Source organism: Litorerythrobacter xanthomarinus (genome assembly GCF_046254955.1).
GTDB lineage: Bacteria > Pseudomonadota > Alphaproteobacteria > Sphingomonadales > Sphingomonadaceae > Qipengyuania_C.
Genome location: NZ_JBJXRG010000001.1, coordinates 1,336,525 through 1,390,000, shown reverse-complemented (window position 1 = coordinate 1,390,000; position 53,476 = coordinate 1,336,525). Strand labels below are relative to the sequence as shown.

Sequence of the window (53,476 nt, the reverse complement as noted above, 5' to 3'; positions counted from 1 at the left end):
ATAGTTGTCCGGGCTGAAACCAAGCTAGGTCGCATGATCGTAACTAACGCTGAAATCGACGGAGTCGATACAGTAGTGGTGATCGATACCGGCGCAGAGGCAAGTATCGGGAACTCGGCACTACAGCGCCGTCTTCGCAGTCGCGAAGGCGAACGGGTCACCGGAAAGGACGTAGTCGGGACTCAGTTCGACGCAACTTTTGGCCGGAGCAGAAAGCTGCGAGTCGGCGAAATTATTCTGCCGAGCATTGCGATCGGCTTTTCCGACGCGCTCGTGTTCAAGGAACTGGGCCTGACCGACAGGCCTGCAATCCTCTTGGGTGTGCAGGACCTGAGATCCTTTGACCGGGTCGCGATTGATTTTGCGGAACGCAAGGTCCTTTTCGATCTGCCCGCCGGTAATGACCGCGAGCGACCATCGATGGGTCCCCAGAACGCTTCAAGACTGTGACTGGGATCAAACTATTCCTCCTCGTTGGGCTTTTCAGTGTTGGGGATCCTGTCCCATCGGATCAGGCACCGACGCCCAAGGTCCCATCGGACCCCGCGTCGGCAGACGAAGTCATTCAGACTGATACCGAGCGCTACGAGCGCCTCACAGTACCAGTGACGATCAGCGGCGAAGGTCCATTCAGGTTCATGATCGATACCGGTGCTCAAGCGACTGCGGTAACCCGCGGAGTAGAGCAGCAGCTCCAATTACCGCCAGCCGGCGTTGCAACTCTTGTTGGCATGGCCAGTCGGCAGGTTGTCGATCTCGTCGAGCTTGACGACCTCGAGCTAGGATCGCGCACGATCCATAATATCCAAGCGCCGGTACTTGAACGCCGCAATGTCGGCGCCGACGGGATCTTGGGGATCGACAGCCTCCAGGGCCTGCGTGTGCTCCTCGATTTCAGGCAGGATAGCATCTCGGTAGCCGATGCGACGGAGCTGGGCGGGAACAAGGGCTATGACATCGTGGTTCGGGCCACTCGCCGGGACGGACAGCTGCTGATCACCGATGCAATGATCGATGGGGTACGGACCGCCGTGATCATCGATACCGGAGCACAGATGAGTGTCGGCAACCTTGCCCTTCGCCGGAAACTGCGGGCTCGCCTCAATGGGACAAGCATTTCAACCGACGTGCTTGGTAACTCACTCGAAGGTGAAATCGGCGTTGCCCGCTCGCTCGAGATCGATGGCCTAAAGATCGAAAATCTGGCCATCTCATACGCCGATACGCCGGCATTCGATGCGCTGGGACTCGGCAGGCGCCCCGCGCTTTCGCTCGGCATGTATCACCTGCGCATGTTCGACCGGGTTGCAATCGATTTCGACACTCGCAGAATCCTGTTCGATCTACCCCGCGGTGCGCGTCGGCCACCATTGCACGAGATCTTCTCAGCGGGGGGCTAAGGCCACTGCCCCATTGCCAGAGCGGCTATCACCGCCCACATGAGCACGATGCCGCCGGACAAGCCGACCGACATTCCTGACAATCACGATGGCTGGGCGACGCTCAAGCGGTTCCTGCCCTATCTCTGGCCCAAAGATGCCCCGAACCTGCGTCGGCGGATAGTGATCGCGCTGTTTTTCGTGTTGCTCGCCAAAGCCACGATACTCTCCCTACCATTCGCCTATAAGTATGCGGTCGATGCGATGGCTACGCCTTCGGACGAGGCTACCTCCGTAGCGTTGGCACTGGTACTCGCCTACGGGCTCGGCCGGTTCGCCGGCACAGCATTCGATAATATCCGCAACATGATCTTCGAGCGTGTGGGCCAGGAAGCAACGCTGCATCTTGCCAAGGACGTCTTCCACCGTCTGCATCGGCTTAGCCTGCGCTTCCACCTTTCACGCCGTACGGGCGAGCTCACCAAGACGATCGATCGCGGCACCAAGAGCATCGATATCATGCTCTATTTCCTGCTGTTCAATATCGCTCCGACCGTGATCGAGCTGACCGCCGTGGGCGTGATCTTCTATCTCAACTTCGGCTGGGGCCTGGTCACGGCTACGGCGATCGCGGTTGTTTGCTATATCGTGATCACACGGCAAATCACCGAATGGCGGACCAAGCTTCGCCGCGAAATGAACGATATGGACGGCCGCGCGATCGACCGCGCGGTGGATTCCCTGCTTAATTTCGAGACGGTAAAATACTTTGGCGCCGAACGGCGCGAGGAAGCGCGCTATTCGCAGGCGGCGACCGACTGGGCCGAGGCCGCGATCAAGTCCGAAAACTCGCTTGGCACGCTCAATATCGCGCAGGCGCTGATCACCAATGGGCTGATGGCGGGTGCGATGGCCTATACCGTGTGGGGCTGGAGCCAGGGAGAGCTGACGGTTGGCGACCTGGTTTTCGTAAATACCTATTTGCTACAGCTGTTCCGGCCGCTCGACATGCTGGGCTTTGTCTATCGCTCGGTCCGCCAAGGGCTGGTCGATATGGGCCAGATGTTCAAGTTGATGGACGCCTCGGTGGAAGTAGAAGACGCACCCGGTGCGCCCGCGCTGAAGGTCTCGCGCGGCACCGTAATCTTTGACCGCGTGACTTTCGGGTACGAAGAAGATCGGACCATTCTCGACGGATTGAGCTTCGAAGTGCCTGCAGGCTCGAATGTCGCCGTGGTAGGGCCATCGGGAGCAGGCAAGAGCACGATCGCGCGACTACTGTTCCGTTTCTACGACCCGCAAGCCGGACGCATTCTGATCGACGGACAGGATATCGCCAAGGTTACACAGGAGTCTTTGCGCGCGCATATCGGGATCGTTCCTCAAGACAGCGTGCTGTTCAATGACACCATTGGCTATAACCTTGCCTATGGCCGTGATGGCGCGACGCAGGAAGACATCGAACAAGCCGCCCGCGATGCTGCGATCCTGCCGTTCATCGAGCAATTGCCGGAGGGCCTTGCCACCGAAGTCGGCGAACGCGGATTGAAACTCTCCGGCGGGGAAAAACAACGCGTTGCCATTGCGCGCACGCTGCTGAAGGATCCTCCGATCCTGGCGCTCGATGAAGCCACCAGCGCTCTCGACAGCCGGACCGAGCAAGAAATTCTCGATACGCTTCACCGGGTGAGCAGACACCGCACATCGATCTCGATCGCTCACCGGCTTTCGACCATTGCCGATGCCGACGAAATCCTCGTGCTCGATAAGGGAAAGCTGGCCGAGCGCGGCACGCATTCCGAATTGCTCGCTGCGCGCGGACTCTATGCCGACATGTGGCAGCGCCAGCAGGCCGAGGCCGAGCAATCTGCCGAGGCTGCAGAATGAAGCTGGCGCTGGTCTATAATCCGAAGCTCGCGCCCAAGCGCCTCAACCGAGTCAACAAGCTCGCTGCCGTCCTCGAAAGTCGCGGGCATTTGGTGAGCCATTACAATGGCATCGAGTTTGATGCTGCGCGCGACGCCGGTGATGCCGACTGCGTGATTATGGCGGGAGGCGACGGCACAGCGCGTCTGGTAATTCAGAAGCAATCGGACCCCGGAGCGCTTCCCGATCTCGCCATATACCCTACCGGCACGATCAACCTGCTCGCGCGCGAGCTCGATTATCCGCGCAACCCGCACAAGTTCGCGGCCCGGTTGGAAAGCGGATCGCAGCAGCTGACCACGCGGCTGGCGACTATCGACGGTGCGCCATTCCTCGCCTGTGCATCGATCGGCTTCGATGCGCACGCGGTGGCGAGCGTGTCCGAAGCGCTTAAGCTGCGGATCGGACGCTTCGCCTATGTCGCTGCACTGCTCTCACTCGCGAAGAACTGGCCCCGCCACCCGGTAACGATCGACACGGGTGAGGAACGGATCGAGGCGGAGACCTTGTTCATTCTGCGCGGCAAATTCTACGCCGGGCCATGGACACTTGACAGGGGAGCCAATCTCAAGACGGAAAAGCTTCGCATTCTCGCCCTGCCCCATGCGCGGCGACGCGACATGCTGCTTCTCGCGCTCTACGCAATGCTGGGTTCCCGCAGGCCGCACGGTCACTGGCGGTTTCTCGAAGCCGACCGCGTAACGCTGAGCGGCGGCGAAGGTATCCCGGTTCAGGCGGATGGGGATATTGTCGCGAGCGCTCCGGTGACCTTCGAATTGACGCCCACCAAAGTAACTTTTCTGTAGCTCAGCTTTCGGGAGATCTTTCCTGCAACGCTCGCAGAAGAGCCAGCGCCTCGTCAGCGCGCCGGGCAGGAACAAACAAGTGATCATGGCGAAGCGCCGCGACGACATTGCATGCAATTCCGGCCTCAGCGAGGACGCCCGACACCGCAGCGGTCAGCCCGAACCCTTCCAGATCCGAATGCACAAGCAGGATGATCCGCGCGAAGTGCTGCGTATCGATCCCGGCATTCGCCGCCTCTCGGGCAGGGACAATCAGCGATAGGCCCTCGTCTTCGCGGAATGTCGCCAGCGCATGGCGCATCAACTCAAGCGCGGCCCCGGGCTGCTCAGGGGAAACGAAGCAATAGAGCTGCTTGTCCAGCACCGGATCCATCGCGGCAATCATTGCCTGCGTATCGCGGACCGGGGTGGTCATCCCCTACCCATCACAGGATATACTTGCTGAGGTCGGTATCCTCGGCGAGCTTGGTCAGCCGCTCGCGGACATAGGCCGCATCAATGGTGATCGTTTCACCTTCGTGCTCTTCCGCATCGAAGCTGATCTCCTCGAGCAGTTTTTCCATCACCGTCTGTAGGCGCCGCGCGCCGATGTTCTCTACGCTCTCGTTCACTTGCGCGGCGATCGTCGCAAGTTCCTCGATCGCTTCATCGGCGAAATCGAGTTCTACCTTTTCAGTTCCGAGCAACGCCTTGTACTGAGCAACCAGATTTGCGCGGGTTTCCTTGAGGATTCGCACAAAATCTTCCTGCGTCAGTGCTCGCAGCTCGACCCGGATCGGCAGGCGCCCCTGCAATTCGGGCAGCATGTCCGATGGCTTGGCCAGATGAAACGCACCCGATCCAATGAAGAGGATATGGTCGGTCTTCATCGGGCCGTACTTGGTTGAAACAGTCGTACCTTCGATCAGCGGCAAGAGATCGCGCTGTACGCCCTCTCGGCTGACCGATCCGCCGCGGACATCGCTGACGGCGATCTTGTCGATTTCGTCGAGAAAGACGATCCCGTTGGCTTCGGCATTCTGCAGCGCGACGCGCGCGACATCGTCCTGGTCCATGCGCTTTTCAGCTTCTTCATCGACCAACTTGTCCCATGCCTCGGGGACCTTGAGCTTGCGGCGCTTCTTGGGCTTGCCGCCGAAGGCCTTGCCCATCATATCCGACAGGTCGATCATGCCGACGTTGCCGCCCATACCGCCCATATCAAAGGGCATGTTGGGCGCTTCTTCGACTTCGATCTCGACTTCGGTATCGTTCATCGCATTCTGGACGACGCGCTCCCGAAAGGCTTCGCGCGTTGCTTCGGAGGCATTTTCGCCAACCAGCGCATTGAGCAAGCGGTCCATGGCCGCTTTGGATGCGGCTTCGCGCACCGCCTCGCGGCGTCTATCCTTCTCCAGCCGGATCGCTTCTTCTGCAAGATCGCGCGCGATCTGTTCCACGTCGCGGCCGACATAGCCGACCTCGGTGAACTTGGTCGCTTCGACTTTGACGAATGGCGCATCGGCGAGCTTGGCCAGCCGCCGGCTGATCTCGGTCTTGCCGCAGCCGGTGGGGCCAATCATCAGAATGTTTTTCGGCGTCACTTCATCGCGCAGTTCTGGTCCCAGCCGCTGGCGACGCCAGCGATTGCGCAGCGCCACAGCGACCGCGCGCTTGGCATCCTTCTGGCCAATGATGTGTTCGTCGAGAGCGGCAACGATCGCCTTGGGAGTGAGTGAATCGGTCATGTCTATGGTAGTTCTCAGATGGTTGAGCCTAAATGGTCTCAACAGTCACATTGCCGTTGGTGAAGACGCAGATATCGGCGGCAACTGCCATCGCCTTGGTCGCGATTACTTGTGCGTCGTCTTCATACTCGGCGATCGCACGGCCGGCGGCGAGCGCATAATTTCCGCCGGAGCCAATTGCAGCAATGCCGCCTTCGGGCTCCAGCACATCACCGTTCCCGGTCAGTACAAGCAGGCTTTCCTCGTCGGCAACGATCATCAGCGCCTCGAGATTGCGCAGGTACTTGTCGGTCCGCCAATCCTTGGCCAGCTCGACCGCCGCGCGAAGCAGCTGCCCGGAGTATTGCTCGAGCTTTTTCTCGAGCCGTTCGAACAGGGTGAAGGCATCGGCAGTCGCGCCGGCAAATCCGGCAATGACTTTCCCGCCTTCGCCGATCCGGCGAACCTTGCGCGCATTGGGCTTCATCACAGTGTTGCCCATCGAAACCTGGCCATCGCCAGCGATCACGGTCTTGCCGCTTTTCTTGACGCCGATGATGGTGGTGCCATGCCACTGAATCAGACCGTGGCTAGAGTGCTTGTCGTCCATAGCGAGCGATATGGGGAGCCGATGGCCCCCTTCAAGCGTCAGCGGATTTTCGAATGGAGCAGGTTATGGTCCGCCGGGGCCGCCGCCGGCACCCGGAGCACCGACCGAGCCGATATTGCCGAACAGGTCTTCGAGGAAGCTCCGCTCGCGGCCCAGCGTGGGCGTCTCGTCGCCGTCGGGCGAGATGTAGGCAACGGTTTCCACGCCCGAACGGTCGGCCGACATGACATTACCTGCGGCGTCGAACTTGATTGCGAGGACCGAGTGATCCTCGATGCGGGGACGCACGAAGGGCTTACGTCCTGTGACACTCGAAACATAGTACCAGGTCGGTTCGCCAAACTGACTGGTGAACGTGGGACGGCCCAGGGTGCCTTCGACCGAGCGCTGATTGTCGATTCCCGGCTGGATGGCGCTAAGCAGGACATTGTCGACGATATAACCGCGGTTCTCGCGGATTGAGGTGCAGGCCCCCAGGGCAAGAACCACAGCGCCAAGCATGGCAATCTTGCCGACGCTGCGAGACAATCCAGACTTCATCAAATCCATCACTCCGAAAATCCGGCACCGCTTCTGCGTATCGGGGTTCACCCCGCTGCCGGTCATTCCTATATAGACGCGAGCCTTACGGCGATGCGCAACGCCTTGCAACTCGCCAGACACCGCTTTCGCACCGGCACTGGAAAAGCCGGATTGAATTGTCGCTGAACAACCTTCCGGGACCGCGCCCAAATCCATGAGTTTACTTGCCAGACTGTTTCAGAAGAAGCCCGACCCGCGCGAGGAGTATCACGCCTTGTGGCTGGCAACCATTGCCAAAGCACGCGATCCGTTCTGGTACCGCGATGGCGGCGTGGCCGATACACGCGAAGGCCGCTTCGATATGGTCACGGCGATCCTGGCGCTGGTTATAGCCCGCTTGGGCAAGTCGAAAGATCTAGAAAGGGGAGCAGCTTACCTCACCGAATTCTTCGTCGAAGATATGGAAGGGCAACTGCGCGAAGAGGGGATTGGCGACCCGACCGTCGTTAAGCGCATCGGCAAAATGATGAGCGCGCTGGGCGGCCGCATCGGCGCCTATTCGCTCGGCGCTGAGAACCCATCCGCGATGGAAGTGGCGGTGGAGCGGAATGTGACCATGGACGAAGACGGTTCGGTGTCGGCGGTGGTCGGCGGTTTGATCAAGTTTCATGGCGAACTGGCCGAACTCACCGACGCAGATCTGCTCGCGGGGTCTTTCGCGCATGGGGCCTTGTCATGAATGCCCCCGAGTTTTCGCGCATCATCAAGCTCAAGGCGATCCCGGCAGGCGAGCTGGAACTGACCGCAACAGCAGAAGAGTGCCGCGCACTCGCCGAACGGTTCGGGATTGAACGCGTCGACTCCCTCAAAGCCGAGGTGCAATTCGAAGGGTCTGCCAAGCGGCTCCATGTGTCGGGTACGCTCAGGGCCGATATCGTGCAGGCATGCGCGATCTCGGACGAGGAATTCGCTCACGTGATCAGCGAGAAGCTTGATTTGGTCTTCGTTCCTTCCGGGGAAAGCAGCCTGGGCGATACGATCCCCAGCAGCGCGGAGATCGAGATTGAGCTCGACACCGGGGAACTCGACGAGATCGAATATGATGGCGAAAGTTTCGACTTGGGCGAAGCGGTCTCGCAATCACTGGGCCTCGCGATCGATCCCTATGCCGAAGGTCCGAATGCTGACAGCGTCCGCGAAGCTGCGGGAATCATTGGCGACGATGAACCGTCGGGCCCTCTCGCGGAGGCATTGAGGAGTTTGAAGAGGGACTGACCAAATGGCCGATCATCCCTTGCGTACGCCCTCGAAAAGCAAGTCATCAGGCGACTCGCCCCCGTGAAGCACGCTAACATCGCCGGTCGATTCGAGAACCACGGCATGGACTTGCGACAAGTCGAGCGCATTGGCTTCGCGCAGCTTAGCTATGACATCGCTTTTGGCCACGCGCGTTTGCTTAAGCGCGTCCTCGTCAAATTCGCCGTCGCTGAAAAGGAGCACCGGTTCGTTCTGCATCGCTTTCTCTGCCGTATCGGAGGCCTTGCGAATGCGCGCAGCAATATACTGCACGGTAAAGAGTGAAGCGATGGCGAGAAGCGCCTGTCCGAAGGCACCCCACTCGCTCGCCTGAGCGGCGCCGGCCAGCAGCGAGCCAGTCGCCACCGTCATGACGAAGTCGAACGGCGTCATCTTCGATAGCGATCGCAGACCGACCAGCCTTATCAGCAAGATCACCCACAAAAGGGCGAACGCGGCCAGCAACAGGCCGCGCAGGATAAGATCGAATGTGGGATCGGATGAGAACATGGGTATTCAGCGAAGCAGACACGCCGAAGTTCCGAGGCGCTTCTGACAGCGATCAAGCTGGACAGTATATGGGATAATCCGGCTTTCGGAAAACCACCCCTTGTGCGCGCATCCGTACAGCAAAGTTGGGGAAGTCGCCGATATCGAAGTACGGCTTGTAAGTAAGGCTGCCGATGGGAAATGGCGGTTTTGACCGGTCATACTGGATGATGGCTTCTCGCGCCTTCTTCTTTTCACCCAGCATCGACAACATCATGTAGCGTTCGTCGTCCAGTTCGGTTCGAGCCAATATCTCCAGCGCCTTGGTTCTGTCACCGTCGAAGCATGCCTGCCTGAATATCTGAAGGTCAGTCAACTTGCCGTCCGGTCCGATGATCTGTTTCAAGCGGTCCAAGGCTCGCGTCGCCAATTCGGCATCGCCAGCATGCAAGGCGTGGTGATGGGCTCGGAAGGCATGGCTGTAGCTGGAGGGAGCCGCCGCCATGGCGTCTGCCGCAGCGCGCGCCGCGTCCTCATATCGACGCATGCCAAACAGGAGGCCGGGTTTCCTTAAACCGCTCGGCTGGTCCAGGTTTTCTATACGATCGACCAAGGCCAATGTCTTCTGGTCTTGCCCGGTCAGTGCATAGGAGTTCGCCAGTGCACCAACTATGGTAAGATTATTGGGCGCGAGCTCGAACGCCTTCTCCTCGGCAGCAATCATGCTGTCCCATTGTCCGCGCACCTCGCCTTCGAATGCACGCCGCATCGCACGGTCCACATCTGTTTTCGACACGGCTTCGGCGCGACGCATCACTTGCTGCATAAGTTCCCAATCGGCATCGAGGTCGGTGCGATCGAGCCATCCGGCCGAACCCAATTGAGTGCGCTGAAAGTACATATAACCCAGATCGATGTAAGCGCGTGCAAATTCCGGATCGAGCGAGATAACTTCTTCGAGGGCAGCTATGGCGTCGTTGCCGCTCGTAATGTGCTCGCTCGCCCGAAATTTCTGGTACGCCTCGACCGATGTGGTGCCCAGAGAAGTCATCTGCTGCAATTCGACCGGATCAAGCGCGGTATTAAGCGCCTTGGCCACGCTCGCCGCGATTTCTTCCTGCAACACAATCATGTCGTCGGTCGGGCGGTCATAACGCTGGGACCAGACTTGCTTTCCTTCGAGATCGACGAGCGACACAGTCACTCGCAAGCGGTCGCCCGCTTGCCGCACGGTGCCCTCCAGAACATTAGCAACGCCAAGCTCCTTGGCCACTTGCGGGGACGGGGTGTTACCGTCGGCATATCCCGCCACTGAACCGCTTGATGCGACAATCAGGTCTGGCGTGCGGCTAAGCGCATAATTGATCTCGTCTCCAATGCCGTCCACGAACCAGTTATTGCCATCGCCGGCCGACAGATCTCGAAAAGGGAGCACCGCAACCGATTTGGAGCGATCGATCTCTGCCGTGGCCAGCGTTAGCGCCATATCCGCGCCCTCGACATCGCTCGCCGAATTCACGCCCATCGCCAGCCAGGCACCCCCTGCCAAAACGAGCGCGGCGATCGGAAGCACAAGTTCGGCGCGCTTGTAGAGGGGTTTTGATCCAATGTTCGACGCGGCCTCGGGCGCATGATGTTCACCGCCGACCAGCTCATCCAGCGCGGCGATCAGCGATTGCATCGCGCTATCGTTTTCGACGCCGCCTGAGAAATCCAGCGCCTGTCGCTGGCGATAGCCGAACGGTGGCGGCGTGGCATCGAGCAGTATCGGCACAAGCTTGTTATGATCCCTGCCATAGCTCGCTTCGTCCAGAACCCATTCGCTTTCGACCGAATGCGCCGACCACGCGACGATGACAGCCCTGGAATGCGTGATCGCCTCTTCAATATCCTTGGCAAAGCGTTTGCCGCCCTGGATATTCTGGTCCCACCACAGCGAATAGCCTGCATCAGTCAGCTTTTCCGCAAGCTGCTGGATCTGCGGTTGGTCGGCCCGCGAATAGGATAAGAATATGTCTGCCAGAACGCCCCCCTTACGGCGATCTTCGCCATACTGGAAGTAGATTGCAAGCAATTAACGTCATCTTATGAATATCTTAGGATCGACTGGCCGGAGCGCGATCTTCACACTTTCGGGTGGGTGGGAAGGCAGGTTTTCCTACCATTGGCGCGATCCGCTACTGCCGCGAGGCACTTTCACATCGTCGTTGCTGTCAATCGCAGGCAATGATTTTCCGCCCCATGGACAGTGCTCCATGCGGTAGGATTTGCCATGGCGAATTCAGTCGATGCGCGGGTCTAAATTCGGACTCAAAATGGGATATCGTCGTCCAGATCGTCTTCGTTCGAACCGCCGATAGAGCCACCCAGACAGGCGCCTTGGTTACCGCCGGAACCGCCGCCCTATTGGCCCAGGCGCTGTGGGGGCTACGAACAGTTCATGTGAAATGTCTGCAGATGGGTGGATTGCCGACGCAGGATTTGTGCCAACGACAAGCATGATATCACTGACCGGGTTGCTTGGGTCGAGGCGCTTAGCAATATCAAGAACCTGGTGGTCTTCATTTTATTCGCCAAGGCGGATACCGACGCATAGCACCCGCCTTGAACAAGCAAAGCTGATTGCCAGCCGGATCGAATAAGCGAGCCTCCCGCCAAAGCCATTCCTCGTTTCGGGGGACTGAGATCGGACCGATACCCAGGCGCTCCAATCGCTCCACCTCAGAGTCTACGTCATCGACCTCGAAGTAGATGACCGGTCCATTGGATGGAACTTCGTCCTGTAGATGGAGGGAGAACGTCGCCTCTCCTTCAGGCACTTCAAATCGGGCATATTGATTCCTCGCTGATACGATCAGCCGAAATCCCAGCTTGCTGTAAAATGCGACGCTGGCGTCAAAGTCGACTGCTCCGACCGTAACCTGGTTAAGTCGCATTCCCGCCTCCGTGCTGGTGTTCAAGACGCGCAGTTGATGCATTGGGCGGTTGAGATTTTCCGGTCCGCAGGATCTGGACCCCTGCAACGAGAAAGCCGGTTTTAAAGATGGGTCCGGCCATTTCGGAAGGAATGAACTCAGGGAAAAGAGCGCCTATCGCGCCAATACCCACAGCGATGATCCATATGACCGCGGTTCCTTCATAAGGTCCATGGCGCAGTATCTGCACGGCCAATATCGATACACCAAGAGCGAAGACAATTGACCCAATCCAATAGAGATCAATTCCCACCCACTGTGGTTCGGGACCAATAATGCTCGCAATTCCAGTGAGGGCAACGATGAAGCCCATTAGGCCAATCATACCCAACCGCTCGCTGCACGTGAGCCAGATGGCTATGGTGCCAAACAACAATCTGGCATCGATCACGGCATAAAGCGCTTCGTGCGGTATCGACTGGGGTTGGTGGCCGATAATTGGGGTGATTGCGCCGAGAGAACCTCCCAAAATTGCGGCAAACGCACCAAACCGGATGAGATTCGCGAGTGGTCTCTGCCTTTCGCGATCGTGGCATTCAAACTGGGAATTGGACATCAAATCAGCTCCTCTCAGGGTTCTGATTCGCTTCTTTGCAACCTCAACCCAAGTTGAGGTCAAGAATAATCTCGGCGCATACTACACTTCGAGAACCTGGGCTATCGAGGTACAGTTACGGAAGGTCCGCAATTGGGTCGCTAGCGGACACTGGTAACTTTCCTACAGTCGCCATTCCATGGCAGGCACGCCAAATGCCGCGAAATCGTCTCCAACCCGTTGTTTTTGAATGCGATTAGACGCGATCACTGGCAATGATTTTTCGCCCCATGGACAGTGCTCCATGTGCTCCATCCAGTAGGAAATGCGCAGGGCCTCGCGTCCGAATTGCAGGCCTACAATCGGGCTCAGAACGGGATATCGTCATCCAGGTCGTCGTAGTTCGAACCGCCGCCGGAGCCGCCGCCGGAACCACCTTGACCACCGCCCTGGTTTCCGCCGCCAGATTGGCCACCACCTTGCCCGCCGCCCTGGTTCCAGTTGCCGCCGCCGCGCTGGCCGCCACCCCCGCCGCCTTCGCCGCGCCCGTCGAGCATCGTCAGCGTGCCGTTGAAACCGCGCAACACGATCTCGGTCGAATAGCGGTCATTGCCCTGCTGGTCCTGCCACTTGCGGGTCTGCAGCTGGCCTTCGATAAAGACCTTGGAGCCCTTGCGCAGGTAGTTCTCGCAGACATTGATCAGGCCATCGGAGAAAATCGCGACCGAATGCCACTCGGTGCGCTCCTGCCGATCACCGGTATTCTTGTCTTTCCACTGCTCGGACGTCGCGATGCGCAGATTGCACACGCGTCCACCATTCTGGAAGCTGCGGATTTCCGGGTCTGCTCCCAGGTTCCCGATGAGCATTACCTTGTTGAGTGACCCGGCCATTCTTTCTTCCTTCGCTATAATCCGAGCGCCAGCGCGCTCCAGTAGGTGATTCCCGCGAAGATGTAGGCCAAGGCGAAGAGATAGGCCAACATGAAGCCGGGCCATTTCCACCCATTCGTTTCACGTCTGGCAACCGCAATCGTGGAAAGGCATTGCGGCGCGAAGACGAACCAGGCGAGGAAGGCGAGCGCGGTCGGCAAGCTCCAGCGCGCGGCGATCTGGTCACGCAGGGCAGCTTCGGTGGCCTCATCGTCTTCTGCGTCGACCGCATAAGTAGTGGCAAGGCTGGCAACAGCGACCTCGCGCGCTGCCATGGCAGGAACCAGCGCGAGCGTCATTTCGCGAGTAAAGCCTACCGGCTCGAAGGCGGGCTGCATTGCGGTTGCGATCTGGCCGGCAAAGCTGGCGTCGAGCTGGTTTTCGCCCTCGTCAGCCTGCGGGAATGTCAGAAGCAGCCAAAGGATCACGGTAGCGGCAAAGATGATCGTACCCGCGCGCCTCAGGAACACCCAGGCACGTTGCCACAGGCCGATCAGCAGGTCCTTGATCCGCGGCAGCTGGTAGCGCGGCAGTTCCATGATGAAGCCCGAAGCCTGCCCCTTGGTCACCGAGCGGCGTAGCACGAGAGCAACGATCAGCGCTCCAAGGATCCCGGCTACATATAGCGCAAACAGCACCAGGCCCTGGAGCCCGATCCCCGGCCCGATGGAGACCGCCGGGATCACCGCGGCGATAATGACAGCGTAGACCGGGAGCCGTGCGGAGCAGGTCATCAGCGGAGCGATGAGGATCGTGGTCAACCGGTCCTTTGGATCGGCGATGGAGCGCGTCGCCATGATGCCGGGGATCGCACAAGCGAAGCTGGAGAGGAGGGGTATGAAGCTGCGGCCCGAAAGACCCACGCCCGCCATCAGGCGGTCCATCAGGAAGGCAGCCCGCGCCATGTATCCGGTCGCCTCCATGACGAGGATGAAAGCAAAGAGAATCACGATCTGCGGCAGGAACACGACGACGGATCCGACCCCGGCGATCACGCCTTCGGTGAGGAAATCGCGGATGAACCCGGGAGCCATTGTCGCGACCAACCATGAAGCCACTGCCTCCGTCGCGCCTTCGATCAGGGCAATGAAGGGATCCGCCCAGGCAAAGACCGCCTGGAACACGACAAACAACAGTCCGAACAGGATCACAGGTCCGATCCACGGATTGAGTAGCACCTTGTCGAGCATGGAATGGACGCGGTGCCGCTTCTCTTCCGAAAGGATCGCAGCCTTGGCGATATTGCGCGCCGCGAGCCGCCGCTCTGGCAGCGTCAGGTGGGGTTGCGGCTCAGGATCGTGGTGGAATTCGAAGTCGGCCTCAGCACTGGCCAATGCGGCGACCAGTTCTGTCAGCCCCTTGCGGCGCACCGCGACCGTCGGGACGACAGGCACACCCAGCGCATTGGACAGTGCCGCAGGATCAAGCACCAGCCCGTCGCGTTCGGCAAGGTCGACCATGTTGAGTGCGACAATGACCGGGCGACCAAGCGCGATGATCTCCTGCGCAAATACCAGGTGCTGCTCGAGATTGGCAGCGTCCAGCACGAGGATGATGACTTCCGGCTGCGCTTCGCCCTCGAACTCGCCGAGGACCACCTTGCGAGTGACTTCCTCGTCAGGGCTGGACGCATCGAGTGCATAGCTGCCGGGCAAATCGATCAGCTCGACCGGCTCGCCGCTCGGCAATGTCAAACGCCCGGCCTTTCGTTCGACCGTGACCCCGGGGTAATTCGCGATCTTCTGCCGCGCCCCGGTCAGCGCATTGAATAGCGCGCTTTTCCCCGCATTGGGATTGCCGACGAGGGCAGCGGAGCGCAGCCGCGTCATAGCTGTTCCACAGCCATCGCTGCGGCGTGCACACGGCGCAGCGCAACAGTCATCCGCCCGATGGTGATTGCAAGCGGATCGGACCCGGCGAAAACACCGCGATAGGAGACGCCCACTTCTGCTCCTTCATCGAACCCCAGCGCGCGTAGGCGCTTGCCCTCGTCCGGTGCCAGCACATCCCATGCCACCGCGACAATACGGGCTGTCTGGCCAGGCTTGAGGGAGTCGAGTGTCATGCTTAGCGCGCTGCCAGAGCGTCGCGCTAATTGCAACTGATTATCAATAGTGAGAAGCGCGCGTTATTTGGCCGGATAGCGCAAGCGGCCGAGAAAACGCGCCACGCTGAAAGTCTCGCGCTCGGAACCAAGCAATTGGGCTTTTGCCTTCTCGAACTTCATTACGCCTTCGATCCGGCGGTCGAGAAAGGCGCGCGTTTCCAGCTTGCCTTCGCTCTTGTCGTCCACGAACACAGCCAGTGTAGCGCCATAGATCGAAGCAAGGATCGCGCGCTTGGTGTAGTGGTTATAGTCGGTCGCGGTGTCGCCCGCGAGCCGCCACATAACATCGGCGCTGTTCCATCCCGTCTTGAGGGCACGCGGCGCATTTTGCGGCATCGCCATGATTGCGAGCGCCCGCCGGAGTGATTCCTCAAGTCCCGTCACCGCATCGAGCCGGAATTGCACAAGGACTCGGATCCGCTCGCGGATCTTTATCTCGGCCAGCTTCTGCGGCGGCAATGCCTCGGCCATCGCCAAGTCTATCGACTCAATCCAGGCCTCGATCATGTCAAGTGCACCGCCCCTGAAAGCCAGCCGCGCGACGTCTTGATCAACGCCGATGCCCTCTGCGCCGGCATCTAGCGCTGCAACGCTCCAGCCATCGAATATGGCCGCCTCGGCTATCTTGGGAGCCAGCACAAGACGCAGCTCGTCAAGCGTCAAATCCGCCGGATCGATTGATTTACTCACGCCTAGAAGCTCGGCCCATAGGATTCGCCGCCACCATCGGCTTCGCGCTTGGCATCGGCTCGCTCGATTTCGCCCAGGACCTGGCTGCCGTTGGACATCAGCTTCGCATAATCGCGTGCGGATCGACCCGAATTGTCAGCCCGGTCAGGGTCGGCCCCCTTTTCGAGCAAGAGGCGCACCATCCCAGAATCGCGACGATGAATCGCGGAGATGAGCGGCGTTTCGCCGGCGATATTGGTCACATCGACACGCGCGCCAGCTTTGACCAGCTCTTCGATCCCTTCGACGAAGCCGAGCTGTGCGGCAATCTGGATCGGGGTGTTGCCGCGCTTATCTTCGATATTCGGATTAGCTCCGCGCTGGGCGAGGAAGCGAATCCACAGGACATCGCGGCGCGCGGTCACGATATGCATGGCAGATTCACCGCTGGTGATGTCGCGTGCATTGACGACAGTCGTGCCGGGTTCGTTGAGCATCTCGGTCGCTGCGGTTCCGTCACGCTCCTTCACAGCCTTGAGAAATTCATAGCCTTCGGAAAAGCGCTGCGCCGCCGCCGGCGCGGCAACAATGCCCGCAGCTAACGCAATTGCGATAAACACCTTGCGGAAAACGGCCTGCGCCATCCTTCCTCTTCCTTCTCGTCTAGCTGTTAATGGCCCCTGCTTGGCCTCTTGCGCAGCGCTGGTTAGCAGACCATGAACCGCAGCGCCATGCTTCGAAGTTTCTCCCTATTTGCGCCATTCGCACTGCTCCTGTCGGCATGTGGTCCGCCCCCCGTGGATATGGCGCAAGCCCCATTGGCCGGAGCGGATATTGGCGGCGAGTTCGAGTTGATCGACAAAGATGGACAGGTCGTTCGCTGGAGCGACTTTGAAGGGAGGTATCGGACGGTCTATTTTGGATACACCTATTGCCCCGATGTTTGCCCGGTCGACGTCCAGCGCCTGGCGCGAGGCATGGCCTTGTTTTCCGAGGAGCAGCCGAGCTTAGCGGCAAAGATCCAACCGATCTTCATTACCATCGATCCCAAGCGCGATACGCCCGAAGTGGTCGGCCAGTTCACCGGCGCGTTTTCCGACACCATGATCGGCCTCACCGGCAGCGAAGAGCAGATTCAGCAAGCCGCAGACACTTTCCGCATCTTCTATGCCCGGGGCGCAGGCCCGGACGCGGGTTATTTGATGGATCACTCCAACATCACTTATCTGTTCGGTCCGCAGGGCGAACCCATCGCGACTTTGCCAACCGACCTGGGAGCTCAGGCCGTGGCCGAGGAATTGGCGCGGTGGGTACGCTAAGAGAGGAATTTTGGGAGCTACCGCTCGGCGAGCTTACGCCTAACGAGTGGGAAGCTCTCTGCGATGGCTGCGGGCGCTGCTGTACCCACAAGATCGAGGATGCCGACACCGGTGAGATCGAGCAGACCAATGTCGCTTGCAAGTTGCTCAATACGAACACGGCACGCTGCACCAACTATCCGCAGCGCAAGGGCTTCGTGCCCGATTGTCTGCAATTGACGCTGAAGATCATGGGCGATGTACCCTGGTTGCCAGACACCTGCGCTTATCGTCGCCGCGCTGCGGGAAAACCTTTGCCGCGCTGGCATTACTTGATCTCGGGCGATCGCGACGGTGTGATTGCAGCAGGCATCTCTGTTGCGGGACGCGTAGTAAGCGAAGACGATGCCGGACCGCTTGAGCATCACATTGTCGATTGGAACGGCGCATGAGCGGGATCGAATGATCGATTGGCTAAGACGCGAGGCGATCGATCCCCAGATCGATCTGGGCGAACGAACCATCCCGATCGCACTGAAGCGGCATCCCCGCGCGCGCAGGCTTACGCTGAGGCTTGCTCCTGATGGCACCGAGGTGCGTATCACTCTGCCCAGTTGGTGTGCCAGCAAAGAAGCGCTAGCCTTCGTCCATGCGCGCAAGGATTGGCTCGAAGGCGAATTGGCCAAAATTCCCGAGCGGTCGCCTCCCGAACATGGCAGCACAATCCAATTTCGCGGGAACGAAGTCATTGTCGAATGGGATGAGGGTCACCCGCGTAGGCCGAAACTCAAGGACAACAAGGTGGCTGTGGGCGGCCCGAAGGATGGCTTGGAACGGCGTCTCCAGCGCTGGCTCGAAAGCGAAGCAAGACTCTTGCTCCAAGGTGATCTTGAGCATTACTGCGCCAAGGCAGGCGTCAATCTGCCGGGTCTCGCGCTCAGCCGGGCCCAGCGTAGATGGGGTAGCTGTTCGACGAGTGGAACCGTCCGTATCAATTGGCGGCTCGTCCAGGCTCCCGATGCCGTGCGCCGATCGGTTGTCGCCCATGAAGTGGCACACCTGGTGCATTTCGACCACTCACCGGCATTCAAGGCCCTGCTTGATCAGCTGTTCGAGGACGATATCCAGATTGCAGATCAATGGCTTAAGAATAACGGCCGGATTCTCTACGCCAGCTTCGGCTAGGCAGATATCCCTAACCATTCGTTTACCTTAATCGTCGATAAGCAGGTCATGATTAGAGCAGCCCTCCTTGCGTTGGCCGCAGCATTTGCCCTGTTCGCGGCTGCCTCTCCGGCCGCGGCGCAGGGCCAATGCAGTTTCTGCGCTGACAATCCACCGCCCAAGGGCGAGGGAGGCGGCCGACCCGGAAATGGCGGCGGAGGCGGCAACGGCGGTGGCGGTAACGGCGGCGGCGGAAACGGCGATGGCAACGGTAACCGCGCTGTTCTTTCAATCGAGAGCGATATCGATTTCGGACGGTTGATACTGGTCGGCGACGGTATCGGCGGAGTCATCCTCGATCTCGAAACAGGGCAGAAGCTGACATTCGGCGGGATCAATGATCTGGGCGGAATAGCGGTGCAAGGACGCGCGATAGTGAGTGGCAAACCTCTTGAAGCGATCAGGATCGAAATGCCGCTTGCGGTGACAATGAGTGATCCTGGCGGTGGTCAGGCGGAACTGCGGGACTTTATCACCGACTTACCAGCCCTGCCCACGCTCGACACGAACGGACAACTGACTTTCCAGTTCAGCGGTACACTCTACACCGATAGCGCCATCGGGCTTGGCGGAACCCTGCGCGGCAGGGTGCCCATAAGGGTTCGATATGACCGCTGAAGACTAGAGTCTGGCGCAACAGCCCTTCACTGCCTATCTTGCGCCGTATGAGTTTCTTCAAACGCCTGAATCCTGTTCCCGGAGTAAGGGATTTCTGGCAGGAATTTCGCCGGCCCAATCCGCATCGCTGGCCGGTTCTAGGGGCGTCGATGCTCATTACCGGATCGCTGTTCTATGCCTTTGCCAGCGAGCGGAATTATATCGCCCCTCGAAGCCCCGAGGTCACATACATCACCAGCTACGCGCCTGGTCGAACTGACGACGAGATCATGGCGAGCAATGCGCTCAACCAGGAGCGTCAGGACAATCTCGACGCACGAATGCGCGAACGCGAGGAATTGCGGCGCTCGATGTACCGCGAGCTTGGCCGCGCAACGGGCATCGATGTTGACGAGATTGAAGCCGAGGCAGAGGCCGAACGGGCCCGAACCGTGGCAGAGGAGCAGGAAAGACAGGCAGAACTGATGGGCCGGACGGGTGCAGAACCCTCTGAGTGATGCACAATGGCTGGGGGCAGCTGCGCGGCTTTCGGCGCGCGGTCGCCCGCTGAGCCGTCCCAATCCCAGCGTAGGATGCGTCATCGTTAGAGATGATCGGGTGATCGGTCGTGGATGGACGCAGGCTGGCGGGCGTCCCCATGCCGAAGCCGCGGCACTCGTCATAGCTGGTGCGGCAGCTCGCGGCAGTACTGTCTTCGTCACGCTTGAACCCTGCGCGCATGCGAGCGAGCGCGGCCCTTCCTGTGCCGATCTCCTTGCCGCGGCGGGTCCTGAAACCGTTGTGATCGGAGCGAGCGATCCGGATCCGCGAACGGCAGGCTCAGGGGTCAAGCGACTGCGCGATGCCGGCATCAATGTGCGTGTGGTGGATTGCCTCGAGGCGAAGCGAAGCCTGAGCGGCTACCTCACGCGGCAAAGCCAGGGCCGTCCCCATGTAACACTGAAGCTCGCGGTATCGCTCGACGGGAAGATTGCCCTCGCTGACGGACGAAGCCGCTGGATAACCGGCGAACCCGCGCGGGCGCATGTCCACGCACGCAGGGCGAAATGCGACGCAATCCTTGTCGGCGGCGGCACCTGGCGCGGGGACAAGCCGCGCCTTGATGTACGGCTGCCGGGTTTAGAGGATCGCAGCCCGAAACGAATCGTGCTCACTCGCGGGATCGCTCCTGACGGGGTAAAGATCATCAACTCGCCCGAGCAAATTTCGAAACTGACCGATATCCAGTACCTCTATGTCGAAGGCGGTGCCGAGACAGCAGCGGCCTTCCTCTCGGCAGACCTTGTCGACCATCTCGAGATTTACCAGGCACCAATCCTTATCGGAGAGGGACAGGATGCCATTGCGGACCTTGGGCTTGCCGAATTACCTCAAGCGCACGGCCGGTGGAGATCGGTCGAAAGTCGCCAACTTGGCAGCGATCTATACCGCGCCTATGACCGCCTGCGATAAGGAGGTCGCATGTTTACTGGTATCGTTACGGCAATTGGCACGATCACATCGGTCGAAGAGCGCGGCGACCTGCGTGCGCGCATTTCCTGCCCTTTTGATCCGGCGAAGATGGCGATGGGGGCATCGATCTCCTGCTCGGGCGTTTGCCTGACCGTTGTCGCCCGCGGCGGCGAGGAGGGAGATGCCTGGTTTGAAGTCGATATCTCGGGCGAAACAGTTTCCCGCACGGTCCAGGACCAGTGGGAGACTGGCCGCCGCCTAAACCTAGAGCAGGCTCTTCGGTTGGGTGACGAGCTTGGCGGCCATATCGTCACAGGTCATATCGATGCCGTGGGCGAAGTGATCGAAGCCCTTGCCGATGGCGATTCCACCCGCCTGACGATAGTCGCGCCGCAGGATCTGGCCCCCTTTATTGCCGAGAAGGGCTCGATCACCGTCGATGGTGTTTCGCTAACGGTGAACAAGGTGGAGGACCGCGCAAACGGATCGGTACACTTCGGCCTCAATATCATTCCGCATACGGGTGAGGTGACGACGCTCGGCACACTAACCCAGGGCGATCAGGTCAATCTCGAGATCGACACCATGGCGAGGTACCTGCAGCGAATGCACGCCCTGAACGGCTAGGCCGTAACTGTCCGCTTCGCTCCCCAGCAGACAATACCTGAATCCTAGCAGTTCTTCTTGGGCTTGCAGTTGCCCGAACCGTTGCCGTTACCGCCCGCATCGCCGCCGCCGTTCCCATTTCCGTTGCTGTTGCCACCGCTGCCGCTGCTATCTCCGGAACTGGCGGGGCCTGCGATCGCCGCTGTTTCGCTAGTCATTGCGGCCTCAACACTTGACTTGATCGCAATGTTGCCCAGCACCACTGCAAATCCAAGCGTGCCCAGCGTCAGCGCATACTCTGCCGCAGATGTAGCGCGCGAATCTTTGAGAAACTTTGAAATCAGCATGTAGTTGACCTTTCAACGGGCCTCCTACTTGCTGCTGATTAAGGATTAAACTCCTAGAAATCTTGAGATTCTTTATCTCTATTTCTTAGACATTTACTTGCCGAATTGATTACGGGCCTGATGCTCAGCTTGACACTTTCGCAAGCGCATCCACAAACTTTTCGATATTGCCCATATGCAATCCGGCGACGTTGATGCGGCCCGAACCGGCCATGTATATTGCGTGATCCTTGCGCAGTGCCTCGACTTGACTTTTGGCCAAGGGCAGCACCGAAAACAGTCCGTTCTGCCCGCCCAGCGGCTTGAGATCGATCGCGCCCGACTGCCCCGCTTCGGCAAGCTTTGCACGAACCTGCCGCAGGCGGGTCCGCATTGTTTCAAGCTCTTCGAGCCAAAGCGCCGTCAACTCGTCATCGCGCAGGATCTTGCGCACTGCCGCGGCACCGTGATCAGGCGGCATCGACCAGTTGGCGCGGGCCAGCGCAGCAGCGTTCGACATGATGTCTTCGAGCTGTGAGCCGTCTTTTGCCATGGCGTAAAATGCGCCGACGCGATCGCGATAAAGGCCAAAATTCTTGTCGCAGCTCTGGGCAATCAGCGCCTCGGGCACCTTGGCCAAAACAGCGCGCAGTCCGTAGGCGTCTTCCTTCATGCCCACGCCCAGGCCCTGATAGGCGGTATCGATAAGGGGGATTGCGGCGCTTTGCGACAAGGCATCCGCAATGGCGTCCCATTGTTCGTTGGAGTAATCGATCCCTGTAGGATTGTGACAGCAGCCATGCAGCAGCACCGTATCACCCGGTTCCGCCGCGGCGATGACGCCCAGCACCGAATCAAGATCGGCCTTCCCCTCGCTCGTGGCATGGTCGAAGCCGACCAGCTCGAGGTCGAGGTCCTTGAGGATCTGCGCATGGTTGGGCCAGCTTGGCAGGCCGAGATGCACCCGCCGGGTTCCAGCCTTCTGGGCCAGCGCCAAGGCGAGACGGACGGCACCGGTGCCGCCAGGTGTCTGCATGCCGGCAATGCGGCCTCCCATCGTCGCATCTTTGCCGAAAAGATACGGCATCAACGCATTGACGAAGCCGATGTCTCCTTCCGGACCGAGATAGGATTTGGAATCCTGCTCGTTGACCAATCGCTCTTCGGCGCGCTTAACTGCGGCGAATACCGGCGTATCGCCCTGGCCCGTGCGATAGACACCCACGCCAAGGTCGATCTTGTCTGGCCGATCATCCTCGTCATGGAGTTTGATCAGCGCTAGCAGCGCGTCTGGCGGCTGGGGGGTGAGAGATTCAAGCATCGCGCGGCCTATTGCCGAGCAACAGCCCCTACGGCAAGCGGGAATCGGACACCCAAGACGGGATTGGGCAAATTTCTTCTCTGGTCAGAATGGTAACCAGCGCTGCTTCTTCGAGAATTTCATGTATCCCGCGTTCACGCCTAGTCGCAGTCCGGCGCCCATCCTGATCGGGATGAGAACGATATCGCCTTTGCGCAGATAGCTCGCGTGCAGTCCGCCGATCAGGTAAGCTTGCCCCTCGCCCGAAGGATAGCGCTCGAACATCTCTTCGGTGTCGTAGAGATTGTAAACGAGCACGAAGGTGTTTCCTGCATTGGCGCCCGCATCAAAGCCAATTGACGGACCGGTCCAGTAGACCGGCATCTGGCCTTCGATCTTGTGATACAATGTGCCCGATCCGTAGCGCACTCCGGCGATGAATGCGCCGCCGGCTTCACGACCGACGATGTAACCATTGGGGCGACCCTGGTCTTTCAGCAGGCTCTCGATCATCTTCGCAAGACCCTCAGAGCCCTTGCCGAATACACCCTCGGCTGCGCCGATCAGATCATCCTCGCCGTAAGTTCCCGGATCTTCCGCGGCTGCCTCTTCCGGCACGGGATCAGACCAGCTGGGAGCAATTTCGGCATCGACCGCTGTCGCATCCGCTTGGGGTTGCACTTGCGGGGAAGGGGCAGCAGGCGCGGCCGTCGCAATCTGTTGCTCTTGCGTCTGGACCAGGTCGGCATCGATCGCGTTGTTTGGATCAATGGTCTCGACCTGTGCGATTGCTGGATTCGCCAGCATGGCCAAAGTGGCGACCAGGCCGGCTGCGAAAATGCGAATACGGCGAATTGACATGGCGAGTGCTCCCTCGGTCCGGCGGACCTGTCCTTCGTAACCAGAATCGCATGGTGGGCCGCGGGCAATTGCCCGTCGATGAACCGAATCGAAATTGCGGTGAAGCGAGTCAGAAGCGCCCTCTACCCACACCATCAATGCGGATGTTCACGGGCCTTGCGGGGCGCATTGCACCCCGTTATAGCGCGCCCCTCGCAAGCCACTGCGAAAACACGAACGTTGCGGAGACGTGGGTGAGTGGCTGAAACCAGTTCCCTGCTAAGGAACCATACTCTATTCGGGTATCGAGGGTTCGAATCCCTCCGTCTCCGCCACTTTCGACCTTGCCTTTCCTCAAGGCGAAATCGGCTATCAGCTAAGTGGGTTCTACTATCTCAATCGGAAACCCGTCGGGATCTTCGAGGATCATAGTCCTGCCCCGCGGCATCAGCGGGCTCGAGCGCTCTGCTACATCTTGAACAATCGTTATTCCGGCCGATCCCGCACGTCGCCTAACCTCGTCGATATCTCCCGTTTCAAAGCTCCACATCGCGATGCCCCGGTTCGGCGCGCCGCGGCCCGGCGCGGGGCTTGGGCGTGTCGCTTCTTCATGGTCCATCAGCACGAGGTAACCGGTGCTCGCACCGGGCGCGAAAGCCTGGATAAAGCGCTCCTTGGTGCCTTCGGGCATATGCAGCGCTGAGCGCTCGCCGACTTCAAAGTATGTATCGCGGCGGATTTCATAGCCCAGCACATTGGCGAGGAAATCGTTCACCGCATCTGCCTTGGTGATGCAGCGCGCCGAATAGGATGGACCGCCGAGCCCCGTCTCCGGATCGATCGGGCCGGTCGGCACGAAGATTTCAGGCCGCGTGACCCCCATGACGAAGATATGTTCGGGAGCCTTGTAGACGATCTCGGCCGAAGTGTAGGTCTCGCCCGCCGGGCTGGTGAAGTCCATTTCTTTCACCCCGATCGTGCTTTCGACCCCGATGGCATTCATACGTTTCTCATGCGTTCGCAGGTCGACCATCGGAAAGCTCAGCGTAGCCCCGCCCTCGTACAGACCCATCCATTCGGGACGCACTTGCGGCGTCTCCTGGGCAACATGGATCACGCGCACCTGGAGGTTCGCGCCCTCGCCCGTTTTCGTGAAACCGCAAGTCGCGATGTCGTGCTCGGCGGAAAAGCCGAGATAGCTGCGGGTCTCGTCGTCTGGCGTGACCCAGCCCGATGATGTGAGGCCGTATCCCTCGGTAAAGATCGCCTCAAAGCGCTCGCGATCATGGGTGATGATCGTGACCGTGTGGAGCTGGTGGACCAGCGCGTCTTCGGGTTTGCTTTCGGGAACGAAGATATCTTGCATTAGAGTTTCCTGAGAAAATAGGGCTGCTGCGAAGGGCGGATATGGTGTCAGGGTGTTTCGACCACCATCACCTCACAATCGGCGAGGCCTTCGCGAAGCTTCTTGGCTTCGGCATATTCGGGCGAATTCCAGAAACGGAGCACTGCCGCCTTGTCCGGCCATTTCGAAACGGCGACCGAGCCATATCCTTCCAGGCTTCCTTCGAGCAGTTCGGCGCCTGGCGCGACGATTACGTATTCACCGCCAAACTTCTCCACCAATGGTGGCACTGCCTTGCCGTATCCGGCGACGAACTTGTCGCGATCGTGCATCTTGCAGGCGATGATCATGTAGGCTGGCATTGGGCGTTTCCTTGTGTGCGGGGAGGACTGGGTTCGGGGAAGATATTCGTCAGGAGGGTTTTAGCTTTCCGCTTCTTCGAAAAATTCGAGCCATGCTCCGTCAGGTGCACGGACTGCTGCGATTTTGACCTTACCGTAGGGGGCAAGCTCGCGCTCGATGGGCTGGTACTCGAGCGGGATTTCGTGCTTGTCGAAATGCGCGACCAATGCGCCGAGGTCCGAAACCGGGAAGCGCAGCATCAGATTGCCAAGATTGGGCGGCACGGCGTGTTCGGAGAAATCGCGTCCGCTGTAATCCTGGAATTCCAGCAATTCGACCGAGCCATCATTCGGCGACCCGGGAGGATTGACTATCTTCACTGTCCGCGAGACCGATGTCATCGCCTCGCGCGATAGCCCCAGTACATGTTCGCCCGGCTCGGTGCTGGGCCCGGTGTGATCAAGATAAACCTCGAAACCCAGTATGCCCTCATAGAATGCCGCTGCGCGCTCGAGATCGGCAACGATCTGGGTCGAATTGAATGCGCGCGATGATGTCTTGAGATGGGGCCATCCGGTTAGCGGAGGCGAAACACGCTCCATCAGGGCAACGCGCACTCCGTCGGGGTGCCGGGGAATCCATTCCCACACATCGAAAGGCCCGAAAATGAAATTCACTGGAGTCGATGGCGCCTGCCAGCCGGCCTGGGTGGTCTTGGTCGACGCAGCAGCGATATCGGCCACGCGGATATTCATGTTGTAGATCCCGCCGGTTTCCCAGGCCTGGTCATGCTCGCGAATGCGGCGCTGCGGGACGCCATCGAAATCGACGATCCGGACGAAACCGCGGTCGGTCTGCGGGTTGGCGACCAGCACGAAGCTTGCGGACGCCTCTCCCGGCAGATTCCATGCGGCCAGCTGCTCGCGCGGCACTTCACCTTTTGTGCGTATTTCCCAGCCCAGCACTTCGTGGTAGAAACGCTCCATTTCGGCAAGGTCGCTTACGCTGACCAGCGTCTCGCGCCAGCCCTGTGATATGAGGCGAGCGTGAGCTTCGCTGGTGACGACGTCGCTGGCGGCGCTAGTTTCCTCGTTCGAACTTGCGTGCGCGCAGGCCGATGACGCCAGGGCAATCGCTACGATAGCGCTGAGGCGCGACACCCAACCACTCATGTTGATCGGTCCAGAAAAGAGAGAACTTCCGCCGCAGTCAGTTCGGCCGCTTCGTCGAGCACCGATCGCTTGATATCCAGCCGTTCGACCAGCCTGGCATCCGGAATAACTTCATGCGCGGCTCGAGTTCCGTCGAGCAAGCCGGATTGCGAGGCCAATACCATTGTTTCGCAGGATATCTGCGGGAACCGCTCTGCCCATGGATAGGAAAATGCCGCGTGGAACGCTTGGTTCATCCCCGCTCCGGCCCGCAGCTGTTCGACGAAAATCCCGAAGCCCTGTTCTTCGCCCTGTGTTTCGCGCCGGATTCGGTAGGTTCGCTCCCAGATCGGTCCGAGACTGGAAAGGTCTTCGCCGGGGACAAATGGTTCACGGTACTTGATCGCGAGCGGAGCTGCTTCCCCACTTTCGAGCGCGGGTATGTCGATGAGGCAAGCTTTGCGTACGCGTGACGGAATCGTGATCGACCATTCGGCGGCGACTAGGCATCCCGTGTGGAAGCCAAGCACATCCACCTCTACGTCACCGCACAGATCGCGGGCAAGTTCCTCCAACGACGCGGAGTAGTCCGAGATTCTCGGCTGCCTTTCGATGGGACTGGAGCCACCATAGCCCGGATAATCGGGCGCAATGATGCGCCGGTCTTTTGCGAGCAAAGGGGCAATGTTCTGGAAGACCAGCCCGCTCAGTGGGGCAGGATGGAGGCAGACGAGATCTGGTTGAGACGGCTCTGTAGTAGAGGTCCAAATGCGCCAATGGATCTGGCCGCCTCCGCCTGGACTATAGCCCTTAGTCAAGGTCACTCTTTCGGCTCCCTCCCGCGTCACTTCTGGGACGATTCTTGCTGCGGCATGGGCGGAAGCTCTCCTCGATTCCCGCACTTGTAAAATTTGTCCGGACATTTCACAAGTGCGGTGAAAGCAGCCCGCCCCTTCCCGTCAAGGTCCAACCCGATGAACAATCACCCGAAGCCTATCCGTACGGCCTATCAAGCTATGGGTAACAGCGGCGCGCAGCTGCATTACCGGATTGGGGGAGAAGGTCCGCCGCTAATCATGTTGCATCCTTCGCCGCAGGACTCGCAAGCGCTCATTCCCGCGATGCAGGCGTTCTCGCAGCTGTGCACCTGCGTTGCTCCCGATACTCCGGGATACGGCCTGTCAGACGACACCATTGGCAAAAATCCAACAATGGAAGACTACGCCAACGAAGTCTTTGCTTTTACTGACTCGCTGGGGATCGAGAGGTTCATCGTTTACGGCGCGGCGACTGGCGCACAAATCGCCATCGAAATGGGCAAGCACCAGCCGGAGCGATTGGCGCTGGTGATGCTCGACGCGAATGGTCACATCGATGCGCCCGAGCGCGCTCGGATCATGGAGGACTACTTTCCCGAGGTAACCCCGCGCAGGGATGGCGGGCACCTGATGACCTATTGGGACATGTGCGCGAACCTGTTTCTGTCGTTCCCGTGGAATTCGACCGATCCCGCAGATCGCCTGCCCTTACCCCGCCCTCCGGTAGAGGTGATCCAGCAAATTTTGCTGCGGTATCTCGACGCCGGCGAGCAATACGACAAGGCCTATCGCGCCGCTTTCGAGGTCGAAACCATCGAACATTTCGCTGGTAGCACAGCGCCCATCGTCATGAACCGGTGGGAGGGCAGCCCGGTACTGGGCATTGCCGACGACCTGATCGCCAAGGGCCTGCCCGAGAACGTGCACGTCTTGAGAGCGGGCCCGACGTTGCCGGAGCGGTACGCTGTGCAGATCGGGGCCTTGAACGACCTGCTGGCACGTGAAAATCTATCGGCTTTCGAGCAATCCCGTCCTGCTGCGCCTCACGGGCCGCGTCGTGACTACGCTGGAACGGCGTCATCCTCGCTACACTTGCGCCGCAACGACACCGGCAGCGGATCGCGACTAGTGTTCCTGCACAGTGCGGGCACCTCATCAAAGCGCTGGCAAGCCATCCTCGACATTCTTGATGGCACAGTGCCCTACGCGGCACTCGACCTTCCGGGTCACGGCCATAGTCCGGCGCTTCACCTGGCGAATGCCGACATCTTCGCGAGTATGGCTGAAGAAATCCGAACAGTTCTCGCCTGCTTCTCCGGAGAAAAACTGCACTTGGTGGGCGAAGGACTGGGCGCGGCAATAGCTGCGTATCTTCAGTCGCTGGACTCCTCCTTCGAAGTGAGCGCCGTGAAGCCCGGTTCGCTCGGACGTGCGGCCCCCAATCTAACTTTGGAGCGAAGCGGGGCGCATCTGGTGAACGCCTGGCAGTTCGTCCGCGATCGGCAGCTTCGCTCGCCCTGGGATGACGACTCCCCAGCAGCGCAACGGGAGGTACCAGGCGATTTATCGCCAGAGGCACTGCACGCTCAGACCGTGGAACTTTTGCGCTCGGCCGAAGTCTTCCCGCTCGCTTGGCAGGAAGAGGCAGCCATCGACTGGGATGCGCTCGCAACGAGCGAAACCATCCGGTTGCTGCAGGCTTCGGGCAATGCGGAGCTCGCCGCGCAACTGCTGGGCTAGCTCCGTCTCACAAGCCGGCGAGTAGCACCTACCAGAAGACGACGTAGAGCCCGATAAGTATCGCGATTGTCAACGTCGCTAGCGTGTTGAACAGCATCGTCGTCGCAAATCCAATATCGCCCAGTTTCACTGTGCGCTCTTCCTCGGGCGCGCCAGTCATACGTGACACAATTGCTGCTGCGATAATCGAGAGCACAAACACGCCCCAGATGCGGATGATAAACGGCACATCGGGCAAGCCGAACTTGAGCGCGACGTTCACGGCCAGCGAGCCAAGCAGCGCAGTGAACGCGCCCACTGCATTCATCTTCTTGTCGAAGAAGCCAAGCAGGAACACGACCACGATACCCGGTGCGATGAAGCCGGTGTATTCCTGAACCGTCTGGAACCCGCTTTCGAAGCCGCCAATGAAGGGACGGGCCAGGAACAGCGCGAGCACCATCGCGGTGAACGCCGCGACGCGGCCAACGGTGACGTAGTGCTGCTCGGGTTTCTCCGGCCTCCAGCTGCGGTAAAGGTCCATGGTGAAAATGGTCGAAATCGAGTTCATCATCGAAGCGAGCGAACTCACCACCGCAGCAATCAGAGCGGCGAAGACAAGACCCCGTAGGCCCGCAGGGGCAAAGCTCATCAGCTCGCCATACGTGCGGTCCGACTTCTCGGCCAACGCTGCGCCATTGAGCATGCCCTGCTGCGCAAGGATAACTGCGGCAATGCCCGGGATGACCACGATGAAAGGCACGAGAATCTTGAGCAGCGCCGCAAAGGCCAGGCCCTTCTGCGCTTCACCGAGATTCTCGGCACCCAGCGCGCGCTGGATGATATACTGGTTGAAACCCCAATAGCTGAAGTGCAGCACCCACAGACCGCCCAGAAGCGTCCAGATACCAGGAAGATCCGAATAGGCGGGATTGCTTTCATCAAGGATCATCTCGAAATGGCCCGGCATCTCCTGCATCAGCATCCCAAGGCCACCAAGTGCGCCATCAGCGGGAAGTGCATCAAGCGCGATCCAGGTAATCGCGAAGCCGCCCAAGATCAGGATCACGACCTGAATAATATCGGTCAGCGCGACGGCCTTGAGGCCGCCATAAAGCGAATAAAGCGCAGCAAAGCCGGCCAACGCCGCCATCGCTGTCATCACGCTCCAGCCGGTCAGCGACGTAACTGCAAGCCCACCGAGCCAAAGCACTGTTGTGAGATTTACGGCCGTGTATAGCGCCACCCAGAAGAAGCTCATGAGCGTCTTCACGCCGTGACCATACCGCTGATCGAGGAACTGCGGCATGGTGTAAATCTTGCGTTTGAGGAAGATCGGCAGGAAATACTTAGCAACAATGATCAGGACGATCGCGGCCTGCCATTCATAGGCGGCAATCGCCATCCCGACGGCGTAGCCTTGTCCGGACTGACCAATGATCTGCTCGGCCGAGATATTTGACGCAATCAGCGAGGCACCGATCGCCCACCATGGCAAGGCGCGCCCGGCAAGGAAGTAATCCTCGGTATTCTTGTCGTGGCCCTTTGGCTCGCGCGAAACAAACAAGGCGATCCCGAGGAGCGCCACCGCGTAGAGCGCGATAATCACGATATCGATGGTTTCGAGCGTCACTGTCTTTCTCCCCCGAGGGTGGGCACACTTGCTGGCGCCCTACCCTCTCCATCTCCGGTGAAATTCTCGCGTCCCCGGACCGCGTTCAAGCCAATTCGAATGTTCGTGGTCAGAACGAACATTCTGTTCCTTCAGGCAAATCCTCGCGCCTAACGCTGGAAACGCGGAAGGTTAGTTCTCCTTCGGATTCGAAGGCAATACGCGGACCAATGTCATTATAGCACTCAGGTGTGAGAACCATCTCGCGCCAACCTTTGCCCGAAGCCAACTCGAACTGTCGAGTGACATCGAAGGCCCTGCCATCGCCAAAGCGCAACTTGACTGAGCCTGTTGGTCGGTTCGTTACCTCATAGGAAATGCGATAGGCGCCGGCCGTGTCACTCGATTGCTCTAGACCAAAGTAGGAGCCGGGACGCATGGATATCTCTCTCGAGTCTTCCTGCGCATCGCGGTCGTAGCCGCGCGAAACTACGCCCGAGCCATTCATATCGCCACGCATTTGCGGCATGAGCTCTTCAAACCCTGCCCCGTCCAAACGACCCACGAAAGCGCTCACACCAGACCCTAGTCGGCCGGAACCGAACATCTCCGCGCCTTCAACTATCGAGAGCGCCGCACATTCCTCGCTGAGCTCTCCAAGGGGCGAGACATCGTTGAGCGAGAGGCCGTAGCCATAAGCGAACAACGCGCCATCTGGTCCATTCAGCGGCGCACCTTCGCAAGTTTCTGGCCAAGAGAATGAGAGCGTGCCCGTTGCCGGCATTTTGCCTGTCAGAACATCGGCAACGCCAGCGCCCTCACTACCAGGAAGCCAAGAGGCAACGAAAGCGTCTGCTGCGTTGATTTCACGGTTAATCCACATGGGTCGGCCTGAAAGGAAAACAGCAACGGCTGGAATGCCTTCCTCTTGGAAGCCCCTGAGCAGTTCCAATCCCTCTTCGTCGCGGAAAACCAAATCGCGTTGGTCTCCGGCAAACTCCGCGTACGGCCGCTCGCCAAAGACGACGACAGCAACATCGGGGGGACTCTCGAACAAGCCATCTTCCGAAAGCGTGGCCGTACCGCCCGCGGCAGAGACATTCTGGTGAATCCCGTCCCAGATCGACGATGCCTTGGGAAACCTGTCACGTCCCAGCTGGTCCTTGCGGCCACCTTGCCATTCCAAGGTCCAGCCGCCGGACGCCTGACCAATATCGTCAGCCGCACTGCCCGCAACCAGCACGTTGGCACCAGCCTTGAGAGGCAACACACCATTGTTCTTGAGCAGTACCTGCGACTTCGCGACGGCTTCGCGCGCCAGCGCACGGTGTTCGGCCGATGCCAGCAATTCATACTGCCCCGCAACACCGCGCTCAGACGGGCGCTTGGCATCTGGGCCGAGAAGGCCGGCGCGATACTTGACCCGCAATACACGCGTCACCGCTTCATCCACGCGCGCTATCGGAATCGTCCCGTCTTCTACCTGCGCGACAAGCGAATCCATCAGCTGCTTCCAGTCGTCGGGCACCATGTAGATATCGAGCCCGGCCATCAGGGATTGGGGGCAATCGGTTACAGTGCAACCTTCGATCTGTCCGTGTCCGTTCCAGTCACCCACCACGAGGCCATCAAACCCCATATCGCCGCGCAAGACATCGGTAAGCAGTGGCCTGTTGCCGTGCATCTTGCGGCCATTGATCGAGTTGAAGCTCGCCATGATCGCTTCGACGCCAGCATCGATTGCGGCGGGATAAGGCCGTCCATGCAACGCGATTAGTTCATCGATGTCGCCATTAACTTCGCCCTGGTCCACACCTTGGGCGGTTCCCCCGTCGCCGAAGAAATGCTTCGCAGTAGCAATCACCCGGCTATCGCCAAGGTAGCCTTCGCTTCCCGGTATGCCTTGCTGGCCTTCAATCAAAGCCGCGCCCAGTTTCGCAACCAGTTCGGGATTTTCGGAATAGCTTTCGTATGTCCTGCCCCAGCGATCATCGCGTGCCACAGCAACGGTAGGGGAAAAATTCCAGTCGATCCCGGTGACTTCGATCTCTCTAGCTGTCGCATATCCAATGCGGCGCACAAGGTCCGGGTCCCCGGCAGCGCCCAAACCAATATTGTGCGGGAAAAGTGTTGCGCCCACGATATTCGAGTGGCCATGGACCGCATCGGTTCCCCACATCACGGGAATAGCGGGCTCGCCATTGGGCAGCGGCTTCACCGAGGCATCGTACATCTCGTCGGCGAGACGTAACCATTCCGATGCGGGGGCGAATTCGTCACCGTAGGGGCCACCATTGCCACCGTTGAGATAGCTGCCGAAGCGATAGCGCTCCATGTCTTCGGCGGAAAAAGAGTTGATCTGCGGCTGGATCAATTGCCCGATCTTGCGCTCAAGAGACATTCGCGAAACAATGTCGGCGACTATTGCGTCCTCGCCAAGCGGCTGTGCGATTTCTGCGTTACCGACAGATTCGATACCGGGCACAGCTGCGCAGCCTGCCAATCCGATCAATACTGCAGCACAAACCGAATGACGCCACTGTTTGGCGCGGCCATTCCGCGTCATCTCTCTACCCTTCCCATCTCAGCCCTCAGCCCCCTCTTGGGAACGTTCTCAATGGCTGAATTGCATGGCCCGTACGAAAATGCAAGTGCGGAAGATCAACGGGAAATGGAGAACAACAATACGCTGGCTATCAGGGCCAATCCAGCCAGAAGGAAGAATAGGCCCGAGAAGCCGAATATCGGCACCAGCCCGAGCGTTAGCCACGGCATAATCAATGATGGAATCGTGTTGGTGAGATTGAATATGCCCAGGTCACGTCCGCGATTTTGCGGGCTCGGCAGGAACCGCAAGGTTTGCGCGGCGTGGAGCGCGAGGAAGGCAGTGCCGGCGATCCCGAAGATGACATACCCGGCAATGGCAGCAGTCAGGCTTGCAGCGAGCCCCATTCCCGAAAGACCAACCGCGGTGATAAAAGCGAAGAAGGCCAGCGGAAGGATAGGCCTTCCTACGCGGTCTGCCCACCTTCCGGCAATCATCGCAATCGGAATCGATGCGGCGAGCACCACAGTGAACAGGCCGGCGGTGCGATTGTCGCCAAAGTCAGGTGCGATCGAGCGTAACCAGAAATAGAGGAATGCGAACAGCGCAGCCTCGGCTATCTGTACCAGCAAACGCGCCAGCCACATTCTTTGCACCGTCGGAAGTCGCAATGTTTCAAGGCCACTCGGCCGATCCGATTTGGCGATTGGCCGGGTCAATGCAGGAAACGGACGGGGGTTTCCGAATATCACAATGGGCAGCATAGCCGCAGTGACCATTCCCACAACGAGCCAAAGCCGCTGATCGGCCGCCGCTGCACCCGGAATTGTGACCAGCGCACCGGACAAAGCGCCCAAGGCCGGAGCGATCGACATCAGGCCACCGAGCATGCCCTTCTGATGATCGGGCACGCAATCACCTGCCCATGCGGCAAGCGGGCCCAGCATCATGTTCAGCGACAATTGCCACAGCACGATAATGCCGAGCAGCGGGATCAGGGTCTTAGCGACCGGTACCGAGACCAGAAGCAGGCACGACAGGACAAGTCCCATTGTGATCCAAAGCTTTCGCGTTCGTGTGAGGTCACTCAGCCAGCCAAAAAAGATATTCCCGATGCTCGCCGCAACAGCTCCGGTGAACGCGATATAGGATAGCCAATCGAGATCTTGCGGCCCCGCAAGGTCGGTCACCCGAACCGGCAGGAGGATCGTCAGGAACGGTACATAAGAAATCGCTCCGCCGGCCCATGCCAAGGCGTAAAGGAGCATGAATCTCCGCAACTGGCTTTCAGCTTCTTGCTGCGCTGCAATTGGCTCAGTCACGCGGCGGCGCTACCGAGCCGCGCTCGACGAGGCTTGCAGCTACAACCACCGTTTCCTTGGGCAATTCTTCGCCCTTTTTCGCACTAATGATCAGATCGACAGCGACCGAAGCCGTCTCTGCAATTGGCTGGTCGATCGCGGTAAGTTTTGGCCGGGTAAAACGCACGCTGGGGTTGTTATCGAAACTGATCAGCGAAAGGTCGGCAGGTATTTCGAGACCCATCTCATTTGCTACATGCATGCACGCCAAGGCCATCTGGTCATTGCTGGCGATGATGGCTGTTGGTCGATCCGGGCGGCCGAGCAATTCGCGCGCCGCGGTTTCGCCCGAAGCGTAGCTGAAGTCGCCGCGCTCTAGAAGGCCGTGCGTTGGGAGGCCTGCAGCTTCCATCGCCGACCTCCATCCGTCGACACGCCAGCCGCTCAGGCTGTACTCCTCCGAACCTGCGATGAAGCCGATCTTCCTGTGACCAATCTCAATCAGGTGCTGGGTCGCCATGTGCGCCGAATGTTCGTCATCCATGGATACGGGGATGCCTGCGCCGTTAGCCAGCGAGCCGATCCGCACAAAGGGTATCTTCTGCTTGTCGAGCAGGTTCACGATCAACGGATTGTCTGAGTGTGGCGGGGTCAGGATCACGCCATCAGGCTGCAGCGCGGCAATGGCCGAACGCAGCTCGCGCTCCACATGGTCGTTGTGCGTATCAACCAGCTCGATGATCAGGCGATAGCCGTGCTCGGCACATTTGAGCATCCCGCCAAGCAGCATCTGGTCGACCCAGTCGGTGCCTTCCCGCGCCCGCCAGTCCGCGATCGTGCGCTCGCGATCGTTGAGGGCGAGAATTATGTAGGAGCGCGATCCGCTCATCCGCTGCGCCGCAATCGAGGGTACATACCCCAGCTTGTCGATCGACGCCTGGACCCGATCCTTCATTTCGGGGCGGACATTGGGCTCATTGTTGATGACGCGGCTGACCGTCTGCAGCGAGACGCCCGCGTCTGCCGCAACATGCTTGATCGTGACTGCCTGACGGCGCCTACCCATGGCCTAATTCGTCCCTGTTTCAGACCTTTGGTAGACGCGCACATGATCGATTTCCATGCTCGCGGGAAGACTTTCCTCATCTACTCCCTTGCGACCGCCCCATTTTCCGCCGACGGCGATGTTCAGGATCAAGTGCATCGGTTTATCGAAAGGCCAGCGTGAATTGCCGCTGCGTTGCTTGCGAAAAGCAAACTTCGGCGCATCGTCGACACCGAACAAGAGCACTTCCGGAGTCCAGAGAAGCTGGTAGCGATGGAAGGCCCTGCACGCCGTTTCTAACTCATGGCTCGCCGTGCGCTGCGTACCCTTGTCGAAATTGAAGGCCTTGGTGTGGACTGAGTGATGGATCACGCCAGGGTCGTATCCAACATGTTCCATGATATCAATTTCACCGCCTACTGGCCATTTGACATCCGGATCTTCGGGCAGCAACCAGATTGCCGGCCATGTGCCACGGGCGCAGGGCAACTTTGCGCGAATCTCGTAAAAACCGTAAGTCCAGGCCGCTCTACCTTGCGTAAACAGGCGAGCCGAACTGTATTCCTGACCGCCATGATCACTCCGATCAAGAAGCGTCTCATGGTGTGCCTGGATGATTAGCCGTCCATTCTCCAACCGAGCATTCTCGATCCGGTTTGCCGCGTAATATTGCAGCTCATCGTTGTACCAGCCGTGCGCGTTCCTATGCGTGTCATAGGCCCAGCGCTGCGGATCAGGTCGTTCGCCGTCGTTGAATTCATCCGACCAAACCAGGTCATAGCCCGGCGGCGCGCGATGCGGTTCAGGATTAGCTTGCGCGGAAGATCTCGGAACGTGTGCATTCTCTTGTGCAAGATCTTCGGAAATCGACGTGACCAGAGCTGCTAGAAGAAACGTCCCGAACATGTTCGCGAACCTAGATGGAATAGCGTGAAACTGAAAGGGCGGCAGGTGGCCCTGCCGCCCCGGTTTTGATCCGGTCTAGAATTTAACCCGCATACGTGCGCCGTATGTGCGCGGCCGGGTGAAGAAACGAGTGTTGTCGAACTGCGTGATGATAATCGCCGCTTCCTTCTGCTTGTTGGTCACGTTGTTGGCATAGACTTCGAAGCGGAGCTTGCCGTCATCGCCATGGCTGTATCCCGCACCTAGATCGAAGGTCCAGTAGCCGGTAACGACGTCATTCAGACGCTCTTCGGCATCGTCGTCAGGATTGAAGTCGATCGAATTGAAAATCGTCTGGAAAGTTGAGGAACGATAGCCCGCTGAAACCACCCAATCGAGCGATCCTGATTCGACATCGATATTCTGCGACAGGGATGTATTGAGTTGCCAGCGCGGCGTGCGCGGCATCCGATTGCCGGTGATTGGACGGAATACCGCATTCACAGCATCTACATCAGACTGATAGCGGAAATCAGGGATATCGATCGAATCCTTGATCTTGGCTTCGAGCCACAGGGCGTTGAAGTCCCAGTTTAGGCCCGCCGGAAGATCAAGACCGCCCTCGACATTGATGCCGTAGATTTCCGAGTCGGCCGCGTTAAAGTTGTAACCAACAACAAGCTGCCCCGATGTACCTTCCGGAAGAGGTACAGTGTTGCCCAATTCTGTCTCGAAATCGACAATTGTATCAACAGCGACCAGAGCGCTGAATGCCTGGTCCTTATAGTCATTGTAGAATGCAGAGCCGTTGAGAGTGGCTTTGATATCACCCAACCAGAATTGGTTCTTGGTACCAAGTTCGTACAGGATCACGTTCTCAGTATCCGTGGTTGGAACGAAGCCATTGCTACCGAGGTTGTCGTTGAACGTGCCCGACTTGTGGCCACTAGCGACAAGGGCGTAAACCAGATTGTCCGGCGTGATGTCGTATTCAGCGCGAAGTCGCCAATCGACAAAGTTGTCTGCGATTGCTCCATCCTGCTCGAAGATCTGTCCCTGAAATGGCACCGCATAAGTAAAGGCGCCTGGATTGCCTGGGAAAAATCCGCCAGCCCAGTTGGGATCTTGCGTGAATCCGTTACAGGTCCAAAAATCTCCAGTGACTGTGTCGATGCACTCTGTGGTTAGGATTTCGCCACCTTCGCCATTGGGTGTTGCGAAGAAACCCTGCGCTCCATTCAAAAGAATGTCATCGACGTTATCCCGCAAACCAAACTGCGCGACACCGTTTAGCCAGAAGTCGAAGACTTCTTGATCGGTAATGGTGCCATCGCCATCGATGTCGCCGTTGAAAAGAGTGCGGTCAAATGCGGCAAATTCAAACCCTTCAGTGCCGTAGCGGGCACCACCACAGCAATTGAAGTTTCCGTCGCCCAGAGCGAGACCATAACGAACAGCAACACCTTGGCGGCTCTTCTGGTCATCAGTGTAACGGATGCCAGCGGTCACGCGGAACTTGTCGCTTACTTCCCAAGTTGCATCGGCATAGACGGCCCAGCTCTCAGCATCGACATCGGGCATGACAAACTCGACGCCTTGGAAAAACAATCCGCGGTCACCGGTCGAGCCGAGGAAGGCCCGCTGGTTTTCCTTGAAATACATTCCACCGAGCGACCAGATGAACGGACCTTCGGAATTGAAGATCCGCAGCTCGTTGAAGTAGCTTTCTGAGTCGGTGATCGACTGGAAGCGTGACCAGTTGTCAAACACCTCGTTGAGTACAATGTCTGGATCCACCAAAGGCTGGCTGCCGTCCGGTAGCGGTGCAGCCAAAACGTCGTCGCGTGTTGCGAGGTTATCCAGCACTCCGGGATAGAACGGCGTCAGCGGTGTTGTAGCGTCGTAGTCGGCGACGAGATCGCGATAGCTGCTGGTAAACTCGATCGTGAAAGGGTCAGCTTCATACGAAACCGTTGCGCGCAATCCATAGTGCTTGTTGTCAAGGATCGGCGTGAAAGCGTTGGCAATCACATCGCGCGGATCCTCGATGTCGCGAGGATCGATGCCCTCACCAAGCGGATTGGCGTAATTGGTGCCTGTATAGCCGGTTCCTTCCTCGTGGATGTAGTCACCAGCAAGAAGGACGGAGAGACGATCAGTTGGTTCGTAGAGGAACTGGGCGCGAAACGCCTTGTTGTCTTCCGCCTCGGCAACGTCGATGTTCTGGATCGGTCCGACATTGTTGTAGTAGCTGTCGTGCTTGAGATACATCCCAGAGAACCGGAATGCGGCTTTTTCGCCGATCGGCACATTGATCATGCCACGGAATTCGGCGTGATCGTAGTTGCCATATCCCACTTCCAGCTCCGCATCCCAGATGCCAATGCCTGGCTTCCAGGCAATGGCGTTGACCGAACCTGCCATGGCATTTCGGCCACGCAAGGTACCCTGCGGGCCAATGTTTACTTCGACCCGCTCGATGTCGAAGAAGGCTGATCCAATGCCTGCTGGGCGCGGAACGTAGACGCCATCATAATGGAACGCCGCAGCAGGATCACCCAGTTCGGTATTGTTCGATGAACCGACGCCGCGAATCCAGATTTCAACATTGCCACCATTGTTGGCGACCGTGAGGCCGGGCAATTCGTCATTGAAATCGGTGATATCCTGAATGCCCCTGGAGCGTAAGTCATCGCCTTGGAATACCGCAGCAGTACCGGCATAGTCCTGGAGGTTTTGCTCGCGACGATCAGCCGTCACAACGATTGTATTGGAGACTTCAGGCTCTTCCGCCTGCTCAGTGGTATCGGCATCCTGTGCGAAAGCCGGCGGCGCTAAAGCGCAGAGAGCTAGGCCAGATGCAGTTGTGAGTGCGGCGAAGCGGCTCGGAAGCGCTTTGCGACTGAAGATTGCCTGAGACATTGTTCCTCCATGATCCCGATCACATTGACAGCATTACTCTGTCACTGAGCTCCGACTTAACCCTTATTGTGAGCGTTCACAAGACAAAAATGAACGTTCACAATTTCCTGTTGTATTGGGGCAACATAGGTTGACTGAGCCGTGCGGCTCACGACCATGTTTCAAAGCTGCGCGTCTTGATCGGACCCGAATCATCCCGCCCCGGTTTGATCAGAACCCGTAGCGCATGCCCGCCCATAGTGTTCGCGGCGCGCCCAGATCGGTCGCCCCCCTTGAATTGCGGGTCACCACTTCCTCATCGGTGATGTTTTCGGCGCGTACGACGAGCTGAAGCTTTGCGCCTAGCGGCGCAGCAAAGTAGGCTCCGAGGGTCGTCGCTGCAGGAAGGACATCGCTTTCCTGATCGCTTTCGAATTGCTTGCCGACATGCCGCAAACTGAACGCGGCGAGCCATCCCTTTGCCGGCTCCCAAGACATCCGAGCAAAAGCGGAGAAACGCGGTACCTGCGGAGGACGATTGCCATCCAAGGCCAGCGATGCGCTGCTACCATCGACTTCGGCATCGGTATAGATCAGCGACCCATTGAAGCGCCAATCACCACTTTCGATACCCGCCTCAAACTCAAGCCCGCGCGCATCGATTGCCGGCAGGTTCTGCCGCTGGCGCAAGTTCGGCTCCAGCGTCACATTGGCAATCGCATTCTCGACCCGGTTATCAAACGTTGTCAGAGCGAGGTTCAGTCCTTCGGAAGGCTGGAAGTCCAAGCCGATTTCGAAGCCTTCCAGCCGCTCATTGCGCAATTCGGCATTAGCTTCAGTCACCACCGGAAAAACCACGAAGGGACGATAAAGCTCGTTGAGCGTGGGCAAACGAATGCCGCTGTAGGCTGCACCCCGAACGCTTAGTGCCTCGCCTAGACCAAGCCGAGCGCCTGCGCGGTAGGTGACGGACCAGTCCGAGCGATCATCGGCGATTACCTCGCTTACCAGATCACCCTGCGGGTCGACGGCACGATAGAGCCCACCGGTGACGCGGGTGTGATCGGCACGCAAGCCGCCAGTCAGGACCAATCGACCCAATGTCCAGTCATGCTCGGCAAAGAAGCCGAGATCGGATGTCGCGCCACCGGCCCTGCGGCGTTCACGCAAGGCTTGAGTGAAGGCGCTATAGGCTTCTTCCTGCAACTCTCCTGAAGCACGGCGATAGTCTACGCCAAGGCGCAGCACCTTACCTTCGCCCATCGGTGGGCGCAGCTCAAACTTCCCGCCAATCCCAGTGGAAGGCGTGTTGCGCTGGTCCAGTACACGGACAAACCGCGTCGAACTGATCACTTCATTGGAGAAATTGCGCGACTGGACATAGGCCAGTGCATCGAACTGCCACAGCCCGTGTCCGACCAGTCGCAGCGAAGCATCCTGACCTTCGCTTGAGCTATCCGCCCCTTCGAATCGCAAGGTACGCCGATCATCGAAGGCTGCGATCCGTGCTTGCAGGTCAATTGTCGGGGCGATCGGAGTTACCGCTCTTATGGAGCCCGAAAAACTTTCGAAGGCGGCACGCGCGGTTGCTGGAACGCGCTGGTCTAGCGGGGTTGTAAAGAAGCCCTTGCCTCGGTCCCAACGCCCCGTCGCAGTGACAAATCCGGCTCCGAGCCGGGCCGATCCCAATGCGCTGGCCTCGGTCTCGCCGCGCTGGTTAGCGAGAAAACCGGCAGTTACCGGGCTGCCCGGTCGGTAGTCCACACTATCGAGTTCAATTGTCCCAGCCAGCGCTCCTGCCCCGAAAGGACCAGACCCGCCCCCACGCGTGACCCGGATCGCCTGCAAGCTTTCCGGCATGATTGATGACAGGGGTATATAGCCGAAGAACGGGTCTGCAATCGGCACCCCGTCCAGCAAGACGAGTGCGCGGCTCGTGGCATTTCCCCCGAGCGCGCGCAGCGTGACGCCTTGGGCAGAAGGGTTGGAAGAGCGGCTGTCCGAGCGACGGAACTGCTGGAAACCAGCGACACTGCCCAGAACGTCCTCGATCCGTCCTGAGGGGGCGGTGAGGATCGTGTCCCGCTCAATCTCTACAGTTGAATAGGCAGCTGTTCCCGGCGCTTCGGGCAGCCGTGCAGTGACGACGATTTCCGGATCCGATCCTTCGGAATTCTCAGTCAAACTATCAGAAGCGTCGTACACTTGTGCCGAAGCGGGAGAGGAAAGGGCGAGAGCACTCGCCGTTAGTAGAAGCGGTCGCAACATGCTGCGCCCTTTCGCTGGCATGATAGTCAGTTGCAAGCTGAAATCCATTACTTGTGCGCCAACCCGCCGTCGCTTACACTATTGTCAACAGGAGATGGATGAATGAGCGCGAGCGAAAGCGATTTCGACGTATTGATCGTTGGAGCAGGTATCTCGGGCATTGGCATGGCCGCGCATTTACGGATGAAGCTGCCCGGGCATTCATATTGCATAGTCGAACAGCGCGAGAATATCGGCGGGACATGGGACCTGTTCCGCTATCCAGGGATCCGTTCCGACAGCGATATGTATACGTTAGGCTATGAGTTTGAGCCCTGGCGCGAAAAAGAAACAATCGCCAAGCGAGAGCTCATCGTAAACTACCTACAACAGGTGGTCGACAAATACGAGATTGGCCAGAACATTAGCTTCGGCCACAAAGTCGTATCTGCCGAATTCGATAGTTCCGCAGGTCTTTGGACGGTCCAGCTTGAAACTACCGACGGTCAATCTACTGCTGTCACGGCAAAATGGATCTACCTCGGCTCAGGATACTATAGCTACGACGAACCGCACGATCCCGGCTTCGATTTCTCTCAGTTCGATGGCACTGTCGTACATCCACAGTTCTGGCCAGAGGAACTCGACTATTCAGGCAAGAATGTCGTGGTGATCGGATCTGGAGCGACAGCAGTAACCATCGTTCCGGTTATGGCGCAGACTGCTGCGAAAGTGCTCATGCTTCAACGGACGCCAACGTATCTTCGTTCTATGCCGCTTGCGAGCAAGATCTATAGCTTCGTCCGCACTGTTCTGCCCGAGAAAACTGCGCACCGGCTTCTGCGTTGGTTGAATATCCAGAACCAAGACAAGATGTTCAAGCGGGCACAAGAATTCCCAGACGAAGTGCGGGCTAAAATCGAAGCAGAGAACCGCAAGATTCTTGGCGATAACTATCGGGAAGAAGATCTCACGCCGCCCTATAATCCGTGGGATCAGCGCATGTGCTTCATGCCGGATGGCGATCTACTAGAGGCCATTAATGATGGCAAAGCCGAGATCGTCACAGCCAGGATTAATGGGTTCGAGAAAGGCGGTATCCGGTTGGAGGATGGGCGCTTGCTTCCGGCGGACATCATTGTCACTGCGACTGGCATTACCTTGCTGATGGCCGGCGGTGTCGACATTGCGGTTGACGGGCAAAAATTCGTCCCGGACGATCACTTCTATTACAAGAGCGCGATGATTTCGAATGTCCCCAATCTTACCCATCCCGTACCGTATACCAATGCCGGTGCGACACTGAGGTTCGACCTTCTAGCAGACTACACTTGCCGCGTTCTGGCGCACATCAAGGACGGCGGGTATGATTTCGCAGTGGCATTTCTCCCGGATGATCACGGTCTCGAACCAATCAATTCTTTTGCCCTGGAATCGGGTTATGTTCAGCGATCAAGAGAAGCATTGCCGCACAGCACAGCAAGCGATCCTTGGAGGCTCAATCATGACTACCTGCATGATCGGGAGTATATGAAAAGCAGCCCGATTGACGATGGTGTGCTCGAATTTCGCAGAAGCAGGGCTAACGCAATGCGGGCTGAAGAACAGCTTGAAGCTGCAGAGTAGCGCAAGGGCTGATTTCCTCCTAAGCCCGTGATCATGAGTTCCAAAGACAAGATATGGACCGCAGGTCTCGTCATTATTGGTGACGAAATTCTCTCCGGCCGCACGCATGACAAGAACATTGCTCAGGTCGCCAGCTGGCTACAGGTGCAAGGCATACGCCTTTCCGAGGTGCGCGTCGTCCCCGATATCATGGAGCGCATCGTCGAAGCGGTGAATGCGCTGCGCGAAGGCTATGACTACCTTTTCACTACGGGCGGGATCGGCCCGACGCATGACGACATTACCGTCGATGCGATAGCAGCCGCACTGGGAGTGGATGTCATCGTGCACCCCACGGCCCGCGCGATCCTCGAAAAGTATTACGCTGACAAGCCGGGCGGGTTGACCGAGGCGCGGCTGCGCATGGCGCGCGTGCCGGCTGGCGCGGAGCTGATCCCCAATCGCATGTCCGGCGCGCCGGGCATCAAACTCGGCAATGTCCACCTGATGGCGGGGGTGCCGCACATCACCGCCGGCATGCTCGATGCGCTGACCGGCACACTGGAGGGCGGCGCGCCGCTTCTTTCCGAGACGGTAGGTTGCTGGACACCCGAAAGCGAAGTCGCCGACATCTTGCGCGAAGTGGAGAAAGCCCACGAGGACTGCCAGATCGGCAGTTACCCTTTCTTCCGCGACGGGAAAGTCGGTGCCAACTTCGTGGTTCGCTCGACCGACGAGAACCTGCTGAAAAGCTGCGTCGATACCCTGTGCGATGGCCTTGGCACGGCCGGCTTCGATTTTACGCCCGGCGGGATCTGACAAACGTGCCGGCTAGCGGGCTTCACTAAAGGACGACAGGAGGGGCGAACATGACCTGGCTCATGATCTTCGGCCTCGCCGGAATTGTCGCGTATCTTTGGAACCGGCTCGACCGCGCCGAGCGGCGCCTCGAAGCTATCGATGATCTTCAGGAACGAACGCTTATCCAGCTTCGCGACTTGCTGACAAGCAGCCCCCCAGCCGAAAACGAAACGCGGCAAGAAGCGGCGCCGGATGAACAAGAGCCGCAGCCGACAGTGCCCAAGATTGCTGCCAAGCGTGAAGCGCCGCCCGCGGTGCTCAAGGTTGGCAGGCCCGGCAAAGGCGCCCCAGCGGACGTAGCAACCGAACAGAAGGCTGATCCGCCGCAACCGGCCAGGCCCCGCTTCGAGCTGCCCAAATTCGCATTCGATTTCGAAGACATCTTTGGTCGCAAACTGCCAATCTGGGGTGGCGGAGTAGCACTGGCGGTCGCTGGCGTTTTCCTTGTGCGCTTTGCAATCGAAGCAGGCCTACTCACCCCAACCGTGCGCGTGGCAATGGCCTTCCTGTTCGGCATTCTGTTGCTCGGAGGAGCGGAGCTGGCGCGTCAATTCAACGAAAAGGTTCCGGACGAACGCGTAGCGCAAGCGCTAGCTGGAGCCGGATTGGCGACACTCTATGCCGGGTTCTACCTCGCCGGAACGCAATACGGGCTGATCGGAAAGGTCGTTGCGTTCCTCGGTCTTGCCGGCGTGACCGCTTCCGCAATTGGCTTGTCTTTCCGCTTCGGCTTGCCAAGCGCGGTGCTGGGTCTTGTTGGTGGTTTCGCCGCCCCGGCGCTCGTCGGCAGCGATGGCGGCAACATCCCCTTGCTAGCGCTCTACCTGGGCCTCGTCACCGCAGGGCTCACTTTCACAGGAGATCGCCAGAAGCGGCAATGGATGTCAATTGCCGCCTTGGTCGGGGGGCTTGGCTGGGGCGCGTTGCTTCTCCTCACGGGAGACTTCGGAACGAATGAAGTCTTCGCCGTCGGCCTCTACCTCCTTGTGCTCGGCGCGGTGCTTCCAGCTCTCGCTTCGGCGGGGCGATTTACGCGCTACCTCCGGCTCGGTGCGGCTGCGCTGGCGAGCATGCAACTGGCTGTCCTCGTCGATGCAGGCGGATACTCAGAATTGGCTTGGGGGCTCTATCTCTTGATGGCCGCAGCACTAGCCTACCTTGGTTGGCGCAACGACAAGGTCCGCGAGGCGTCGGCATTCGCGGCCGCGATCGGTGTCTTCCTGCTGATGCAGTGGCCCGATCCTTCCGCCAGCTTCTTTGCCTTAGTAGCGGCATCGCTCGCAGTAATCCTTGCTGGAGCGCCTCTCGCTCTCGCTTACCTTCAACGAGAGCGCTTGCTCGACTTGGCGCAGATTGGTGCCGTCCCGCTTGCGCTCGCCATGGTGGCATATTCTCAATTCGGAAGCTTTGATGGCAATTCAGTCGAAGGACTGCTCGCTTTGGCCACTGCAGTCTTGGCATCGCTGCCGCTGGTTGGGGCATGGCTGATTGCTGATCGGGTTCGGCCCACTAGCTTCGCCGCGCTATGCGCGAGCGGGTTGGCCATGGTCTTCACAGCAATGCTGATGGTTACGCCCCCATGGAGTGCGCCGGTAGCGGCCCTGCCTTCGCTCGCGGCTGCAGCATGGCTCTGTCACACGCGCGGCGCAAACGCGCTTGTGAATGTCTTCTGGGGCGGCGGCGCGGTTGCTGCACTGGCGCTGATCGCGACTCCCGATTTCTTTGACGAGTTCGAGCGCGTGGTTGGCATGAGTGGTGGCTCCGAAACCGTACGGGCATTGATGCGATGGCTGGCAGTTACCGCGTCATTCGCGGCACTGGCTTGGCTCGAGCAGCGGATCGAGTTCAAGCGAGCCGCCGAAGCGCTGGCGGCCGCACTGTTTTACGGTACCCTTGCGCAAGTCCTTCCTGCGGACGTGCTGGCGGGAATGGCGGCGCTGCTGGCAATCGCGCTGGTTTATGTCATGCCGGCGCGAATTGCAGCGCAATCCACACTGGCCGCCATCGCTTTCTTGTGGGCACTTGAGCCTCTGGGAATGTGGCTCGGAGCCGGTCTTTCCTCGCTTGCGAGCGATCCGGTGTTCGTCATCGACCTTCCCGAGCCGTTCGAGGTCCTGACGCGGCTCCTGCCAGCAGCATTTGCGCTCGCACTGTTGCGGGTTCCCGATAGCGCCGGAAGGCACGCTCAATTGGCCTTGCGCGCAATTGCCATCACGTTGGCGCTTGCCGGCCTGCATACTCTGTTCAAGCAACTGTTTGCGATTGAAACTCTCAGCGCATTTGTCGACTACGGGATGATCGAGCGTACAATCTGGCAGGCACTCATTCTCGGTGCTGCGTGGATCGCCATGAAGGCACCACACAAATTCGAAACCCAGCGCACCCTTGGCGCCGCTCTTGCTGCAGCCGCGCTAGTCCATTTTGCGCTCTACACCGGCATCATCCACAATCCGCTGTGGGACCGCCAATCGGTCGGCCCTGCCCCAATCGCGAACCTCGCCCTGCTGGCCTATGCCATCGCGGCCGCCGCAGCGCTCTCTTTGCGCGCATGGCTGACCGCACGCTGGCATCCGCTCTTTGACGGGCTGGTAGTCCTGCTCACCAGCCTCGGAGCACTCACTCTTCTACGCCAGATATTCGCCGGAGCGATCCCGGTTGACGCACCTCTGGGGCCAACAGAAGACCTGCTTCGCTCGGTCATCGGAATAGCCCTAGCGATCGGATTTCTTATCCTTGGAGCGCACCGCAAGGAGCGCAGCTGGCGGGTGGGTTCGCTGGTGCTGATGCTGATTGCGGTTGCCAAGGTGTTCATTTTTGATGCTGCCGGCCTCGAAGGGTTGATCCGGATCGCCAGCTTCATGGCCTTAGGTTTCAGCCTGATCGGGATCGGCTGGATATATTCGCGCCAGTTGCGCTTGCCAGATGCCGATCCGGAACGATAACCAGAGGCGAGAAACGAAAGAGGATGATGCCGAATGCTGGATAGACGCAAACTGCTGGGCGGGATGGCCTCGGTCGCTTCGATGCCGTTATTCAGTGGCACTGGCGCTTGGGCACAAGACCTTTCCGGACCGGCGAAATTCGCCAGTCCGTCGCGCACCTTTCCCTTTACGCCTGAAGTATACCGCGAGCGGCGCGCGAAGCTGATGGAACAGATGGGCGGCGGTGTCGCGGTCCTGCATGGAGCGCGTGCGCTTGCCGAAGGGCGGCTCGACCCACTGACGAGCCAGGACAACGATTTTTCCTATCTCACGGGGCTGCAAGACGAAGCCGGGGCTGCCCTCTTGCTAGTCCCGGGCAAAGAGCGCGGACCGCGCGAGTTCCTGTTCCTGGCTGCGCGCGATATCGCAATGGAACGTTGGGAAGGCGCACGCTTGGCCGACGGCTCCGAGTTGGAACGTCGTACCGGCTTCGAGCGCGTACTTCGCAGCGGATCGCTGGGCGGCTTCACTACCAGCCATGCGGCGCGGCACCCAGAGATGCACTTCCTTGGTCCGGTCGTATCGCCAGGATCGCCCGTGCCGCAATCGCTCAAGCTTTATGGTGACATCGCTTCCCGGGTCCCGGGAACACGCGTCAGCAACTCCGCCACACTGATCCGCGACATGCGTGTTGCAAAAGAGGCGCGCGAGATTGCGCTTATCCGCAAGGCGATCGCAGCCACCGAAGCTGGCCTGAACGCGGCCATGCGCGCAGTTCGGCCGGGCATGAGCGAACGCGAACTCAAAGCCTTTATCGAGAACGCGTTCCGCGCAAATGGTGCTGACGGACTAGGCTTCTCGTCCATAACCGCGACAGGCCGCGCGACAGCTGTGCTGCACTATACAGGCAACGACGGGGTGATCCAGGATGGCGACATGGTGTTGTGCGATGTCGGCGCCAACGTGGGCGGCTATTCGGCGGACATCACCCGCACTTTCCCCGCCAATGGCCGTTTCACTGATGAGCAGCGCAACGTCTACAACACGGTCTTGGACGCGCAGACAGCTGCGGTCGCAACGCTGAGGGCAGGCTCGTACTACTCCAGCGCGCAGGATGCGGCTGAAGCGGTGATTGACGCTTCGGGCCACGGCGATGCGTTCTGGCATGGCCTTGGCCACTTCATCGGCCTCCATGTCCATGATGTCGGCGACTTGCAGGACCCATTGCCCGAAAACGCGACGCTCACTGTCGAGCCAGGCATTTACCTCCCTGATCGCAGTTTCGGGGTGCGGATCGAGGACGACTACCGCATCACTTCGGGCGGCGCCGAGCATATGAGCAATGGCGTGCCGCGCACAGTTGAGGCAATCGAAGCGGCGATGAACGAATAGTCAAAAGGAAAGGGCCGGAGGATTACTCCTCCAGCCCCTTCGCATTTCGTTTTCAGGTAGGAAAGTGACTTACGCCCCTTCGACTTCCGCGAGGTCGATCTTGAGGCCCGGACCCATGGTCGAGGTCAGCGAGATCTTCTTCACGTAACGGCCCTTCGCGCCCGTAGGCCTGGCCTTCACGATCGCATCGGTCAGCGCCTTGAAGTTCTTCGCCAGGTCTTCGTCCTTGAACGAGAGCTTGCCGATACCGGTGTGGATGATGCCCATCTTCTCGACGCGGAATTCGACCTGGCCGCCCTTGGCGTCCTTAACGGCCTGTTCCACGTTCGGTGTGACGGTGCCCAGCTTCGGGTTCGGCATCAGGCCTTTCGGACCCAGAACCTTACCAAGGCGGCCGACGACAGCCATCATGTCGGGCGTTGCAATCACACGATCATAGTCGAGATTGCCCGCCTGCATGTCTTCCATCAGGTCTTCCGCGCCAACCTTGTCGGCACCGGCAGCTTCGGCCTTCTCGGCATTCTCGCCGCGCGCGAATACGGCAACCTTCACGTCCTTGCCGGTACCGGCAGGAAGCGAAACCATCCCGCGGACCATCTGGTCGGCGTGACGCGGATCGACACCGAGGTTCAGGGCGACTTCAACCGTTTCGTCAAACTTCGCCTTGTGCTCGCGCAGCGTCTTGATCGCTTCGTCGACGCCCCAGAGCTTCTCGTTATCGAGTTCGGCGACTGCTTTCTGCTTCTTGGTTTGCTTAGCCATGATCAGCCCTCCACCACTTCGATGCCCATCGAACGGGCGCTGCCACCGATGATCTTGACCGCCTGGTCAATGTCGTTGGCGTTGAGATCCTTCATCTTGGTCTCGGCGATTTCGGCAAGCTGCGACTTCTTGATCGAGCCGATGATGTCCTTGCCCGGCTCGCTCGAGCCCGACTTGATCTTCATCGCCTTCTTGATCAGGTAGCTCGCAGGCGGACTTTTCGTTACGAAAGTGAAGCTGCGATCCGCATAGACCGTGATCTTGGTCGGGATCGGAGCGCCTTTTTCGAGGCTGTCCGTCGCGGCGTTGAACGCCTTGCAGAATTCCATGATGTTGACACCGCGCTGACCGAGCGCGGGACCAATCGGAGGTGAGGGGTTTGCAATGCCGGCTGGCACCTGCAGGTTGATATAACCGTCAATTTTCTTGGCCACGATGGGCCTCCTTTCACACTGTCGAACCACCACGCCGTTGCGCGGTTTGTTTGGCTCTCATGTTAAGTGGTCAAACAGCAGGTCGCCCTGCCTCCCACACTGAGTTCCCTTTCGGGCCAAAGCCCTCGGGACCGCGCGCAGATAGCGTTTTTGAGCGCGATTGCAAGCGATTCCTCTGGCCAAAACTCGCATCCAGCCCCGCGGCAAATCCTACGCGATGGAGCACATGGAGCACAGTCCAAGGCACAAAACCTTGCGGACGAAGCGCAGGACAATTGAACTTATATCGATACAGGATCGGAGCCTATTCATACGGCCCATGATAACGATCGGTCCAACAGTAGGAAAACGCGCCGCAGCTGGCCGCCGATCCGGGACGGGCCCGGACCGGCAGCTTCTTCAGCAGCTCAGAATTCGCCCGCGATACCTGCCCGTACGGCAGCCGAGTTGCCGCCCGCGTAACTGAGGCCTGCGGTGATCGCCATATCGCCCGGTACCCGGTGCATCAGGCCGAGCGAGAAGCCGACTTCGCCGCGGTACATGGCGACATTGGAGGCATAGCTGGTCTTGCCCGCTTCGCTCGGGAAGTGCGGATGCGCCGCCGCCGCGATCGAGGCGATGCCGCGCTGCGCATCCTTGTCCATGGTGGCGGTGAGATCGAACAGCGTGTCCACGCTTCCCTCCAATGTGCCGATCCGGCCGGTATTCGCCATAATCATCGCCGTATTGTCCGCCACCGCCGCGCTGCTCACAGCAGAGAGGGAAGCGATCGCTACGCTATTGGTCCCGATCTGGGCCGAATTGCCCGCGGTCACGGTGTAAAGCTCGCCGATATCAGTTTCGTTATCTGCAACGCGCGCGGAGTTGGCAGCGATAGACGAGGTGTTCGTCGCGACACCCGTGGCATTGGCGGCGATATTCGAGCTGTTGCTGGCGATCCCCGCCGCATTCGTACCGATGGCGGTCGAATTGGCGGCGATGCCATTGGTATTGGCACCGATGGCGGTGTCAATGTCTCCGATCGCCGATGCATTACCGGCGATAAGAGTGGAATTGGCCGCGATGCTCGCCGCATTGGCGCTGGTTGCGGTATCGATAAGCGAGATTGCACCGGAATTGACTGAGACCGCCTGGTCGGTCGCGAACAGCTGCGATCCGTTGACCGCATCGGTGCTAGTTGCCGTGACAGCGCCTGCCGCCAAATTGACCAGTTGGCGCTCTGACCCGGTCGATCCGATAGAAACTGTATTGGCGACATCGGCGATCGAACCTGCGCCCAGCGCAACGGCGTCGTCAACCGAAGCATTGCTCTGGGTTCCGAGAGCGAGGGAATTCGCACCGGTGGATTGGGTGGCGTGCCCCAGAGCGATCGATCCACCGCCATTGGCCGTTGTGGGCGTATCGCGAGTACGAGCAGAAGCTCCTAAAGAACTGCTTTCTAGGGAGAAACCAATCGCACTTCCAATCGCGATGTTTAGTGATGTGCCTGCACCCCCCGATGTAATTGCAAAGGAACCAAGGGCCATGTTCCCTCCGCCAACGGCGTCGGCTTCGAGCCCCAGAGCGACGGAGTAGGGACCGGCCGTGGAAGCAGCCCCGACGGCAACCGCGCCGTCCGACGCAAACGATGAAGCTCCAACGCTGACTGCTACAAAGTCAGCGTTCGCAATTTGCCCGACAGATACCCCGCTACTATCCGATTCGGCCTGATACCCAGCTGCAACACCTCGACTGAAGGCGAGCGATCCTGAGCCGATCGCAATCGCCTGGAAGTCAGCATCTGCGCTGAAACCGAGCGCGGTGGCGTCTGGGCGAGTCGCTTCGCTGCGCGAACCCACAGCAGTTGCTCGGTCGGCACGTTGAAATCCTGATCCTAAATTTAAACCCGCAAGCGCTCCGTCACCAAGGGCCAAAGTGCCCAGTCCCACGGCCGTAGCTCCGCTGCCGAGGCTGGTTGCCGATGGATCGCGAGACAAAACGGTCGAGTAGCTTCCGAATACACCTATGTTATTAGCGAAAGAACTCGCCAGTGCACCGGACCCAACGGCGGTATCGTCATCGGCCAAGGTGATCGCATTGGCCCCCACCGCGGTAGAATCGCTGCCGTTGTTGGCGGTCGTTGCTCCGGTGCCGCACTCGGTGCTGTCCGTTCCGCCGATGCCGTCGTTGCATTCGGGCGTTCCATCAGCCCATGCAGGGACGCTCCAACCGGCTGCGGCCAATGCCAGTATGCTGGCGGTATAGTTGATCGATGTACGCAATTTCTGTCTCCTCGCTTGTGGCGAGGACGCCGGATCGCCGCATTCAATGCGTGATTGCGACACCCCCGGTTACCGCCCCGCAGGGGGACTGCGGGACGGCCTCCTTCCCCTTGGCACCGGAAGGGATTGAAATACCTTAGGAACTTCTTATGATGGGCCTAATGGACAAGCCGATAGCCTCGGTCGCAAACCTTGAAAGTCACATCATAGCACCGCAACAAACCCTCTCGGACTTCCGGGCCGACGGCGTGCTCGTGCAACCGCGCCAGAACCGTATCTCCAGGGGGCAGAGCGCTGCTGCGCTCGAGCCCAAGGCAATGGCAGTGCTCAATGCTCTGGCCAAGGCGCGGGGGGCCGTGCTGAGCCGCAGCGAGTTGCTCGACAGCGCATGGGGCGGTGAGCTCGGCTCGGACGAAAACCTTTCGCGCGTGATCTCGCAATGCCGCAGCGGCTTTCGCAAGATCGGGGCGAAGGATCCCATTCGCACAGTGCCGCGCACAGGATATGCGTTTGTCCATACGACCATCGAGAGCCCGTTGCCGCCGCAGGCACGCTACCGCCCGCAGCCGCGCGCGCATGCGCTCTATCTCGAAGGGCGGACCCTGGCTGCGCGGATCTCCAGCCCCGCAGAGCTCGGCCAGGCGGTCGAAATGCTCGAAGAGGCGGTTTCGATCGACGAGGGTTTTGCCGAAGGGTGGGCGGCGCTTGCCCAGGCCCGGGCAACGGCAGCAGGCCACAGTCCATTTGGAAATCGCAGGGCGCTTACCTGGTCGGCAGAGGATGCAGCCAGGCACGCCTTGGAACTCGATGGCCAGGCCTACCGCGCGCATACCGTCTTGGCGCAGGTTCTGCTGGCCAAGCGGGACTTCAGCGGTGCACTTACGGCAGCCCAAACAGCCTACGAGATGTCGAGCCACGACGCGGAATCCGCCATGTGGCTAGGCTATATCTATGCGATAATCGGGCACGTCGAGCGGGCACTGCCGCTGCTGGAAGAGGCGGTCGCGGCCGATCCGCTGCAAGGTCGCAGGCAGATGATCCTTGCCATAGCGCTCAATGCGGCAGGCGATTTCGAACGTGCGGAACAGCATGCCAAGATCGCCATCAGCCTGAATTTCTTCGGCGCGCATGAACCCTATTCGGCTGCGGCCTACCTGCGCAGCGACAATGCCGAAGCGATCGCGCGGTTCGATCATGCACTCGACAATTTCAAAGTAATCTACGCCCGCGAGCCGCGCTTCTCGACCCTCCTCAAATTTGCAGCGCGGGGCATTTATGGGGGCGGCCGACTTTCTCGTAGGCTGCTGCTCGGCGCCGCCGTATCGGTTGCCAAGCTTGCTCCGAAGACGGAAGAGGGATTCCTACCCTATATCTTCTTGCGAACCGGCTCTGCGGATCACTTATTCGGCGCGCTGTGGAACGGTCTGCTGCCAGGCGTCTCGGTCATTGCCATCTATCTGTGGGACCGGTCTGATTCCTCGGCCATGATCCGCTCGGACGCGAATTTCGGCGCATTTGCGGACCGGATCGGACTGACGCAGGTCTGGCAAGAGCACGGCATGCCCGACTGCTGGCCAGCTAACAGCCAATCGTAGCTTGGGCCTCGGCCCGGCCTGTATTGCAGAGGGCCGCAGCCCGCCGCGGCTTTACTTGACCAGTTCGACCTGTTCGAACTCCAGCTCGACCGGCGTCGCGCGGCCAAAGATCGAAACT

At 59.3% G+C, this 53,476-nt stretch carries 51 protein-coding genes and 1 tRNA gene (2 of these 52 running past the window's edge); 20 read left to right on the top strand and 32 right to left on the bottom strand.

Annotated elements, in window-relative coordinates; genetic code table 11:
• The 4 genes in view from ACEWMW_RS07005 to ACEWMW_RS06990 are tightly spaced (at most 48 nt apart) and all read left to right on the top strand, a layout consistent with a single transcriptional unit that may run on beyond the window.
• Positions 1–450, top strand: partial view of a retropepsin-like aspartic protease gene (locus ACEWMW_RS07005; RefSeq protein WP_409413172.1) — the final stretch only. 495 nt of this gene lie to the left of the window's left edge; the window shows 450 of its 945 coding nt (coding positions 496–945); its start codon lies off the left edge, out of view; its stop codon occupies positions 448–450.
• Entirely contained in the window at positions 447–1,400 is a 954-nt protein-coding gene (locus ACEWMW_RS07000; protein WP_409413171.1) for a retroviral-like aspartic protease family protein, read from the top strand. Before ACEWMW_RS07005 ends, ACEWMW_RS07000 begins: the two co-directional genes overlap by 4 nt.
• A 48-nt stretch (positions 1,401–1,448) precedes the next feature.
• Entirely contained in the window at positions 1,449–3,266 is a 1,818-nt protein-coding gene (locus tag ACEWMW_RS06995; protein ID WP_409413621.1) for an ABCB family ABC transporter ATP-binding protein/permease, read from the top strand.
• Entirely contained in the window at positions 3,263–4,111 is an 849-nt protein-coding gene (locus ACEWMW_RS06990; RefSeq protein ID WP_409413170.1) for a diacylglycerol/lipid kinase family protein, read from the top strand. The genes ACEWMW_RS06995 and ACEWMW_RS06990 overlap by 4 nt, the downstream gene beginning before the upstream one ends.
• Position 4,112: 1 nt before the next feature.
• Here the strand turns inward: ACEWMW_RS06990 and ACEWMW_RS06985 are convergent, their stop codons facing one another.
• The 4 genes from ACEWMW_RS06985 to ACEWMW_RS06970 all read right to left on the bottom strand — a co-directional run bounded on the left by ACEWMW_RS06985 (position 4,113) and on the right by ACEWMW_RS06970 (position 6,928).
• Positions 4,113–4,526 carry an ACT domain-containing protein gene (locus ACEWMW_RS06985; protein WP_409413169.1) on the bottom strand — a complete coding sequence of 138 codons (414 nt, stop codon included), beginning with the start codon at positions 4,524–4,526 and terminating at the stop codon, positions 4,113–4,115.
• A gap of 10 nt (positions 4,527–4,536) precedes the next feature.
• Positions 4,537–5,838, bottom strand: a complete 1,302-nt coding sequence (gene hslU, locus ACEWMW_RS06980; protein WP_409413168.1) for an ATP-dependent protease ATPase subunit HslU — start codon at positions 5,836–5,838, stop codon at positions 4,537–4,539.
• Positions 5,839–5,866: 28 nt separating this feature from the next.
• On the bottom strand, positions 5,867–6,427 hold the full coding sequence (gene hslV, locus ACEWMW_RS06975; protein WP_409413167.1) for an ATP-dependent protease subunit HslV: 561 nt from the start codon (positions 6,425–6,427) through the stop codon (positions 5,867–5,869).
• 63 nt (positions 6,428–6,490) lie between these two features.
• Positions 6,491–6,928, bottom strand: a complete 438-nt coding sequence (locus ACEWMW_RS06970; RefSeq protein WP_409413620.1) for an outer membrane protein assembly factor BamE — start codon at positions 6,926–6,928, stop codon at positions 6,491–6,493.
• 235 nt (positions 6,929–7,163) lie between these two features.
• Here ACEWMW_RS06970 and ACEWMW_RS06965 point away from each other — a divergent pair, with 235 nt between their 5' ends.
• Positions 7,164–7,688 (top strand): ubiquinol-cytochrome C chaperone family protein, encoded by a 525-nt coding sequence (locus ACEWMW_RS06965; RefSeq protein WP_409413166.1) that lies wholly within the window; start codon positions 7,164–7,166, stop codon positions 7,686–7,688.
• Here the strand turns inward: ACEWMW_RS06965 and ACEWMW_RS06960 are convergent.
• Positions 7,636–7,848, bottom strand: a complete 213-nt coding sequence (locus ACEWMW_RS06960) for a hypothetical protein (RefSeq protein ID WP_409413165.1) — start codon at positions 7,846–7,848, stop codon at positions 7,636–7,638. The genes ACEWMW_RS06965 and ACEWMW_RS06960 overlap by 53 nt on opposite strands.
• A 10-nt stretch (positions 7,849–7,858) precedes the next feature.
• Between ACEWMW_RS06960 and ACEWMW_RS06955 the strand changes: the two genes are divergently transcribed.
• Positions 7,859–8,224: a DUF177 domain-containing protein gene (locus ACEWMW_RS06955; RefSeq protein ID WP_409413164.1), complete on the top strand. Its 366-nt coding sequence runs from the start codon at positions 7,859–7,861 to the stop codon at positions 8,222–8,224.
• A gap of 12 nt (positions 8,225–8,236) precedes the next feature.
• On the opposite strand, the gene ACEWMW_RS06950 is transcribed toward ACEWMW_RS06955, so the two are convergent.
• From ACEWMW_RS06950 to ACEWMW_RS06910, 9 genes are all read right to left on the bottom strand, one after another.
• Positions 8,237–8,755, bottom strand: a complete 519-nt coding sequence (locus ACEWMW_RS06950; RefSeq protein ID WP_409413163.1) for a DUF421 domain-containing protein — start codon at positions 8,753–8,755, stop codon at positions 8,237–8,239.
• Positions 8,756–8,807: 52 nt separating this feature from the next.
• The gene (locus tag ACEWMW_RS06945) at positions 8,808–10,808 is read right to left on the bottom strand and encodes a TIR domain-containing protein (protein WP_409413162.1); all 2,001 of its coding nucleotides are present in this window, start codon (positions 10,806–10,808) and stop codon (positions 8,808–8,810) included.
• Positions 10,809–11,295: 487 nt separating this feature from the next.
• Complete coding sequence (locus ACEWMW_RS06940; protein WP_409413161.1) at positions 11,296–11,670, bottom strand: VOC family protein; 375 nt, start codon at positions 11,668–11,670, stop codon at positions 11,296–11,298.
• Positions 11,660–12,265, bottom strand: a complete 606-nt coding sequence (locus ACEWMW_RS06935; RefSeq protein WP_409413160.1) for a hypothetical protein — start codon at positions 12,263–12,265, stop codon at positions 11,660–11,662. The genes ACEWMW_RS06940 and ACEWMW_RS06935 overlap by 11 nt, the downstream gene beginning before the upstream one ends.
• A 347-nt stretch (positions 12,266–12,612) precedes the next feature.
• A complete protein-coding gene (gene ssb / locus ACEWMW_RS06930) occupies positions 12,613–13,137 on the bottom strand; it encodes a single-stranded DNA-binding protein (protein WP_409413159.1) in 525 nt (174 codons plus the stop codon).
• 14 nt (positions 13,138–13,151) lie between these two features.
• Positions 13,152–15,005 (bottom strand): ferrous iron transporter B, encoded by a 1,854-nt coding sequence (feoB, locus tag ACEWMW_RS06925; RefSeq protein ID WP_409413158.1) that lies wholly within the window; start codon positions 15,003–15,005, stop codon positions 13,152–13,154.
• Positions 15,002–15,241: a FeoA family protein gene (locus ACEWMW_RS06920; protein WP_409413157.1), complete on the bottom strand. Its 240-nt coding sequence runs from the start codon at positions 15,239–15,241 to the stop codon at positions 15,002–15,004. The genes feoB and ACEWMW_RS06920 overlap by 4 nt, the downstream gene beginning before the upstream one ends.
• A gap of 63 nt (positions 15,242–15,304) precedes the next feature.
• A complete protein-coding gene (locus tag ACEWMW_RS06915) occupies positions 15,305–15,973 on the bottom strand; it encodes a COQ9 family protein (RefSeq protein ID WP_409413156.1) in 669 nt (222 codons plus the stop codon).
• A gap of 2 nt (positions 15,974–15,975) precedes the next feature.
• The gene (locus ACEWMW_RS06910; RefSeq protein WP_409413155.1) at positions 15,976–16,596 is read right to left on the bottom strand and encodes an ankyrin repeat domain-containing protein; all 621 of its coding nucleotides are present in this window, start codon (positions 16,594–16,596) and stop codon (positions 15,976–15,978) included.
• A gap of 159 nt (positions 16,597–16,755) precedes the next feature.
• Here ACEWMW_RS06910 and ACEWMW_RS06905 point away from each other — a divergent pair, with 159 nt between their 5' ends.
• From ACEWMW_RS06905 to ACEWMW_RS06875, 7 genes are read left to right on the top strand one after another with little or no spacing between them, the layout of a single operon-like run.
• Positions 16,756–17,271 carry an SCO family protein gene (locus tag ACEWMW_RS06905; protein ID WP_409413619.1) on the top strand — a complete coding sequence of 172 codons (516 nt, stop codon included), beginning with the start codon at positions 16,756–16,758 and terminating at the stop codon, positions 17,269–17,271.
• Entirely contained in the window at positions 17,259–17,702 is a 444-nt protein-coding gene (locus ACEWMW_RS06900; protein ID WP_409413154.1) for a YcgN family cysteine cluster protein, read from the top strand. The genes ACEWMW_RS06905 and ACEWMW_RS06900 overlap by 13 nt, the downstream gene beginning before the upstream one ends.
• Complete coding sequence (locus ACEWMW_RS06895; protein ID WP_409413153.1) at positions 17,668–18,435, top strand: M48 family metallopeptidase; 768 nt, start codon at positions 17,668–17,670, stop codon at positions 18,433–18,435. The genes ACEWMW_RS06900 and ACEWMW_RS06895 overlap by 35 nt, the downstream gene beginning before the upstream one ends.
• A gap of 48 nt (positions 18,436–18,483) precedes the next feature.
• The gene (locus tag ACEWMW_RS06890) at positions 18,484–19,092 is read left to right on the top strand and encodes a DUF4402 domain-containing protein (protein ID WP_409413152.1); all 609 of its coding nucleotides are present in this window, start codon (positions 18,484–18,486) and stop codon (positions 19,090–19,092) included.
• Between the two features lie 47 nt (positions 19,093–19,139).
• Entirely contained in the window at positions 19,140–19,589 is a 450-nt protein-coding gene (locus tag ACEWMW_RS06885) for a hypothetical protein (RefSeq protein WP_409413151.1), read from the top strand.
• Positions 19,570–20,544: a bifunctional diaminohydroxyphosphoribosylaminopyrimidine deaminase/5-amino-6-(5-phosphoribosylamino)uracil reductase RibD gene (gene ribD, locus ACEWMW_RS06880; RefSeq protein ID WP_409413150.1), complete on the top strand. Its 975-nt coding sequence runs from the start codon at positions 19,570–19,572 to the stop codon at positions 20,542–20,544. Before ACEWMW_RS06885 ends, ribD begins: the two co-directional genes overlap by 20 nt.
• A 9-nt stretch (positions 20,545–20,553) precedes the next feature.
• A complete protein-coding gene (locus tag ACEWMW_RS06875; protein ID WP_409413149.1) occupies positions 20,554–21,171 on the top strand; it encodes a riboflavin synthase in 618 nt (205 codons plus the stop codon).
• 44 nt (positions 21,172–21,215) lie between these two features.
• On the opposite strand, the gene ACEWMW_RS06870 is transcribed toward ACEWMW_RS06875, so the two are convergent.
• From ACEWMW_RS06870 to ACEWMW_RS06860, 3 genes are all read right to left on the bottom strand, one after another.
• Positions 21,216–21,497 carry a hypothetical protein gene (locus ACEWMW_RS06870; protein WP_409413148.1) on the bottom strand — a complete coding sequence of 94 codons (282 nt, stop codon included), beginning with the start codon at positions 21,495–21,497 and terminating at the stop codon, positions 21,216–21,218.
• A gap of 124 nt (positions 21,498–21,621) precedes the next feature.
• Entirely contained in the window at positions 21,622–22,797 is a 1,176-nt protein-coding gene (locus ACEWMW_RS06865) for an amino acid aminotransferase (RefSeq protein WP_409413147.1), read from the bottom strand.
• Between the two features lie 84 nt (positions 22,798–22,881).
• Positions 22,882–23,637: a DUF1134 domain-containing protein gene (locus tag ACEWMW_RS06860; RefSeq protein ID WP_409413146.1), complete on the bottom strand. Its 756-nt coding sequence runs from the start codon at positions 23,635–23,637 to the stop codon at positions 22,882–22,884.
• 223 nt (positions 23,638–23,860) lie between these two features.
• Here ACEWMW_RS06860 and ACEWMW_RS06855 point away from each other — a divergent pair.
• Positions 23,861–23,951, top strand: a tRNA-Ser gene (locus ACEWMW_RS06855).
• Positions 23,952–23,992: 41 nt separating this feature from the next.
• Here the strand turns inward: ACEWMW_RS06855 and ACEWMW_RS06850 are convergent.
• Genes ACEWMW_RS06850 through ACEWMW_RS06835 form a run of 4 tightly spaced genes read right to left on the bottom strand, consistent with a single transcriptional unit; the run spans position 23,993 to position 27,278 of the window.
• Entirely contained in the window at positions 23,993–24,982 is a 990-nt protein-coding gene (locus ACEWMW_RS06850) for a VOC family protein (RefSeq protein ID WP_409413145.1), read from the bottom strand.
• A 47-nt stretch (positions 24,983–25,029) separates the two neighbouring features.
• Positions 25,030–25,323 carry a DUF1330 domain-containing protein gene (locus ACEWMW_RS06845; RefSeq protein WP_409413144.1) on the bottom strand — a complete coding sequence of 98 codons (294 nt, stop codon included), beginning with the start codon at positions 25,321–25,323 and terminating at the stop codon, positions 25,030–25,032.
• Between the two features lie 60 nt (positions 25,324–25,383).
• Entirely contained in the window at positions 25,384–26,475 is a 1,092-nt protein-coding gene (locus ACEWMW_RS06840) for a VOC family protein (protein WP_409413143.1), read from the bottom strand.
• Positions 26,472–27,278 carry an alpha/beta fold hydrolase gene (locus ACEWMW_RS06835; protein WP_409413142.1) on the bottom strand — a complete coding sequence of 269 codons (807 nt, stop codon included), beginning with the start codon at positions 27,276–27,278 and terminating at the stop codon, positions 26,472–26,474. Before ACEWMW_RS06835 ends, ACEWMW_RS06840 begins: the two co-directional genes overlap by 4 nt.
• Before the next feature lie 150 nt (positions 27,279–27,428).
• Here ACEWMW_RS06835 and ACEWMW_RS06830 point away from each other — a divergent pair, with 150 nt between their 5' ends.
• Positions 27,429–29,012, top strand: coding sequence for an alpha/beta hydrolase (locus ACEWMW_RS06830; protein ID WP_409413141.1), 1,584 nt, complete (start codon positions 27,429–27,431; stop codon positions 29,010–29,012).
• Positions 29,013–29,040: 28 nt separating this feature from the next.
• Here ACEWMW_RS06830 and ACEWMW_RS06825 read toward each other — a convergent pair whose 3' ends face one another.
• From ACEWMW_RS06825 to ACEWMW_RS06795, 7 genes are all read right to left on the bottom strand, one after another.
• Positions 29,041–30,624 (bottom strand): sodium/sugar symporter, encoded by a 1,584-nt coding sequence (locus ACEWMW_RS06825; RefSeq protein ID WP_409413140.1) that lies wholly within the window; start codon positions 30,622–30,624, stop codon positions 29,041–29,043.
• A gap of 109 nt (positions 30,625–30,733) precedes the next feature.
• Positions 30,734–33,169, bottom strand: a complete 2,436-nt coding sequence (locus ACEWMW_RS06820) for a glycoside hydrolase family 3 protein (protein ID WP_409413139.1) — start codon at positions 33,167–33,169, stop codon at positions 30,734–30,736.
• A 95-nt stretch (positions 33,170–33,264) separates the two neighbouring features.
• Positions 33,265–34,470: an MFS transporter gene (locus tag ACEWMW_RS06815; RefSeq protein WP_409413138.1), complete on the bottom strand. Its 1,206-nt coding sequence runs from the start codon at positions 34,468–34,470 to the stop codon at positions 33,265–33,267.
• Entirely contained in the window at positions 34,463–35,515 is a 1,053-nt protein-coding gene (locus ACEWMW_RS06810; protein ID WP_409413137.1) for a LacI family DNA-binding transcriptional regulator, read from the bottom strand. The genes ACEWMW_RS06815 and ACEWMW_RS06810 overlap by 8 nt, the downstream gene beginning before the upstream one ends.
• 3 nt (positions 35,516–35,518) lie before the next feature.
• On the bottom strand, positions 35,519–36,400 hold the full coding sequence (locus tag ACEWMW_RS06805; RefSeq protein WP_409413136.1) for a glycoside hydrolase family 16 protein: 882 nt from the start codon (positions 36,398–36,400) through the stop codon (positions 35,519–35,521).
• A 75-nt stretch (positions 36,401–36,475) separates the two neighbouring features.
• Positions 36,476–39,301 carry a TonB-dependent receptor gene (locus tag ACEWMW_RS06800; RefSeq protein WP_409413135.1) on the bottom strand — a complete coding sequence of 942 codons (2,826 nt, stop codon included), beginning with the start codon at positions 39,299–39,301 and terminating at the stop codon, positions 36,476–36,478.
• A gap of 210 nt (positions 39,302–39,511) precedes the next feature.
• A complete protein-coding gene (locus tag ACEWMW_RS06795) occupies positions 39,512–41,548 on the bottom strand; it encodes a TonB-dependent receptor (RefSeq protein ID WP_409413618.1) in 2,037 nt (678 codons plus the stop codon).
• Between the two features lie 102 nt (positions 41,549–41,650).
• Between ACEWMW_RS06795 and ACEWMW_RS06790 the strand changes: the two genes are divergently transcribed.
• Genes ACEWMW_RS06790 through ACEWMW_RS06775 form a run of 4 tightly spaced genes read left to right on the top strand, consistent with a single transcriptional unit; the run spans position 41,651 to position 48,306 of the window.
• Entirely contained in the window at positions 41,651–43,153 is a 1,503-nt protein-coding gene (locus ACEWMW_RS06790) for a flavin-containing monooxygenase (RefSeq protein ID WP_409413134.1), read from the top strand.
• 33 nt (positions 43,154–43,186) lie between these two features.
• Complete coding sequence (locus ACEWMW_RS06785; protein WP_409413133.1) at positions 43,187–43,951, top strand: competence/damage-inducible protein A; 765 nt, start codon at positions 43,187–43,189, stop codon at positions 43,949–43,951.
• Positions 43,952–44,001: 50 nt separating this feature from the next.
• Positions 44,002–46,935, top strand: coding sequence for a DUF2339 domain-containing protein (locus ACEWMW_RS06780; RefSeq protein WP_409413132.1), 2,934 nt, complete (start codon positions 44,002–44,004; stop codon positions 46,933–46,935).
• A gap of 33 nt (positions 46,936–46,968) precedes the next feature.
• On the top strand, positions 46,969–48,306 hold the full coding sequence (locus ACEWMW_RS06775; RefSeq protein ID WP_409413131.1) for an aminopeptidase P N-terminal domain-containing protein: 1,338 nt from the start codon (positions 46,969–46,971) through the stop codon (positions 48,304–48,306).
• Positions 48,307–48,375: 69 nt separating this feature from the next.
• On the opposite strand, the gene rplA is transcribed toward ACEWMW_RS06775, so the two are convergent.
• The 3 genes from rplA to ACEWMW_RS06760 form a co-directional block, all read right to left on the bottom strand.
• Positions 48,376–49,068: a 50S ribosomal protein L1 gene (rplA, locus tag ACEWMW_RS06770; RefSeq protein ID WP_409413130.1), complete on the bottom strand. Its 693-nt coding sequence runs from the start codon at positions 49,066–49,068 to the stop codon at positions 48,376–48,378.
• A gap of 2 nt (positions 49,069–49,070) precedes the next feature.
• Positions 49,071–49,502 (bottom strand): 50S ribosomal protein L11, encoded by a 432-nt coding sequence (gene rplK / locus ACEWMW_RS06765; protein WP_409413129.1) that lies wholly within the window; start codon positions 49,500–49,502, stop codon positions 49,071–49,073.
• Between the two features lie 407 nt (positions 49,503–49,909).
• On the bottom strand, positions 49,910–51,763 hold the full coding sequence (locus tag ACEWMW_RS06760; protein ID WP_409413128.1) for a beta strand repeat-containing protein: 1,854 nt from the start codon (positions 51,761–51,763) through the stop codon (positions 49,910–49,912).
• A gap of 161 nt (positions 51,764–51,924) precedes the next feature.
• Between ACEWMW_RS06760 and ACEWMW_RS06755 the strand changes: the two genes are divergently transcribed.
• Entirely contained in the window at positions 51,925–53,358 is a 1,434-nt protein-coding gene (locus tag ACEWMW_RS06755; protein WP_409413127.1) for a winged helix-turn-helix domain-containing protein, read from the top strand.
• A gap of 51 nt (positions 53,359–53,409) precedes the next feature.
• Here ACEWMW_RS06755 and nusG read toward each other — a convergent pair whose 3' ends face one another.
• Positions 53,410–53,476, bottom strand: partial view of a transcription termination/antitermination protein NusG gene (nusG, locus tag ACEWMW_RS06750; protein WP_409413126.1) — the final stretch only. It continues 470 nt past the right edge of the window; the window shows 67 of its 537 coding nt (coding positions 471–537); the start codon falls outside the window, past its right edge — the gene reads right to left on this strand; it ends in the stop codon at positions 53,410–53,412.

What these genes read in the sequence shown, in the direction of transcription:
- ACEWMW_RS06995 (WP_409413621.1), top strand. Translation starts at nt 1,449, where the DNA reads ATGCCGCCGGACAAGCCGACCGACATTCCTGACAATCACGATGGCTGG.
- ACEWMW_RS06990 (WP_409413170.1), top strand. Translation starts at nt 3,263, where the DNA reads ATGAAGCTGGCGCTGGTCTATAATCCGAAGCTCGCGCCCAAGCGCCTC.
- ACEWMW_RS06985 (WP_409413169.1), bottom strand. Translation starts at nt 4,526, where the DNA reads ATGACCACCCCGGTCCGCGATACGCAGGCAATGATTGCCGCGATGGAT.
- hslU (WP_409413168.1), bottom strand. Translation starts at nt 5,838, where the DNA reads ATGACCGATTCACTCACTCCCAAGGCGATCGTTGCCGCTCTCGACGAA.
- hslV (WP_409413167.1), bottom strand. Translation starts at nt 6,427, where the DNA reads ATGGACGACAAGCACTCTAGCCACGGTCTGATTCAGTGGCATGGCACC.
- ACEWMW_RS06970 (WP_409413620.1), bottom strand. Translation starts at nt 6,928, where the DNA reads ATGCTTGGCGCTGTGGTTCTTGCCCTGGGGGCCTGCACCTCAATCCGC.
- ACEWMW_RS06965 (WP_409413166.1), top strand. Translation starts at nt 7,164, where the DNA reads ATGAGTTTACTTGCCAGACTGTTTCAGAAGAAGCCCGACCCGCGCGAG.
- ACEWMW_RS06950 (WP_409413163.1), bottom strand. Translation starts at nt 8,755, where the DNA reads ATGTTCTCATCCGATCCCACATTCGATCTTATCCTGCGCGGCCTGTTG.
- ACEWMW_RS06940 (WP_409413161.1), bottom strand. Translation starts at nt 11,670, where the DNA reads ATGCGACTTAACCAGGTTACGGTCGGAGCAGTCGACTTTGACGCCAGC.
- ACEWMW_RS06935 (WP_409413160.1), bottom strand. Translation starts at nt 12,265, where the DNA reads ATGTCCAATTCCCAGTTTGAATGCCACGATCGCGAAAGGCAGAGACCA.
- ssb (WP_409413159.1), bottom strand. Translation starts at nt 13,137, where the DNA reads ATGGCCGGGTCACTCAACAAGGTAATGCTCATCGGGAACCTGGGAGCA.
- feoB (WP_409413158.1), bottom strand. Translation starts at nt 15,005, where the DNA reads ATGACGCGGCTGCGCTCCGCTGCCCTCGTCGGCAATCCCAATGCGGGG.
- ACEWMW_RS06920 (WP_409413157.1), bottom strand. Translation starts at nt 15,241, where the DNA reads ATGACACTCGACTCCCTCAAGCCTGGCCAGACAGCCCGTATTGTCGCG.
- ACEWMW_RS06910 (WP_409413155.1), bottom strand. Translation starts at nt 16,596, where the DNA reads ATGGCGCAGGCCGTTTTCCGCAAGGTGTTTATCGCAATTGCGTTAGCT.
- ACEWMW_RS06905 (WP_409413619.1), top strand. Translation starts at nt 16,756, where the DNA reads ATGGCGCAAGCCCCATTGGCCGGAGCGGATATTGGCGGCGAGTTCGAG.
- ACEWMW_RS06890 (WP_409413152.1), top strand. Translation starts at nt 18,484, where the DNA reads ATGATTAGAGCAGCCCTCCTTGCGTTGGCCGCAGCATTTGCCCTGTTC.
- ACEWMW_RS06885 (WP_409413151.1), top strand. Translation starts at nt 19,140, where the DNA reads ATGAGTTTCTTCAAACGCCTGAATCCTGTTCCCGGAGTAAGGGATTTC.
- ACEWMW_RS06875 (WP_409413149.1), top strand. Translation starts at nt 20,554, where the DNA reads ATGTTTACTGGTATCGTTACGGCAATTGGCACGATCACATCGGTCGAA.
- ACEWMW_RS06870 (WP_409413148.1), bottom strand. Translation starts at nt 21,497, where the DNA reads ATGCTGATTTCAAAGTTTCTCAAAGATTCGCGCGCTACATCTGCGGCA.
- ACEWMW_RS06865 (WP_409413147.1), bottom strand. Translation starts at nt 22,797, where the DNA reads ATGCTTGAATCTCTCACCCCCCAGCCGCCAGACGCGCTGCTAGCGCTG.
- ACEWMW_RS06860 (WP_409413146.1), bottom strand. Translation starts at nt 23,637, where the DNA reads ATGTCAATTCGCCGTATTCGCATTTTCGCAGCCGGCCTGGTCGCCACT.
- ACEWMW_RS06850 (WP_409413145.1), bottom strand. Translation starts at nt 24,982, where the DNA reads ATGCAAGATATCTTCGTTCCCGAAAGCAAACCCGAAGACGCGCTGGTC.
- ACEWMW_RS06845 (WP_409413144.1), bottom strand. Translation starts at nt 25,323, where the DNA reads ATGCCAGCCTACATGATCATCGCCTGCAAGATGCACGATCGCGACAAG.
- ACEWMW_RS06840 (WP_409413143.1), bottom strand. Translation starts at nt 26,475, where the DNA reads ATGAGTGGTTGGGTGTCGCGCCTCAGCGCTATCGTAGCGATTGCCCTG.
- ACEWMW_RS06830 (WP_409413141.1), top strand. Translation starts at nt 27,429, where the DNA reads ATGAACAATCACCCGAAGCCTATCCGTACGGCCTATCAAGCTATGGGT.
- ACEWMW_RS06820 (WP_409413139.1), bottom strand. Translation starts at nt 33,169, where the DNA reads ATGACGCGGAATGGCCGCGCCAAACAGTGGCGTCATTCGGTTTGTGCT.
- ACEWMW_RS06810 (WP_409413137.1), bottom strand. Translation starts at nt 35,515, where the DNA reads ATGGGTAGGCGCCGTCAGGCAGTCACGATCAAGCATGTTGCGGCAGAC.
- ACEWMW_RS06805 (WP_409413136.1), bottom strand. Translation starts at nt 36,400, where the DNA reads ATGTTCGGGACGTTTCTTCTAGCAGCTCTGGTCACGTCGATTTCCGAA.
- ACEWMW_RS06800 (WP_409413135.1), bottom strand. Translation starts at nt 39,301, where the DNA reads ATGTCTCAGGCAATCTTCAGTCGCAAAGCGCTTCCGAGCCGCTTCGCC.
- ACEWMW_RS06795 (WP_409413618.1), bottom strand. Translation starts at nt 41,548, where the DNA reads ATGTTGCGACCGCTTCTACTAACGGCGAGTGCTCTCGCCCTTTCCTCT.
- ACEWMW_RS06790 (WP_409413134.1), top strand. Translation starts at nt 41,651, where the DNA reads ATGAGCGCGAGCGAAAGCGATTTCGACGTATTGATCGTTGGAGCAGGT.
- ACEWMW_RS06785 (WP_409413133.1), top strand. Translation starts at nt 43,187, where the DNA reads ATGAGTTCCAAAGACAAGATATGGACCGCAGGTCTCGTCATTATTGGT.
- ACEWMW_RS06780 (WP_409413132.1), top strand. Translation starts at nt 44,002, where the DNA reads ATGACCTGGCTCATGATCTTCGGCCTCGCCGGAATTGTCGCGTATCTT.
- ACEWMW_RS06775 (WP_409413131.1), top strand. Translation starts at nt 46,969, where the DNA reads ATGCTGGATAGACGCAAACTGCTGGGCGGGATGGCCTCGGTCGCTTCG.
- rplA (WP_409413130.1), bottom strand. Translation starts at nt 49,068, where the DNA reads ATGGCTAAGCAAACCAAGAAGCAGAAAGCAGTCGCCGAACTCGATAAC.
- ACEWMW_RS06755 (WP_409413127.1), top strand. Translation starts at nt 51,925, where the DNA reads ATGGACAAGCCGATAGCCTCGGTCGCAAACCTTGAAAGTCACATCATA.